This is a genomic window from Streptomyces sp. NPDC036822 (assembly GCF_055609145.1).
Map to the genome: position 1 here is coordinate 230,687 of NZ_JBVJPY010000005.1, position 57,671 is coordinate 288,357.

Annotated in this window: 47 protein-coding genes, 1 pseudogene and 1 riboswitch (1 of these 49 cut by a window edge); of the genes and pseudogenes, 19 read left to right on the plus strand and 29 right to left on the minus strand. The window is 72.8% G+C overall.

The annotated features are described in order from the left end of the window. Positions 1–401: 401 nt before the first annotated feature. Positions 402–2,747 (minus strand): SpoIIE family protein phosphatase, encoded by a 2,346-nt coding sequence (locus tag ACZ68P_RS14285; protein WP_471005850.1) that lies wholly within the window; start codon positions 2,745–2,747, stop codon positions 402–404. A gap of 546 nt (positions 2,748–3,293) precedes the next feature. Here ACZ68P_RS14285 and ACZ68P_RS14290 point away from each other — a divergent pair. Together ACZ68P_RS14290 and ACZ68P_RS14295 are read left to right on the plus strand one after the other, a co-directional pair. Next, positions 3,294–3,791 carry an EF-hand domain-containing protein gene (locus tag ACZ68P_RS14290; protein ID WP_471006376.1) on the plus strand — a complete coding sequence of 166 codons (498 nt, stop codon included), beginning with the start codon at positions 3,294–3,296 and terminating at the stop codon, positions 3,789–3,791. A gap of 459 nt (positions 3,792–4,250) precedes the next feature. Next, positions 4,251–4,493: a DUF5133 domain-containing protein gene (locus ACZ68P_RS14295; RefSeq protein WP_471005851.1), complete on the plus strand. Its 243-nt coding sequence runs from the start codon at positions 4,251–4,253 to the stop codon at positions 4,491–4,493. A 484-nt stretch (positions 4,494–4,977) separates the two neighbouring features. Here the strand turns inward: ACZ68P_RS14295 and ACZ68P_RS14300 are convergent, their stop codons facing one another. From ACZ68P_RS14300 to ACZ68P_RS14310, 3 genes are all read right to left on the minus strand, one after another. Beyond that, on the minus strand, positions 4,978–5,247 hold the full coding sequence (locus ACZ68P_RS14300) for a hypothetical protein (protein ID WP_471005853.1): 270 nt from the start codon (positions 5,245–5,247) through the stop codon (positions 4,978–4,980). A gap of 52 nt (positions 5,248–5,299) precedes the next feature. Further along, the gene (locus ACZ68P_RS14305; protein ID WP_471005855.1) at positions 5,300–5,662 is read right to left on the minus strand and encodes an ArsR/SmtB family transcription factor; all 363 of its coding nucleotides are present in this window, start codon (positions 5,660–5,662) and stop codon (positions 5,300–5,302) included. Between the two features lie 153 nt (positions 5,663–5,815). Next, positions 5,816–6,190: a hypothetical protein gene (locus ACZ68P_RS14310; protein WP_365721704.1), complete on the minus strand. Its 375-nt coding sequence runs from the start codon at positions 6,188–6,190 to the stop codon at positions 5,816–5,818. Between the two features lie 352 nt (positions 6,191–6,542). Here ACZ68P_RS14310 and tap point away from each other — a divergent pair, with 352 nt between their 5' ends. The 7 genes from tap (at position 6,543) to ACZ68P_RS14345 (ending at position 14,718) form a co-directional block, all read left to right on the plus strand. Continuing rightward, complete coding sequence (gene tap, locus ACZ68P_RS14315) at positions 6,543–8,693, plus strand: telomere-associated protein Tap (RefSeq protein WP_471005856.1); 2,151 nt, start codon at positions 6,543–6,545, stop codon at positions 8,691–8,693. Between the two features lie 166 nt (positions 8,694–8,859). Next, complete coding sequence (gene tpg / locus ACZ68P_RS14320; RefSeq protein ID WP_471005858.1) at positions 8,860–9,417, plus strand: telomere-protecting terminal protein Tpg; 558 nt, start codon at positions 8,860–8,862, stop codon at positions 9,415–9,417. Between the two features lie 71 nt (positions 9,418–9,488). Further along, entirely contained in the window at positions 9,489–9,683 is a 195-nt protein-coding gene (locus ACZ68P_RS14325; protein ID WP_471005859.1) for a hypothetical protein, read from the plus strand. Between the two features lie 649 nt (positions 9,684–10,332). Continuing rightward, positions 10,333–10,992 carry a DedA family protein gene (locus ACZ68P_RS14330; protein WP_471005861.1) on the plus strand — a complete coding sequence of 220 codons (660 nt, stop codon included), beginning with the start codon at positions 10,333–10,335 and terminating at the stop codon, positions 10,990–10,992. Between the two features lie 596 nt (positions 10,993–11,588). Then, positions 11,589–12,338 (plus strand): methyltransferase domain-containing protein, encoded by a 750-nt coding sequence (locus tag ACZ68P_RS14335; RefSeq protein WP_471005863.1) that lies wholly within the window; start codon positions 11,589–11,591, stop codon positions 12,336–12,338. Further along, entirely contained in the window at positions 12,335–13,315 is a 981-nt protein-coding gene (locus ACZ68P_RS14340; protein ID WP_471005865.1) for a prenyltransferase, read from the plus strand. Before ACZ68P_RS14335 ends, ACZ68P_RS14340 begins: the two co-directional genes overlap by 4 nt. Positions 13,316–13,401: 86 nt before the next feature. Then, positions 13,402–14,718 carry an NAD(P)/FAD-dependent oxidoreductase gene (locus ACZ68P_RS14345; RefSeq protein ID WP_471005868.1) on the plus strand — a complete coding sequence of 439 codons (1,317 nt, stop codon included), beginning with the start codon at positions 13,402–13,404 and terminating at the stop codon, positions 14,716–14,718. Between the two features lie 92 nt (positions 14,719–14,810). On the opposite strand, the gene ACZ68P_RS14350 is transcribed toward ACZ68P_RS14345, so the two are convergent. Beyond that, positions 14,811–15,944 (minus strand): ADP-ribosylglycohydrolase family protein, encoded by a 1,134-nt coding sequence (locus tag ACZ68P_RS14350; protein ID WP_471005869.1) that lies wholly within the window; start codon positions 15,942–15,944, stop codon positions 14,811–14,813. Between the two features lie 150 nt (positions 15,945–16,094). Between ACZ68P_RS14350 and ACZ68P_RS14355 the strand changes: the two genes are divergently transcribed. Beyond that, positions 16,095–16,304 carry a hypothetical protein gene (locus ACZ68P_RS14355; protein ID WP_471006377.1) on the plus strand — a complete coding sequence of 70 codons (210 nt, stop codon included), beginning with the start codon at positions 16,095–16,097 and terminating at the stop codon, positions 16,302–16,304. Between the two features lie 86 nt (positions 16,305–16,390). Here the strand turns inward: ACZ68P_RS14355 and ACZ68P_RS14360 are convergent, their stop codons facing one another. Beyond that, on the minus strand, positions 16,391–17,134 hold the full coding sequence (locus ACZ68P_RS14360; protein WP_471005871.1) for a TetR family transcriptional regulator: 744 nt from the start codon (positions 17,132–17,134) through the stop codon (positions 16,391–16,393). A 135-nt stretch (positions 17,135–17,269) separates the two neighbouring features. On the opposite strand from ACZ68P_RS14360, the gene ACZ68P_RS14365 reads away from it, so the two are divergent. From ACZ68P_RS14365 to ACZ68P_RS14375, 3 genes are all read left to right on the plus strand, one after another. Further along, entirely contained in the window at positions 17,270–18,757 is a 1,488-nt protein-coding gene (locus ACZ68P_RS14365) for an APC family permease (protein ID WP_471005873.1), read from the plus strand. Positions 18,758–18,835: 78 nt separating this feature from the next. Further along, positions 18,836–20,518, plus strand: coding sequence for an amidohydrolase (locus ACZ68P_RS14370; protein WP_471005874.1), 1,683 nt, complete (start codon positions 18,836–18,838; stop codon positions 20,516–20,518). A 377-nt stretch (positions 20,519–20,895) separates the two neighbouring features. Beyond that, entirely contained in the window at positions 20,896–24,309 is a 3,414-nt protein-coding gene (locus ACZ68P_RS14375; RefSeq protein ID WP_471005876.1) for a flagellar hook assembly protein FlgD, read from the plus strand. A gap of 90 nt (positions 24,310–24,399) precedes the next feature. On the opposite strand, the pseudogene ACZ68P_RS14380 reads toward ACZ68P_RS14375, so the two are convergent. The 7 genes and pseudogenes from ACZ68P_RS14380 to ACZ68P_RS14410 form a co-directional block, all read right to left on the minus strand. Further along, a pseudogene (locus ACZ68P_RS14380) lies at positions 24,400–24,671 on the minus strand (ABC transporter permease); the annotation flags it as partial. Positions 24,672–24,677: 6 nt separating this feature from the next. Next, a complete protein-coding gene (locus ACZ68P_RS14385; RefSeq protein WP_471005877.1) occupies positions 24,678–24,923 on the minus strand; it encodes a hypothetical protein in 246 nt (81 codons plus the stop codon). Between the two features lie 55 nt (positions 24,924–24,978). Next, positions 24,979–25,461 (minus strand): NUDIX hydrolase, encoded by a 483-nt coding sequence (locus ACZ68P_RS14390; RefSeq protein WP_365720305.1) that lies wholly within the window; start codon positions 25,459–25,461, stop codon positions 24,979–24,981. A 23-nt stretch (positions 25,462–25,484) separates the two neighbouring features. Next, positions 25,485–26,219, minus strand: a complete 735-nt coding sequence (locus tag ACZ68P_RS14395) for a D-Ala-D-Ala carboxypeptidase family metallohydrolase (protein WP_471005879.1) — start codon at positions 26,217–26,219, stop codon at positions 25,485–25,487. Between the two features lie 103 nt (positions 26,220–26,322). Then, complete coding sequence (locus ACZ68P_RS14400) at positions 26,323–27,552, minus strand: FAD-dependent oxidoreductase (protein WP_471005881.1); 1,230 nt, start codon at positions 27,550–27,552, stop codon at positions 26,323–26,325. Then, entirely contained in the window at positions 27,549–29,147 is a 1,599-nt protein-coding gene (locus ACZ68P_RS14405; protein ID WP_471005884.1) for an FAD-dependent oxidoreductase, read from the minus strand. The genes ACZ68P_RS14400 and ACZ68P_RS14405 overlap by 4 nt, the downstream gene beginning before the upstream one ends. After that, entirely contained in the window at positions 29,144–30,595 is a 1,452-nt protein-coding gene (locus tag ACZ68P_RS14410; RefSeq protein WP_471005887.1) for an FGGY family carbohydrate kinase, read from the minus strand. The genes ACZ68P_RS14405 and ACZ68P_RS14410 overlap by 4 nt, the downstream gene beginning before the upstream one ends. A 394-nt stretch (positions 30,596–30,989) precedes the next feature. Here ACZ68P_RS14410 and ACZ68P_RS14415 point away from each other — a divergent pair, with 394 nt between their 5' ends. After that, positions 30,990–31,979, plus strand: coding sequence for a hypothetical protein (locus ACZ68P_RS14415; RefSeq protein WP_471005888.1), 990 nt, complete (start codon positions 30,990–30,992; stop codon positions 31,977–31,979). Between the two features lie 67 nt (positions 31,980–32,046). Then, positions 32,047–33,576, plus strand: coding sequence for an amino acid permease (locus ACZ68P_RS14420; protein ID WP_471005890.1), 1,530 nt, complete (start codon positions 32,047–32,049; stop codon positions 33,574–33,576). Positions 33,577–33,587: 11 nt separating this feature from the next. On the opposite strand, the gene ACZ68P_RS14425 is transcribed toward ACZ68P_RS14420, so the two are convergent. Next, positions 33,588–34,340, minus strand: coding sequence for a GntR family transcriptional regulator (locus tag ACZ68P_RS14425; protein ID WP_471005892.1), 753 nt, complete (start codon positions 34,338–34,340; stop codon positions 33,588–33,590). A gap of 170 nt (positions 34,341–34,510) precedes the next feature. Here ACZ68P_RS14425 and ACZ68P_RS14430 point away from each other — a divergent pair, with 170 nt between their 5' ends. Then, positions 34,511–35,848, plus strand: a complete 1,338-nt coding sequence (locus ACZ68P_RS14430) for a DUF2252 domain-containing protein (protein ID WP_471005894.1) — start codon at positions 34,511–34,513, stop codon at positions 35,846–35,848. 161 nt (positions 35,849–36,009) lie between these two features. Here the strand turns inward: ACZ68P_RS14430 and ACZ68P_RS14435 are convergent, their stop codons facing one another. Beyond that, the gene (locus tag ACZ68P_RS14435) at positions 36,010–37,410 is read right to left on the minus strand and encodes an FAD-dependent oxidoreductase (RefSeq protein ID WP_471005896.1); all 1,401 of its coding nucleotides are present in this window, start codon (positions 37,408–37,410) and stop codon (positions 36,010–36,012) included. 24 nt (positions 37,411–37,434) lie between these two features. Next, positions 37,435–37,812, minus strand: a complete 378-nt coding sequence (locus ACZ68P_RS14440; RefSeq protein ID WP_471005898.1) for an ArsR/SmtB family transcription factor — start codon at positions 37,810–37,812, stop codon at positions 37,435–37,437. Between the two features lie 139 nt (positions 37,813–37,951). Between ACZ68P_RS14440 and ACZ68P_RS14445 the strand changes: the two genes are divergently transcribed. Next, entirely contained in the window at positions 37,952–39,877 is a 1,926-nt protein-coding gene (locus tag ACZ68P_RS14445; protein WP_471005900.1) for a heavy metal translocating P-type ATPase, read from the plus strand. Between the two features lie 135 nt (positions 39,878–40,012). Here ACZ68P_RS14445 and ACZ68P_RS14450 read toward each other — a convergent pair whose 3' ends face one another. From ACZ68P_RS14450 to ACZ68P_RS14495, 10 genes are all read right to left on the minus strand, one after another. Then, positions 40,013–40,546 (minus strand): PadR family transcriptional regulator, encoded by a 534-nt coding sequence (locus ACZ68P_RS14450; RefSeq protein WP_471005902.1) that lies wholly within the window; start codon positions 40,544–40,546, stop codon positions 40,013–40,015. Positions 40,547–40,649: 103 nt separating this feature from the next. Then, positions 40,650–42,674, minus strand: coding sequence for an FAD-dependent oxidoreductase (locus tag ACZ68P_RS14455; protein WP_471005903.1), 2,025 nt, complete (start codon positions 42,672–42,674; stop codon positions 40,650–40,652). Between the two features lie 310 nt (positions 42,675–42,984). Continuing rightward, positions 42,985–43,830 (minus strand): ATP-binding cassette domain-containing protein, encoded by an 846-nt coding sequence (locus ACZ68P_RS14460; protein WP_471005905.1) that lies wholly within the window; start codon positions 43,828–43,830, stop codon positions 42,985–42,987. Further along, positions 43,827–44,576 carry a cobalt ECF transporter T component CbiQ gene (cbiQ, locus tag ACZ68P_RS14465; RefSeq protein ID WP_471005907.1) on the minus strand — a complete coding sequence of 250 codons (750 nt, stop codon included), beginning with the start codon at positions 44,574–44,576 and terminating at the stop codon, positions 43,827–43,829. Before cbiQ ends, ACZ68P_RS14460 begins: the two co-directional genes overlap by 4 nt. Positions 44,577–44,582: 6 nt before the next feature. Beyond that, a complete protein-coding gene (locus tag ACZ68P_RS14470) occupies positions 44,583–44,924 on the minus strand; it encodes an energy-coupling factor ABC transporter substrate-binding protein (protein WP_471005909.1) in 342 nt (113 codons plus the stop codon). Next, positions 44,924–45,622 carry an energy-coupling factor ABC transporter permease gene (locus ACZ68P_RS14475; protein ID WP_471005911.1) on the minus strand — a complete coding sequence of 233 codons (699 nt, stop codon included), beginning with the start codon at positions 45,620–45,622 and terminating at the stop codon, positions 44,924–44,926. The genes ACZ68P_RS14470 and ACZ68P_RS14475 overlap by 1 nt, the downstream gene beginning before the upstream one ends. A 29-nt stretch (positions 45,623–45,651) precedes the next feature. Next, a riboswitch (cobalamin riboswitch) is annotated at positions 45,652–45,862 on the minus strand. Positions 45,863–45,933: 71 nt separating this feature from the next. Next, positions 45,934–46,341: a PTS-dependent dihydroxyacetone kinase phosphotransferase subunit DhaM gene (locus tag ACZ68P_RS14480; RefSeq protein WP_471005912.1), complete on the minus strand. Its 408-nt coding sequence runs from the start codon at positions 46,339–46,341 to the stop codon at positions 45,934–45,936. Next, positions 46,338–46,913, minus strand: coding sequence for a dihydroxyacetone kinase subunit DhaL (dhaL, locus tag ACZ68P_RS14485; protein ID WP_471006379.1), 576 nt, complete (start codon positions 46,911–46,913; stop codon positions 46,338–46,340). The genes ACZ68P_RS14480 and dhaL overlap by 4 nt, the downstream gene beginning before the upstream one ends. A gap of 206 nt (positions 46,914–47,119) precedes the next feature. Beyond that, entirely contained in the window at positions 47,120–48,112 is a 993-nt protein-coding gene (dhaK, locus tag ACZ68P_RS14490; RefSeq protein WP_471005914.1) for a dihydroxyacetone kinase subunit DhaK, read from the minus strand. 281 nt (positions 48,113–48,393) lie between these two features. Beyond that, positions 48,394–51,762, minus strand: coding sequence for an ALF repeat-containing protein (locus ACZ68P_RS14495; protein WP_471005917.1), 3,369 nt, complete (start codon positions 51,760–51,762; stop codon positions 48,394–48,396). A gap of 606 nt (positions 51,763–52,368) precedes the next feature. On the opposite strand from ACZ68P_RS14495, the gene ACZ68P_RS14500 reads away from it, so the two are divergent. After that, entirely contained in the window at positions 52,369–52,890 is a 522-nt protein-coding gene (locus ACZ68P_RS14500; RefSeq protein WP_471005919.1) for a hypothetical protein, read from the plus strand. A gap of 194 nt (positions 52,891–53,084) precedes the next feature. Beyond that, complete coding sequence (locus ACZ68P_RS14505; protein WP_471005921.1) at positions 53,085–54,917, plus strand: trypsin-like serine protease; 1,833 nt, start codon at positions 53,085–53,087, stop codon at positions 54,915–54,917. Between the two features lie 205 nt (positions 54,918–55,122). Here the strand turns inward: ACZ68P_RS14505 and ACZ68P_RS14510 are convergent, their stop codons facing one another. The 3 genes from ACZ68P_RS14510 to ACZ68P_RS14520 form a co-directional block, all read right to left on the minus strand. Further along, positions 55,123–56,454 (minus strand): DUF6545 domain-containing protein, encoded by a 1,332-nt coding sequence (locus ACZ68P_RS14510; RefSeq protein ID WP_471005923.1) that lies wholly within the window; start codon positions 56,452–56,454, stop codon positions 55,123–55,125. A gap of 14 nt (positions 56,455–56,468) precedes the next feature. Continuing rightward, positions 56,469–56,981, minus strand: coding sequence for a toxin-antitoxin system, toxin component (locus ACZ68P_RS14515; RefSeq protein ID WP_471005925.1), 513 nt, complete (start codon positions 56,979–56,981; stop codon positions 56,469–56,471). Positions 56,982–57,105: 124 nt separating this feature from the next. Then, positions 57,106–57,671, minus strand: partial view of a hypothetical protein gene (locus ACZ68P_RS14520; RefSeq protein ID WP_471005927.1) — the 3' portion only. It continues 160 nt past the right edge of the window; the window shows 566 of its 726 coding nt (coding positions 161–726); its start codon lies beyond the right edge, outside the window; it ends in the stop codon at positions 57,106–57,108.

The following is a 57,671-nucleotide window of genomic DNA, read 5'->3' on the forward strand; positions in this document are numbered from 1 at the left end:
CAGCGTTCGGTACAGGACGAGGGCCTCCGGGAGCCGAGCGACACCGGATGCGCCCCGGTTCCGGCCCAGATCTGCGCCGGCCCCACGGTGCCCCACAGGACCGCCGCCACCAGCACACATGACACAGCTCTCACGCCGACCCCCATCTGCCCACGCACGGATGGCGCGAACGTACCGAGACCGGCCGGGCGGGGGCCCCTGTCGGAAACGATGAGATCCGCGCCGCGGCCACCACGGATCCCCTGTCTTCGCACCACGGAGGCACGATGGACGGGCCGGCCGAGCCGGCAAAGCGCCACCGCGGTGCGGCGTCACGAAGCCACGGCGGTACGCAGCCGGCTCGACAGCCACTCTGCGGGGCGGGGCGGGGCGCCAAGTACGCCCCGCCGACCGAGCCACCCTCAGACGGGCCGCGAACCGGCCCCCGTCTCCCCGCCCGCCGCGGATGGCGCGGACCGCGAGGGGCAGGTTCGGGCGAGGGCGATGAGGGCGACGTCGTCGCAGAGCCGGTGGGTCCACCGCCTCAGGTCGTCCATCAGGCGCGCCAGCAGCACACCGAGGTCCCCGGCCGGAAGGCCGCTCAGGCGCTCGGTGAACGGGTAGAAGGTGCCGGAGGCGTCGCGGGCCTCGCTGAGGCCGTCCGTGTACAGGAGCAACGCCGTGTCGCGGGGCAACTCCACCTGCGTGGGGACGGGCAGGGTGTCCGGGGCCAGGAGACCGCATCCCAGGGGGAGCAGGGCCGGTACCTCCACCTCCCGGACCCGATGACCGGGCCCGATCAACACGGGAAACGGATGACCGCAGTTGACGGCGCTCAGACGGTCGGCGCCCTCGGGGTGTTCCAGCAGCAGCGCGGTGGCGAACAGTTCACCGTCCCGGCGGGCCAGGGCGGCACGTGCCAGGTGACGGTCGAGCCGTGCGACCAGCTCGGTGAGTTCGGCCGTCTCGTGCGCCTGGGTGCGGAAACAGCCCAGGACGTCGGCGACGGTCTCCACCGCCTGGAACCCCTTGCCTCGCACGTCACCGATCAGGACACGGGTCCCGAAAGGGGTGTGCGCGACATCGTAGAAGTCCCCGCCGACGCCGACATCGGCGGTCGCGGGCCGGTACAGAGCGCGCAGGGTCAGATCTCCGGCACTGGCGGGCAGGGGCCGCAGCACCGCCTGCTGCAGCGCGGTCGCACCGGCCCGGGTGCGGGCCAGGCGTTCGGTCTGCCGGCTCCGCGCCCACACGGCCAGTCCGACGATGACCCCGGTGACGACGAACGCCGTCATCGACAGCGGACGCCGCGCGTAGTGGTCGTCACTGACGGCGGTCACCAGCAGGTACTGGGCCAGCGCGGCGCCCGCGACCGCGATGGCCACCGCCGAGCGGCCCAGCACGACCGCGGCCAGCGCCAGCACGGCCACGGTGATCCACAGCAGCCCCTCGCCGGTGACCGCACGCGTCGCCTGCGGGATCACCGACCCGTAGGGGATGCCGCTGACCGCCGCACCACCCAGTACCACCGCCGCGGGATAGGCCGTCGCCACCGTCCCCCGCCCCCGTACGGGCAGAGCGACCAGGAGGCGCGTGGTCCAGGGCACCTGCGCCAGGATGATGCCGAAGCCGATCCCGGCGGCGGCCAGGACCGCCAGGACGGTGGCCAGAAGGCCGCGCTCGTAGGGCAGGACCGGCAACAGAGCGGTACAGACGGCCGCCAGGGTCAGGCCCAGTGAGGAGGCGGCACGCGCGGCCACCGCACGGCGCATGGCGTAGAGGCCGGCGGCGACGAAACCCGCACCGAAGCCCATCCACGCCACCATGCTCTCCTCCGGCGTACCGCTCGGCTCGGTGAGCAGAACCAGCAGCACCGTCGCCGTCGCCGACTGCCCGAACCCCCACACACCCCCTGCCATGACAGCGGCGCCCACCACCACGCGCGGCTTCCACGCCCCCCGCTCGTCCGCCTCACGCCCGCGCCCGCGGCGGCGCCACGACGGCCAGGCCGGCAGGCAGGCCACCGTCAGCACGGCCAGCGCCACCGCCAGCAGCGCGACCACCGTGGCGTCCAGCCAGTCGCGCAACGGGATCGCCTGCAAAAGCCCGCCCAGCAGGACGGTCACCACGCACCCGACGCCGAAGGCCGGAGGCGCCGGCGAAGAGCCGGCCGGTAGCGCCGTCACGGGCAGCAGGCGGACGGCGGCCGGTAGCAGACACAGGCAGAGTGCCAGAGGTACGGCCTCCACCGCCCGCCAGCCCCCGACCCTCTCGGCGACCAGCGCCAGCAGCACCCCCATCGTGAGAGCCACGGCGAGCACGGCGAACGCCGCCCCCACCGCGCGGCTCAGACGCCCCGTCAGGTGCAGCACCGGCACCGACGCCACATACCCGGCCACCGCCCCCATGATCGAGGCGCTCTCCACGACCAGACCCGCACCGTACGCCCACGCGTTCGGTGCCGAGACGATGACAGCCCCGCCGACGCACGACCCGACCAGCGACCCCAGAACCACACGCCGTGTTCCGTACACATCGACCGCCCGGCCGGCCACGAACAACCCGGCCAGCGACGCACATACCACCAGCACCTGGGACAGGACCCGCGCACTGTCCCCCATCGAGAGGTCGCCACCCGCCCCCGCCAGGGTGAAGTTGTGCAGCGTCGGCGCCAGGATCCCCAGCGAAAGCCCCACCACGAGCATCAGCCTGACCGGGCGTGCGTGCCCGCCCCCGTTCCCGCGGAGGTCGATCCGTGCGCCGGTCACCGCATCCACCTCACAGCCCGTTTCCGTCCCGAAGATCCTTTCTCACCGGGCTCGAAAAGGGCTGGTGACGCACCGGAGCTCCGCCGGCACATGAGCCCAAGGCAGGAAGGCCCCGGCGGCAGCCGACCGGGACGGGCACATCCTCGTGCGTGTGAAGGGGGCAGACACCTCCCGGTACGCCTCCTCCCACGACGCCGGCGCCGCGGCGACGCCCGTGCCCGGTGCTCCGGCGCCGGACGTGACCGGCCAGCCGGCTGAGGAAGACCAGGACCGCGGCCAGGCCCCCGAAGATCACCACGAGCGGCAGGAAACGCTCGTGCGGCCGAGGTTACGGCCGCCACCCAGCCGGGTCACCCACAGGGAGAACCCTCATGCCCTTCGCCGCCCACCGCATCCCCTCGACCAAGGCCTGCGCCGCAGCCGGCTCCACACCGCTACCGCTTCACCCGGGCGGCGGTGCTCCGACGGGCGGCAACGGGCTGGAATGGGGGCGTGACTGGTGTCCGTTCCAGTCGGAAGAACCTGCAAGGAGCCTTGGTGGACATCATGGTGGCGCGGGAGCGCATCTTCCGCATGCTCGACGTGGACGGCGACGGAGTGATCTCCCGCGAGGAGTACCTCGCCCGCCCGGTCCGTGCGGCAGCGGGACTCGGCCGTGACGCGCACGACCCCCTGGTCTCTACCGCGCGCTCGCTGCACGAGCGTGTCTACTCCGCCATGGACGCCGACGGCGACGGGAAGGTGACGCTCGCGGAGTATGCCGCCTGGGCCGGCGCCCAGACCTTCGACGACGTCTGCCATGAGGCGCTTGGCTCCTTGTTCGACCTCGCCGACACCGATGGTGACGGCACCCTGAACCGGGCGGAATTCGCACGGCTGCGCGAGGTCCTGGGCAACCCGGCCGACGACGCCGCGACGGCGTTCGACGCACTGGACACCGACGGCGACGGCCGTGTCGACCGGGACGAGTACCTGGCCGCGATCCGGGTCTTCGTCAGCGACGGAACTTCCCCCATGTACGAGGCACTGGTCGCCGCCCGCTGAAAGACGGACACGTACGAAAGCGGCAACAGCCGGACCCCGTCCCTCGCTCCACCGATCGGAAGGTGTGGGCGACGGGAACGGGGGCAGACGGGTGCTGAGCGAATGGGACCGCTCGGGAAATGCAGGGTCCTGCCGGACTTCCCCCCTCCGGCGGGCCCGTGGGTGGTTGAACGGCCCGCACCGGACACGGTGCGGGCCGTTCGGCGTGTGCCGACGGCTGAAGGAAGGACCGCGCTGCGCGGTGACCGGCCGTGGCCGCCGCTCTGTGAGACGCGAGAGAAGCAGGCCGACGGGCGTGAACGCTGAGGCATAGGTCTTTCGATGCGGGGCATTCGAGGTTCTGCTTGACGCTGCCGGGGCGTGAACCCTGGCGTCCGGATGCCAGGGGAGACAGCCGCAACCTCGCGGTACGGGCGGACCGTACCGCGAGAGGGCTGTGAGGGGAGAGGTGGTACGACCATGATCCTTCCGGCGGAGAAGGAGCTGCGCGAGGTGTTGGCCCGGTTCGCCCACGCGCGCATCGAACACGACGTGCGCCCCACCGGGGCCACCAGCAGGGCCCTCGAAGACACCACGTACACCTTGTGCGTGATGACAGGGGAACGCACCATCGAGCGCGCTCTGCTCGCGGCGGACGCATTGCTTGACCAGTACACCGGCCGCGCGGGCGTCTCCCAACAGGACGCGACACTGGCGGCGTAGACCCACACCCGCGGGCGTGGGCACGGCCGCCCGGCACGCTGGCAGCACACGAGCGCCGTACGACCACACCAACACGGCCCGGGCGGTGGAATGCCGACGCCGGGGCCGAGCCGGATGCGTCCTGCCCGACGTCCGCCGAGATCCTCACCCACCCGCGGTCCACCCACACCAGCACCCACCGCCTGGCAGCCTGCAGCGGGGGTGCGCGGAGCCGGTCCCACTCAGAGGCCGGCTTCCACGTATCCGGGTGACCGGGTGACACCCAGCCGACGAGCGGCACCCGACGCCCGCCACGACACGCTCCGGCGGTGCGGCCGGCGTGGGAAGGTCGAGCACGCAGGCGAGGGCGGCTGTGACAGGGGCGCGGTGGTCAGGTCTCAGCTCCGGGGACTGAGGCGACCGTCGTGGGGACGCCCATGGAAGCCGGTCGACCGCACCATCCCGACGCCTCGTCCACGACGTCCCGCCTTCCGCGGTGTGATGGTCACTCGGTGGCGGCCATCATTTCCACGAAGATGAGACCCGCCGCGACGGCCCACAGCAGCAAGGTCCCGATGGTGGCCAGCACACGCGTGGAGGGGGGATGGACACCGACCGGCTGGCCGGGGTCGTCCGGGTGGTAGCTGATCTCGATCCGGCTCGCGGACGCGTCCCGGTAGTAACCGTGGGTCGTGCCAATCGCATCCGTGTACTCGTACTTCCCCGACTTGCCGTACGGACTGCTGCGCACCGCCATCACCGTGATGCCGCGCACTCCGCGTCCCTTTACGAGATGGGGACCCCGCGCCAAGGGTGTGCGCGCCGTCTCACGAACCGCGCTGCGAAGGCGAGGCTGTCGGCGTGTCGGCGTGCCGGAGTTCCGCCAAGAGCTCGCTCTGCCCGACCAGCAGTTCCGTAAGGATCCGGCGTGCGGCCTTGAGGAGGTCGGCGACGTCGCCCCCCGCCAGCGCGTAGCTGACCGTGGCGCCGTCGCGGACCGAGACCACGATTCCCGAACGGCGCAGGACCGCCAGTTGCTGGCTGAGGTTGGACGGCTCGATGTCGATGTCCTTGAGCAGCTCGCGCACGGGAAGCGGGCCGTGCTGGAGCAGTTCCAGGACGCGGATCCGCACCGGATGCCCGAGCATACGGAAGAACTCCGCCTTGGCCTGGTACAGCGGCACCTGCATGCGACGACTCTCCCCGACTGCCCTGACCTCTGCTTACGGACCCATTCTCCCGCGTCCCGGCTCCGGCCCATCGTCGACTGATCACTTTCAGATGTGTCGACTTGAAGATTCCTTCAAGTCGAGGGCATACGAAGCCGGGCGACAGGAAGACGGTTACAGCTCCAGATCCGCCTCGATCCGCCTCAGCTGGTGCCGGGCCATGGCCAGATTCGCTCTGCCCTTGTCCAGGACCATGTACAGGAACAGGCCGTTGCCGCCCCGCCCCTTGATCAGCCGGATGAGGTGGTACTGGCTGTCGAGGGTGATCAGCATGTCCTCGATGCCGTCCTCGATGCCCAGCATCTCCATGGTCCGGAGCTTCGCCCGGACGACGTCGGTGTTGCCGGCCGCCGCCACTGCCAGGTCGAGATCCTTGCTCCCGCCCAGCGCGCCGAGCGCCATGCCACTCGTGTAGTCGACCAGCGCGACCCCCACGCTCCCCTCGATGGAGGCCATCGCCTCCTTCAACGACGTTTCCACACTGACCATCAGTACCTGCTCCCTTGGTTCTCGACGTACCCCCGGCCCGGCGACAAGCCCCCACGGCCGAGTGGTGATCACGGACGACTTCCACTAGACACCAAAGGTGCGGGCAATGAAGGGCTTTCAGCGGAAGGTGATGCCCCGGGCATAGGACGGCCCGCCGTTTCCGAGCGGTCTGTCGTGGGCCGACGGATCGGCCCCACCCCTCTGTCGGCCCTAGCGAGGACCGCGGGCCTCGGGGCACGGACGGCACACCAGACGGCGGCTTCCGGGCCTTCAGTCGTTGACCGCGAAGGTCACTCGACACGGTTAAGCAACCGGGTTAAAAGCGAGGTTAAATGCTGCTAGTCTCTGTGACATGGGCCTTAGTGAGGAAGAACTGCTCGCCGCCGCTGATGAGTTGCTGGCGGAGGTGCCGCAGCTTCCGTCCCCGGCGGAGCGTGCTCGTCTGCGTGAGGCCGCTGGTATCACGCAGGCCCGGCTCGCGGTCGCGCTGAAGACCACGACGCAGACGATCAAGAACTGGGAGAACGGCAGAAGCGAACCGCGCACGCCGCGCCTGGAGGCGTACCAGCGGATCCTGAACGGCTGGGCGGCAAAGCACCCCGCGCACGGAACACCGACCGCCGTGCCGGCCCCTGTCCCCGCGCCGCAGCCGCCGGCCGCGTTCACCGCACCGGCCGCACCGGTCACCCCGGCCTCGCAAGCGGAGCCTGTCACACCGCTGCCGTTTCCCACCCCGGCGAGCGCACCCGAGCGTCCGGTCGAGTCCGGGCGTCCGGCCAGCCGCTTCGCGCCCTCGCGGCTGCCGACGGCGAACAAGGCCGCCACGCCCGCAGTCGACCCCCGCTTCCCCAGCGGACCGCTCGCCGTCCTGGACGGCGACGGCAACGCGTACGGCATCGGCGGGATCACACTGGACTGTCCGGCCACCACCATCGTGGAACTGGTCGAGTGGACCCTCACCACGTCCGGTCTCGGGGCACCGAAGCTCCACCGCTACGGCACGGACTCCGACCCCCTCGTCGTCCTGACGGCGACCGCAGCCGCGAAGTTCGGCCTGCCCGAACGCCTTGAGGACCGCCGCAGTCTGCGCCTGCCCGATGACCACCCGGTCGTCACACAGGTGACCAAGGCCAAGTGGCAGCTCACCCAACGCGGCTTCGGCCCCTGGCCCCGCATCTACCGCAAGGCCCAGGGACGCGACCGCCAGTGCGTCCAGCTCGCGATCCTGCCCTGGGACGCCCTGGACTCCCGCTCCTGGCCCGGCGTCAACGAAGCAGAAATGGACCCGGCCGGCATCGCCCGCGTCCTCGGCATCTACGCACAGCGCGTCATCACCCCCCGCGGATCCACAGCCGTCTCCGGCCTGGAACTGATGACCGCACTACGCCCACCGACCCGCCCGGTACGCGACGAGGAGACCGGCAACTGGACCCGCGGTCACCACGCCGGAAGCCTCGGAACCGTGCCGCTGTCGCCGGCGCCGCCGGAAGCCCGCCCGGAACACCCTGTCGTCGTCACATCCGGCTGGACGGGCGGCTTCGTCAACGAAGAGGCGTACCAGTGGGTCCGCGACATCGACCTGCTCACCGGCGAGGAGGCAGCGCTGCCGTACGCGGTCGGTCTCGACCTCAACACAGCCTTCCTCGCCTCCACCGCCCGCCTGATGGTCGGCCTTGGCGAACCCGACCACTTCGTACGCCCGGATTTCTACCCCAAGGTCACCGGCTCCTGGCTCGTCGACCTCTCCCACATCGACCTCGACCCCCGCCTGCCCAGCCCCTTCACGCCCACCGGCCGGCGCCCCACAGGACCGGCCTGGTACCAGACGCACACCGTCGCCTACGCCCAGGAACTCGGCTACAACGTCGAGATCCTGGAGGCGTACCTGCGCCGCGAGACCGGTGCCTACCTCGACCCCTGGCACGACCGGCTCAAGACCGCCTACGCCGAGACCCTGGCCGACCTCGGCGTCACCCCCGACCTCACCGACGCGGACTTCCTCGCAGCGATGGAGGTCCACAAGCAGGTCGACCCGGCGATGGCCGCCGTCCTCACCGCGATCAAGGCAACGGTGAAGGGCGGCATCGGCAAGCTCTTCGAAGGACCCCAGGGCGCGGGCTACAAGGACGGCGAGGAGTGGCCGGCCATGAAACGCCCCACCTGGGCTCCATGGATCCGCAACGCGATCATCTCCAAGACCAGGGTCAACATGCACCGCAAGCTCGCCAACATGGCCAGGTTCACCGGCATGTACCCGCTCGCGGTTCTCTCCGACTGCGTCGTCTACCCCGCCGCGAGCCCCAGCCCGCTGGACTTCCTCCCCTACTCGGAGTCAGGCAAGCCGATTCCGGGTGCCTTCCGCCTCGGCTCCACACCGGGCCGGGCGAAACTGGAAGGCGCACAGCCCATGACCTGGGCGGTGGACCTGATGGAACAGGGCTACAACCCCGCCCGCCATATCAAGGGCGACGGCCACGACGCCGTCATGGACGCAGGCGAGTAACCCCCCGGCCACCATCCACCGGGCCGCCCCGAACACCGGCCCGGAACGCCCGCCCTAAGCCACCCCTCCCACACGCCCGGCCACAGCTCTTCCCGAGCCCCACCGAACCGCATCCCACCGACACCGATGCCGCCCCCACTCCGCCCTCCGACGGGAGCTCAACCAGATGACCGGAGAGATCGACGACGCCCTGGAGCGCGCCGACCAGGAGCACTTCACCCGAGAGCCTCCCAAGACCCTCCAGGCCCGCATCAACTACCTGATCAGACAGCTCGGCACCGCCAAGGCCGTCGCCGCGGAGATCGGCGTCACCCCCGACTCCGTCAACCGCTACCGCCGCGGCGCCCGAAAAACACCCCCCAAGAACATCGCCACCCAGATCGAGACCGCCGTCAAAGCCCGCTGGCAACCAGGCGTCCGTCGACGCCGACGCAAACAGGCCGCCACCACCGGCCTGAAGGTCTCCACCCGCGCCCGCTTCGGCTACACCGCCCCCATCGGCACCACCGACGACGGCCGCCTCCGCCGCCTGACCATCAACCTCCCCGCCACCTACGCCCAGCGCCTCTTCGACGCCCAGGAACAAGGCCTCAGCGACCAGCACAAGCGCGGGATCATGGCCGAGGGATTCAAAGAGGTCTACTTCCAGGACAACGGCGCCCGCGCCGCAGGACTCACCGAAGTCCACCTCACCGACATCGACTACCTCGACATCGAGTACTGAGCCGGCCGGACCTCCGGCCGCTGGAATGTATCCCCACGAACCGAAGCAGGACAGGTGGCACGGAGGCAGGCTTGTTGTCACCAAGCAGCCGCGGCACCCCCGCCAAGGGCCTGCTCGGCTGGATCGCCACCGGTGGTGACATGATCTCGACCACCCAGGACCTCCACACCTTCGTCTCCGCCCTGGTGAGCGGCGAGCTCCTGCCCGCGCCGCTGCTCGCCGAGATGTGCACGCCGCACCCAAGGCCGGTTACGGCCTGGGGGTGATGGTGCAGGACGTCGGCGAGGACGGCGGCACCGTCATCACCCACAACGGCGGCATGGCCGGCCACGCCGCGCTGATGTACAGCACGCCCGACGGCACCAGGACCCTGACCGCCGCGATCGACTACGTCGACGACGCCGCCCTGTCCATGGCGGGGCGTTCCAGCAGACGACGCAGAAGCTCGTCGCCGTGGTGTTCGGCGTCGGGCAGGCCGGCTCGGCCCCCGCAGAATCCGAGCCGGCTCACTAGACAGAGCCGAGCGGTGATCACCCCGCGACCCGGCCGACGCCCCCCACCCTGGCCGCCACCCGCCGACATGGCATCACCCGCCCGGGGCCGGGATCACCCTTCGGGGAGACGCTCCAGGGCCAGGAACGGTAGCGGCCGTAAGCCACCGTCCGGTCCACCGGCCTTGAGGGCCAGGGTCTCGTCCAGGGTCCCGGCCAGAACGATCTTCTCCGCCCCCTCGCGCAAGGGCCCGCCTCCCGCCCCGTCCCCCCACCGCCCAGGTGCGGTTCGCCGCAGGGCGGGTACTACGGAAGACACCCCCGGGCCGGCGGCCCCCAGCGCCGGCCGATGTGCGACCTGACGAGGAGGAGAGCAGGGGCGCGGCCCCGGGTGACCGACCGACCCGCCAGCTTGGAGACTCATATGCACCTCACGCCCTTGGCGGCTCAGCAGCCCGCGGACGGGCCCGCGCGCTGGGCAGCCGATCTCATCGACACCCTGGGCGGCCCGGGAGCCGGCCTGGCCATCGCGCTGGAGAACCTCTTTCCGCCCCTGCCGAGCGAGGTGATCCTGCCGCTGACCGGTTTCGCCGCCGCGCAGGGCGTGCTCTCGCCGGTCTCCGCACTGTTCTGGACCACGCTCGGCTCGGTCGTGGGAGCGGTGGCCCTCTACTGGATCGGCATGCTCTTCGGACGCGAACGCACGCGCGCCATCTGGGCCAAGCTGCCGCTGGTGAAGTCCACCGACCTGGAGCGGACGGAGAAGTGGTTCGCCAAGCACGGCACCAAAGCGGTCTTCCTCGGCCGCATGGTGCCCGTCTTCCGCAGCCTCATCTCCGTGCCCGCCGGGGTGGAGCGGATGCCCCTGCCCCTGTTCGTCACGCTGACCACGCTCGGCAGCCTGATCTGGAACGCGGCCCTGATCCTGACCGGTTACTGGCTGGGGGACCAGTGGGACGTGGTGGGGAGGTACGTCGGGTTCCTTTCCAAGGCCGTCCTGGTCCTGATCGCCGTCGCCCTCTTGGTCTTCGTGACCGTACGGCTGCGCGACCGGAACCGCACCCGCGGCCAGCGCACACCCTGACCGGCCACCGGACGGCCTCCGCAGACGGCAGCGGCGGCCCCGGATCGATGGTGTGTCCTCCCTCCGCGAGCCCGTGCTCCTCGAGGGTGCCGGCCCGAACGGACGGAAACGGAGCACCACCTCGTATGCGACATCCGTAGGTGAGTGACGGCGGGTGCCCCTCCTCTCGTGCACCACCTGGCGGGACCTGTGATGCTCCTTCACGAGCGCGTCCGGTTTCTACGTCCGGGCAGGTTGTGCCTCCCGGCATCCCGGTCCGGGGTAACCCACGGCAGCGAAGATCGTTGGCGGGGCATGCACACCACCCCTTGCGCTTCCCTCATCGCCACCCGAGCCGACGGTGATTCCGGCAGGCCGGTGTCCGCACGCGGTGACCGCGCCCCACGCCCGCGCGCGCGGCGCGCCCTCAGCCGGTAGAGCCTCGCGTCCAGGCGACGGACGGGCAGGGAACGTTTCCGCCCGTCAAGAATTCGTAGCCGCCCGAGGTCTGCCCGACAAGGGCCTCGAATGCCCAGAACCCGACCCGGCCCCACCAGCTCGTGACCCTAAGTCTTGCGCGCCGCTGAGGGTCAGGCCCGATCCGACAGGGAACACGCATGTCCTTCCTGCCCCACCCCGCATCTTCCGTACGGGTTCCTGCCCCGCTCGGCGCGGCCCGCACCGGGGTCGGCCACTGCCTGGTGGACCGGCACAGCCGGACGAGTACGCCGGAGGAGTTCGAACTGCTGGGCCTGACTTGGCATCTGCTGCCGCACGTCTTCGCTCCGGCCCATACCGGCTCCACCGAACTGTTCACCACCTGGCTGCCCTTCCCCGTGGGCGGGAGCTTCCTGGAGGTGGGCTGCGGGACCGGGGTGACGTCGGTGATGGCGGCACGTTCGGGATGCGCGCGCGTCACGGCCGTGGACATCACCCCCGAGGCGGTGCGCAACACCGCCCTGAACGCGCAGCGTCACGATGTGGCGGACCGGGTGGAGGCGGTGCAGAGCGACCTCTACGACGCCCTGCCCCCGGACGCCCGGTTCGACCTGGTGTTCTTCAACTCCAACGCCATCCACGCGCCTCGCGAGTTCGTCTACACACGCCCCTTGCAGCATGCGGTCTTCGACCGCGACTACACCTGTCACGACCGCTACCTACGCCAGGGCCTGGCACGCCTCACCGACAGGGGCCGGATGTTCCTGGGGTTCAACAGCCTCGGCGACGCCCCCCGACTCCAGGCGCTGGCCGCGGAGTCGGGCGTGCGGCTCGTGGAGCGCAACCGGAGTGCGCGCTCTTCCGGTGACGTTCCGGTGACGTTCCAGCTCCTGGAAGCTACCCCCGCCGACGACCGGCAGACCGTATGAGCTCCCTCACCGGGACAACCACCCCACCCTCGGCGGCGGCCCCCGCGTCCCCGGCCCCCCGGCCGAAAGTCGTCAGCTTTCTCCGGCTGGGCAAGGCGCGGGTGTACCACTACGTCTACGGATGGGCCCTCGGCCTGCTCCTCCTCCACGCGGACGGCCTGCTGACCGCAGGCATGCTGCCCTCCCTGGTGTGTCTGCTGGCGGGCACGCTGTCCTTTCAGTGGAGCGCGTCGGCCGCCGACGATGTCAGCGGATTCCTCAACGGCCACGACGCCCGCAACTACGCAGGCCGCCCCTTGGTGACCAGGGTGCGCAAGCCCCTGCTCACCGGGGCTCTCACGGTGACCGAGGCGAAGAGCTTCGCGGCCGCCGCGTTCTGCTCCGGGATGCTGGCCTTCGCCCTGGCCGCCTACCTGCAGCCCGGCGCTGTCCCTCTGCCCGCCTACGTGCTCGCCCTGGGGGCGCCGGTGGCGGGAGTGCAGTACTCCTGCGGTCTCAAGCTGAGCTACCGCCCTCTGGGCCTGGAGGCGACGATCCTCCTCACCGGCGCGGTCACCGTCCTGATGCCCTACTGGTTCGCCTCCGGGACGCTCACCCCTGAGGTGTGGCTGGTCAGCGGTCTGTTCGGCCTGTGGCTGCTGCTCGTGGTGTCCTACGGCAATGTCTCCGACCGCGCCGGAGACGCGGCCGTGCGACGGCGTACGCTCGCGGTCATCCTGCCGCCCCGCTGGTTCGCCGGTCTGCTTCATCTCCTGGTGGCCGTGCACGCAGCACTGCTCGTCCTGTTGTTCACCACGACCCGCATGGACTCCGCCTGCATGGTGCTCAGCGTTCCCGTGATCGCGTTGCAGCTCGCCCAGCTGTACTTCGGGGTGTACCGGGGCGAGGTCCGCAAGGCCCGCTTCCTGGTTCTGCTGTCCATCGACGCCGGCACCGCCGCCCTGGCCGCGGCCATCCTGACCGGGCTCTCCCCGTGAGACAACTCGCTGCCAACCGATCCGCGGGTCAGCGGACCGCACGGGACCACCCGGCAGGGGCACGGGTTCTCGGCGACCGGGCTGTCGTGCTGGGAGGCAGCATCACCGGAACCCTCGCCGCCCGGGTGCTTGCCGAGTTCTACCGCGAGGTCGTCGTCGTCGACCGAGACACCGTGCTCGGTGTGGAGAAACCACGACGCGGTGCCCCTCACGCGGCGCACGCGCACGGTCTCCACGGCCGCGGCTGCCTGATCCTCCAGCAGCTCTTTCCGAACCTGTTGCACCACATGCGGCGCGCCCGCATGCCGGTCGGGGACCTCGGCGAGCAACGCTGGTATTTCAACGGCCGCCCCTTCGCACCCACCTCCACCGGGCTGCACTCGCTGACCGCACCACGACCCGTCCTGGAGGCGTATCTCCGCACCGAGGTCGTCCGGCGGCCCAACGTGACCTACGTCCAGAACACCGACCTCCAAGGTCTCCTCGCCACCCCGGACAGCACCCGGGTCACCGGCGCCCGACTGCGCTCGACAGTCCCCGGGACGGCGTCGTTCGACCTGGAGGCCGATCTGGTCGTGGACGCCACCGGCCGTGGCTCGCGGACCCCGGTATGGCTGCAGCAACTGGGCTACGACCGGCCCATCGAACAGCGCATGCCGATCGGCCTGGCCTACACGACCCGCCTCTACCGCAGCCCTCCGAACGCTCCTGCCGGCCCTCAGTTCATCAACTGCCTCGCCTCACCGCAGTTCCACCGGGGCGCGTTCCTCGGCCGAACCGGCCACGGCACGCAGATCCTCTCCCTCACGGGCCTCCTCGGCGACCACCCGCCCACCGACCCCGAAGGCTTCACGGCCTTCGCGAAGACCCTGCCCGCCACCGAGATCCACGACCACCTCCGCACCGCGCAGCCACTCGCCGCCCCCGTCACCTTCCGCTTCCCCGCGAGCCTCCGACGCCACTACGAGCGCCTGGCGCGCTTCCCCCAGCGGCTGCTCGTCCTGGGCGACGCCGTATGCAGCCTCAATCCGAACTACAGCCAAGGCATGACCGTCGCAGCCCTGCAGACCATGGCCCTCTACGAGCACCTGACGCACGGCACCCCGGACAGCGTCACCTTCATGCGCCGAGTCGGGCGCATCATCGACACTCCCTGGTTCGTCTCCACCACAAGCGACCGGAGATTCACCGGCACGACCGGGCACCGCACGCTCACCGCGCCCTTGATGAACTCCTACGTGACCCGCCTCCACCACACAGCCACCCGCGACCCGGCCGCCACAGACGCCCTCCTGCGGGTGGCAGGACTGGTCGACCATCCCACGGCGCTCCTGCGCCCCCGCGTTCTCCTCTCGACGCTGCTCGCACGCCCCCGCCCGGCTCGACCGGTCGTTCCGACATGAGGTGTGGAGGCGGCGGAGGCATGCTGCTGCAGACCACTTCGAGCAGGCCCTAGGGATACCCGCGCGCCGCTCGGAGCATGGGGAGCCACTGCCTAGGAGTGCACCGGCACCCCGTGCGGGAGCTCGCCGTGCTCGAACTGCAGGCTGAAGTCCTCGGCCAGTCGGGAGATCGCCGTCCGGCCCTCCGTCAGCAGCAGCCACTGCGGCGGCAGCCGGACATCGCCCACCGAGGCGCCCAGCAGGTTCCCGCAGATCGAGCCGGTGGAGTCACTGTCCCCGGAGTGGTTGACCGAGAGCAGCAGGGCGTCCGCCACCGAGGCGGTCGGGGCGAGGAAGCAGTGGACGGCGATGGCCAGCGCCTCCTCGGCGACCCAGCCGGCGCCCAGGGTCTCCACCCGTTCGGCGCTCGGCGCGCCGGGCTCTTCCGCCAGGTCCACGGCGGCGCGCAGCGCGGCGGTGGTCTCCTCGTGGCCGGTGTGCCGACGCAGCAGCTCCATCGCCCGCAGCACCGCTCCCGTCCTGGACTCGCCCCGGAGCAGGTACGCCACGATCGCCGCGAACGCTCCGGAGGAGAGGGCGGCGGTGGGGTGGCCGTGCGTGATGCGGGACGCGGCGGCCGCCAGCGCGAACGCTCTGGACGGGCTTTCTCCGGTCAGCCCGAACGGCGCGGACCGCATCACCGAGCCGCACCCCTTGGACTGCGGGTTGACCGGCCCGGGTTCCCCCGGCGGGGCGTAGGGGTCGGGTACGTGCCCGGCCGCGACGCCGGTCAGGCAGGCGTTGCCGGGCGCGCGGCGGGCGTACAGCCAGGGCAGCGTGCGAAGCCAGCCGGTACGGACCGTGTCGCCGACGGCGGGCGCGGGCGGGGACGGGTGGTTCTGGGTGTCGAGCCAGCGCCGGTACGCCCGCTGGACGCAGCCGATCTCCGCTCCGCCGATGCCCTTGGCGAAGGCCCGGGCGTGCGCAGTCATCAGGCCCTCGGCCGTGAACAGCGTCATCTGCGTGTCGTCGGTGACACGGCCGGTCACGCCTTCCTGGTCCGGCACCATGCCGGTGACGCCGAGGTCGCCGTGCGCGCGCCGGATCGCGGTCATGGAGAGGAACTCGATCGGGTTGCCGAGCGCGTCGCCGATCGCGCCGCCCAGCAGGCAGCCCCGGATCCGGGAACGGCGTACCGCGATCTCCTGCCAGCCGGCTCCCTGCGTGTCCGCGTCCCGGCCGTTCATATGCGCCCCCATGTCGATGGCCGCCCGCTCCTGTCGTTCTGTCCCGGTGCACGGCGGCGGTGTACACCTTGTAGGCCCATGTGCCTCGCGAGGGATGCGACCGTCACGCGTACCGGGAATGAGCCGCTGACCGCACGCAGTCACCTGCGGATGCGGTTCCGGCTGAGTCTATGGGGTCCGATCCGGGCCCAGGTGGCCACGCTTCTGCACAGCCAGTGCCCACGGGCGGCGGGTGCTGCTGAGGGTCCGTCATGGGTCCGGGTGCTCGCACAACGCAGGGGGGTGTCGGCGTACACGTCGAAGTACCCATCCGGTTCGAGAGCACGCTGCGTCGGGTCGGCGAAGGCCTCGGGACGGTAGGAGTCGCTCGGAGTGAAGGGAGTCGGTGCCCGCGATGGTGCATAGTGCAACCACCGAGTACCGGGACGTCCCGGTGCCGGTCGCGGCTATGGGGGCGGCTGTGTGGCCGGCGTCGGATCCGCCGGTTCGGCGGGCGCGTCCAGGCGTCGGCTCGCGGCCTCCGCCGCGATCCGCGCCTCGAGCCCGTCCAAGAGGGTGTCCAGCGCGGCGAGGAACACCGTGGTCCCGTCCAGCCGCGCCATGTGGGCCACACTCCGCGCGATCGCGGGGAAGGCGATCGGGTCGGCCGCGGGGTAGTCGCGGGTCCATGCCTGCTCGTCGCCCGTACGGGCCGCCCCGTCGAGTGTCTCGAACGCGGCGTCCATCCCGGCCCAGGCCAGGGAGAAGTCCCCGTAGACCCGGTGCAGTACGGCGGCCAGCGCGGGGGAGCAGCCGGCCCGGCCGAAGGCGGCCAGGATGTGCTCCACGATCCGCATCTCGGCAGGGCGCCGGGTGGTGCGGTAGGTGGCCAAGACCGCCGCGCCGGGGTGGCGCAGCGCCGTGTCGCGCGTGCGCAGCGCGAGGTCGCGCAGCGTGTCGCGCCAGCTCTCCGAGGGTTCGAACCCCGCCAGCGCCTCCTCGAACAGACGGTCGGCCAGGGCCAGATGGAGTTCGTCCTTGTCCCTGACGTGCCGGTACAGCGCGGAAGGGTCGACGCCCAGTCTGGCGGCGAGCCGCCGCACGCTGAGCGCCGCCGCGCCCTCGTCGTCGGTCAGCGCGAGCGCGGCGTCCACGATGATCCGCAGGTCCAGCTCGACCTTGGGGGGACGGCCTCTGCCTCGTACTGCCATGAGGTGATCAGACCAGGCCGGGCAGCGCTTCCGCAAGCCCTGCCGGGCGGCGTGAAATCTTTTTACCCACACCGTTGACAAAATAGTGCGGCGAGCGGTTGTCTGCGGGGCACCCCGAACCGAGGAGTGCTGCTCATGGACCACGGAATCCCCGCTTCAGGCGAGGCGTCGCCGCCCGTCGCCGCGTTCCGCAAGACCCTCGGCACCCGGCACGGCGTGGTCATCGCGCTGGCCAACATCAGCCCCACCGTCAGCGTCGGCATCGGCCTCGCCTTCCTCGCCGCGCTCGCCGGCACCGCGATGCCCGCCGCCTTCCTGCTCGCGGCCCTGCCGATCCTGGCCGTCTCCGGGGGCTACGCCCGGCTCGCCGCCCGCGATCCCAACTGCGGGACGGCGTACATCTGGGTGCGCCGGGCGCTCGGCCCCTGGACCGGCTATCTCACCGGATGGACCTCGGTCGCCACCAACATCCTGTTCCTGTCGTACGCGGGCCAGCTCACCGGGCAGTTCACCCTCGGACTGCTCGCGGAGGCAGGCGTCACGGCGCTCTCCCCGGACGACGCCCTCGCGGTCACCGCCACGGGCCTGGTGTGGAGCGCCCTGATCGTCGTGAGCGCGCTGCGGGGGGTGCGGGGCGCCACCGCGGTGCAGAGCGTGCTGCTCGGCGTCTCCGCGGTCGTGGTCACCGTCCTCGTGGCCACCGCCTTCGTCCGGGGTGACGCGGCCCCCGTCTCCGCCTCGTGGTTCTCGCCGTTCGCCTTCCCCGACACGCTCACGCTGCTCGGAGCCACCGTGATGGCGGCGTACATGTTCTGGGGCTGGGAGAGCGCCTTCTCCGTGGTCGAGGAGTCGACCTCGGTCCGCTCGCCGGGCCGGGCCGGCATCATCGCGATCCTCGTCACCACCGGGTTCTTCCTCTTCTCGGCCACCGGCTTCCTGCACGCCCTCACGCCCGCACAGCTCGCGGACCCGCTGTCCGGCGTCACCGAACTGGCCCGCACCTTCTACGGCACCGCGGGCGCGATCGCCGCCCTCGCCGCGATGCTCTTCGCCACCGTTGCCTGCATGCAGTCGAGCGTCATCGCGGGGGCCCGGCTCACGCTCGCCATGGGCCGCGACGGGGTCCTCGGCCCGAGCTGGACCCGGCTGCATCCCGCCTGGGGCACGCCGGCCACCTCCACCGTGCGCATCGCGGCCCTCGCCGTCGGGGTGTCACTCGCGGGGCTGGCCGCCGGGTCGCTGTCCGAAGTGGTCGTCGCCGTCGTCAACTCCGTCGGCATCCTGGTCTCGCTGATGTACGGGGTCGGCGGCATCGCCTGCGTCGTCACCTTCCGCCGCGAACTGGGAGGCCGGATACGGGACATGCTCGTGGTGGGCCTGCTGCCGCTGCTCGGCGGCATCGCGCTGCTGCTGCTCGGCGGCCTCGTGGCCCACCAGCAGTGGAACTCGGTGGACCACCTGGCCTTCGACGCCGAGAACGGGCGCTTCCTCACCGTCCTGCCGCTCACCGTCATCGCCCTCGGCATCCCCGCCGCCCTGTGGACCCGCTACCGGCGCAGGGCCGCCTACTTCACACAAGCGCCGGCTCCTCTCGCGCCCGCCCCGGCCGCCACCGGGGGCTGACCGCGGCCCGGACGCGTACGCCGGCACGCCTGCCCCAGCCCTCTCCAACCCTTCCATCCCACCCACCGGAGCCCGCACATGCGTCACGCAGACCTCGTCCTCCTCAACGGCACCATCTGGACGGCATCCCCCGTACGCCACCGGATATCGGCACTGGCCGTCACCGGCGGCCGGATCACCGCCCTCGGCACCGACCGGGAGGTCCGCGAGCACATCGGCCCGCGCACCGAGGTGACCGACCTCGGCGGCCGGTTCGTGCAGCCCGGGTTCACCGACGCCCACGTCCACCCGGTGATCGCCGGGATCGGCATGCTCGGATGCGACCTGAGCGCGGGCCGCACAGCCCGCGCCTACCGAGCCACGATCGCCGCCTACGCCGCCGCCCACCCGGGGGCCGCCTGGATCCAGGGCAGCGGCTGGTCCTTCGACGCCTTTCCGGGCGGTCTGCCGCACCGCGACCAGCTCGACGACCTCCTCCCCGACCGGCCCGCCTACTTCCCCGTCCGCGACGGACACTCGGCGTGGGTGAACTCCCGCGCCCTCGCCCTGGCCGGGGTCGACCGGCACACACCCGATCCCGCGGACGGCCGCATCGAGCGCGACGCCACGGGCGAGCCCACCGGCGTCCTGCACGAGGGCGCCATGACCATCGTCGGCGCCCTCGTGCCCCCCGCCTCGGCGGCCGAGGCCCGAGCCGGGCTCCTCGCCGCCCAGGAACTGCTGCACTCGCTCGGGATCACCGGCTGGCAGGACGCCCTCGTCGGCACGTACGCGGGCTTCCCCGACCCCCTCGACACCTACCTCGCCTGCGACGCCGACGGCTCGTTGACCGCACGGGTGCGGGGAGCGCTCTGGTGGGAACGCGACCAGGGCCTCGGCCAGATCGACTCGCTGCTCGCCCGCCGCGAGAAGGCGGCAGGAGGCCGGCGCTTCACCGCCGGCAGCGTCAAGATCATGCAGGACGGGGTGGTGGAGAACTTCTCCGCGGCCATGCTGGAGCCCTATCTGGACTCCTGCGGCTGCCCGGGCGACAACGCCGGGATCTCGATGGTCGACCCGGCCCTGCTCCGCGACGCCGTGATCGCCCTCGACGGCCGCGGATTCCAGATCCACTTCCACGCCCTGGGCGACCGGGCGGTCCGCGAGGCGCTGAACTCGCTCGAAGCGGCCGTGGCCGCGCACGGCCACACCGGCCTGCGCCACCACCTGGCCCACCTCCAGGTGGTGCACCCCGACGACATCCCGCGCTTCCGCACCCTGCGCGCCGCCGCGAACATGCAGCCGCTGTGGGCCGCGCACGAACCGGCGATGGACGAGCTGACGCTGCCCTTCCTCGGCGAGGAACGGGGGCGGCGCCAGTACCCCTTCGGAGCTCTCCACGCGGCCGGCGCCGTCCTGGCGGCGGGCAGCGACTGGTTCGTCTCCAGCCCCGACCCCTGGCACGGCATCCACGTCGCCGTCAACCGCCAAGTGTGGCCGGAGGAGCTGGGAGAACCGGATCTGCGCCCCCCGTTCCTGCCCGAACAGCGCCTGACCCTCAGTGACGCGCTCGCCGCCTACACGGCCGGTTCGGCATGGGTCAACCACCAGGACGACGCCGGTGTGATCGCGGTCGGCCGTCTCGCCGACCTCGCGGTCCTGGACCGCGACCCGTTCGCCATCGCCCCCACCGACCTCCACGCGGTCCGCACGGCCGAGACGTACGTGGGCGGCGTGCGGGTCTACAGCGCCGACGGTCGTACGGCCCCCGGCGCGCACTGAACGGGTCGGCGGCGGCTCCCGAGCGCATCCGCCCGCCGGGAGCCGCTCCGCGCGAACAGGTCCAGCGTGCGCACCCGAAATGCACTCCGGAGCTGCGACGTGGCGTCTCCATGACGGTGAGCCGATGGCAGGGACGGTTGATGAGACAGGGCGCTTCCTCGCAGGTCGTTGGTACGCAGAGCGGCCGACTGTGGTGTTCAGCCACACCCCCAGCACCCCTCGCGCCCCGCGCAAGGGCCCTGAACCGGTTCGAAAAGCGGCGCTGACGAAGTGATCACGCTGTTACGCTCCTTACGCCCGCGCCGGGGGGACCGAGCGGGCCGGCCAGCAGCAGCACAGGCCCGGGGGACAGCCCTGGGAAATGGGGAGGGAACCACGTGGTTCGTCATGCCCTCGCGCGGAGGGCTTCCATCGCCGCGCTCGGACTCGTCATCGGATCGGGAACGCTGATACCGCTCGCGTCACCGGCCGTGGCCGACGAGCCGGGAGCGCCGCAGGAGCTGGTGATCCCGGCCGCCGTCAAGAAGACGCCCGGCAGGGACCGGGTGTCCTGGTACGGGCAGGCGGAAAAGGGGGACTCCGACAGCGTCGGAGCCGAGGGGGTCTTCCTCAGCGGGAACGGCCCGAACCCGGTGTGGACGCGCTACCAGGACGGCAAGACCTTCGAGGTCCCCGGTCTCGGCGACGCCCCCGGTCTGGGCCGCGGGACCGGGACCGACGCCCTCGCCTACGTGGCGGCGGACCGGGTCGAACTGCGCCACGCCGACGGCGCCGTGGACACCCTGACCCTGGCGGCGGGGCTGAAGGAGCCGAACGTCTACGGGCTGCGCGCCGTCGCCGACGACCCGGCCACGGGCCGCACCCACATCCTCTCCGCCAAGGCCGGCGGCGGCACCGCCGACGTCACCGTCGAGGAGCCGGAGGGCACCGACCTCGGAACCGCGGTCGCGGGCGACGGGTCCTCACTGGTGCTCCAGGGCGCCGCCTCTGACGGCAAGCGGCGCTACACCCTGGTCGACGCCGCGACCGGCAAGGCCGAGGGCTCCCTGCCGCTCGTGCCCGAGGGCTACACCCAGGCCAAGCTCTCCCCCAGCCACGTCCTGCTCTTCGGCGACTACACGCACCAGACCGTCTTCGTCGCCTCCCGGACGAATCCCTCCGCCCCGCTCGTCGAGGTGCCGCTCGTCGCGATCGGCTCGACCCTGTCCCTCGTCGGCGACTGGATCGTGCACGCCCCGTACGGCAGGATCGAGGCCGTCCCGATCAAGGGGGGCGACCCGGTCGACATCTTCACCGGTCAGACGTACGGCCTCGCCTCCGGCACCGACGGCACCGCCGTCACCGTCGGCGGCCCCAGCAGCGCCGACTGGGCGGTGCGGCGCATCGCGCCGGGTGCCGACGGCAGGCCAGTGGTCACGACGGTCAAGAGGATCCCCGGCACGACGGTCCCCGTGGAGCGTCTCGCCCTCGCCCAGGGGCAGTTGGCGGTCGTCGACCACAGCGACGCCGACTTGGCGTACTCCCGGGCGTGGAGCCGCGAGCTCAGCACGAGCGGCGCCCTCGCCTCCGGCGAGCGGTCCGCCGAGAGCCTCTTGGCGGACCCGTGCCCGGCCGGCGACCAGGCGTGTACCGAGTACTGGCCCACGGGCGACGGCCGCTTCCTGACGCACATCGGCGGCAGCGACGGCTACGTCGTCGTCCAAGGCTGGGAGAAGGGCGGATTCCTCTCCGCCTACGCGGGCGGCGACTCCCGCGTCCGCGACCTGAGCGGGCCGTACCTGGTGCTGGACGTCACCACGCGCTCGGGTACCGAGCAGCGCGTCCTGCTGCTGGCGCAGGACCACGAGAAGACGCGGGTGCTCGAGGAGCGCGCCCCCGTCGCGTCCGCCCTGTGGGGTTCCTGGCTGTGGAGCGCCGGCGCCGAGAAGGGCGCGGTGACCGCGAAGGACCTGAAGACCGGAGAGACGGTCGAGACCCTGAACACCGGTGCCGCGTGCGTGCCGCAGGAGCTCCAGGCCGCCGGACGCTGGCTCTACTGGTCCTGCGGCGCGGGCGGTCCCGCCGGCGTCTACGACCGTACGGCGAAGAAGTCCCAGGCCGTCCCGTCCGACGAGGCGCTGCTCGGTGACGGCTACGTCGTCACCCACGACAAGGCCGCCGGCAAGCTCGTCCTCACCGGCACCGACCCCTCCCAGCCGGCCGTCAGCCGTGTCGTCGGCGACCTGCCCGACACCGGCACCTCCCAGCGCCGGGTCCGCTGGTCCGTCGACCGGTTCGGCGGACACCTCGCCTACGCGGACACCGAGGAGCGGATCCACGTCGTCCCCAGCGGCATCGCGCCGCAGCCGCCGACCGTCCTCTCCCGTGTGGACGCCCCGCTCGTACGGGCCCGCGACACCGCGAACCCGACCGTCCTCACGGCGGTGACACCGTCCCGGCCCCTCGGCGCCTGGACCCTGACGGCCCGCCACCTGCGTACCGGCAAGGTCAGCGAGCTGGCCTCCGGCACCGACGGCCGTTGGCTGAACCTGAGGTGGGACGGCACGGACGAGGCCGGCACGCTGCTGCCCAACGGGGAGTACGCCTGGACGCTGACCGCGCGGCCCGACGGCGCCGCGGGCGCCGAGCTGAAGCTGACCGGCGGCACCGTCCTGCGCGGCGGCGCCTCCCCAGCGAACAGCTCCTTCACGAGTCTGCCGCCCCAGCGCGTGCTCGACACCCGCTCCGGAACCGGTGCCGCACAGGGCAAGGTGGGCCCGCAGGGCACGATCACCGTCGACGTCTCGGACGTCCCGGGCGTGAACGTGTACACCACCACGGCCGTGGCGCTGCACGTCACCGCGACCAACGCGACGGCGGCCACGTTCGTCTCCGCGTACGCGGAGGGCACCCCCCGCTCCTCCGCGTCGAACCTCAACGTGCCCGCCGGAAAGACCGTCTCCAACCTGGTGATCGTCCCGGTCGAACGCGGCAAGGCGACCTTCCACAACCACGCGGGTACGGTCGACCTCATCGCCGACGTCGCCGGTGCCCACACGCGAGGGGACGACTCGGGCTCTCTGTACCAGCCGATGACCCCCTGGCGTGCCCTCGACACCCGCGTCGGCCTCGGCGCTCCCCGGGCCCAGGTGAAGGGCGGCTCCCGGGCACACCTGTCCCTCCGGGGCACCGCCGCGGGCGGCGCCGACGTGACGGCCGTCGTCCTCAACGTGACGGCGACCAACGTGACGGGCAGCACCTTCGTCGCGGCCCTGCCGACCGGCGCGCCGGTGGTCGGCTCGCACCTCAACCCGACCGCGGGCGAGACCCGTTCGAACCTGGTGGTCGTGCCCGTCAAGGACGGCGGCGTCGACCTGTACAACCACGCCGGCGCGGTCGATCTGATCGCCGACGTCGCCGGCTACTACACCGGTGCGCACGTGGGGTCGCTCTACAAGTCGCTGGCACCGGCCCGGCTCATGGACACCCGCGGCGGCGTCGGCGTCGCCCAGGCGAAGGTGGGGCCGGGCGGGACGGTCACCCTGACCGTCGCCGGCAAGGACGGGATCCCCGCCACCGGCGTCACCGCCGTCGTGCTCAACGTGACGGCGACCAACACCACGGCGAGCACCTACGTCACGGCCTACCCGTACGGCACCACCCGTACCAGCGCGTCGAACCTGAACGTGCCGGCCGGGGTGACCGTCTCCAACCTCGTCGTCGTCCCCGTCAAGGACGGCAAGGTCACCTTCTACAACCACGGCGGGTCGACGGACCTGATCGCGGACGTGCAGGGCTTCTACGCCGAGTGACCTGCGCGGAGACAGGGCGAAGGCCACCCGGGAGTTCCCGGGTGGCCTTCGTCGTACGCGCGGTGGGCCCACGCTCACGGCGCCGGGCCCCTACGCGGGGTCGCGGTCGAACGTCGCCCTCGACCAGCGGTGGCCGAGGACGGTGAGTGCCGGGCACCAGTCGACGGTGATCACCCGTTGTGGCCGGTCTCGGTGCCGAGGAGGAGTCCTCGCAGGGTCTCGATGGCGGGGGTGCAGGGCGGCTGGTACGGGACGATCGGCCGGAACCGGCCGCGCTTGGAGTCCAGGGGGACGAAGGGGCCGGAGACGAGCGGCGGGAGGATCAGCGCCATCGCGATGTTGGTCGCCGTCTCGGCGCTGGGGCCGGCCTACTTCCGGCCGTGGTCCGCCGTCGTCGGGGAGGTGCGCAGGGCCGAGACCAGGTGGAGGAGGTGGGCCTCGTTGCCCGAGAGGCCCGCCGCGCGGAGGGCCGCGTCGGCCTCGGCCATGGGGTGGGTGAGCATCGCCCCCGCGTACGGCGCGAGGTGCGGGTCGGTCAGGACCGCCTGCGTGGACTCCAGCAGACGGAGGTACGCCTGGGCGGCGGCGCGCTCACGGGCGGTGATCGTGGTCATGTCGGGCTCCCTCTCGACAGGTTGGCACTCCCACCCTCTCGTACGGGTCTGACAATCAGGGTTCGCCCCGCCCGTCCAGGTGTGTGGTGAGGCGGTCGAGGAAGACCCGCTGCCCCGCGACGAGCAGCGGAGCGGCCGCCACGGGGGTGAACCAGCCGACCCGGTCGATCTCCGGGAACTCCTGCTGGACGCCCGATCCGCGCGGCCACTCCATGGTGAACGTGCCCGGCACGACCCGCGTCGGGTCGAGGTCCGCCTCGACCGCCCAGATGACGACGGTCTTTCCGTTCCGCTGCCGTGCCTCACCGAGCGGGATGCGCTCGCCGTCCGGTGCCGGAAGTCCCAGCTCCTCCTCGAACTCGCGCCGGGCGGCGGCCTCCGGGGTCTCCTCGGGGCCGTACTCGCCCTTCGGGATCGACCAGGCCGAGACGTCCTTCGAGGACCAGAAGGGTCCGCCCATATGACCGATGAGTACCTCGGTGCCGCCGTCCGGTGTCCTGCGGAAGAGAAGGAGCCCAGCGCTGCGCTTGTCCGGCATGCCGTCCAGTGTCGCCGAACCGGTCAGATTCCGCAGCTGCTCGCCGACCAGAAACGCGACGCCCGGGTGTCGACGTGGGCGTGGTCGCCGTGGCCCGGGTAGCCGGGGCCGAGGATCCCGTTGAACCCGTGGTTGCGCGCCTGCTTGGCCAGGGTGCACAGGGACGGCGATCCGGTGAGGTCGATGCCGTCGCCGTACAGATGGCGGCTGTCGGAGGCGCCCCCGACGGCGGAGTTGCAGGCATAGGAGCGGAATCCGCTGCTCACGGAGATCGGTACGTCACCGAGCGCGTGGCGCAGGGCCTCCAGTTTCCACATCGCGCGCAGGGCGTTCGCCTTGGCGGTGGCCGCGCTGACGGCTCCGCCGGAGAAGTCGCCGTTGCACTTGTTGAGTTCGGCGTAGGTGAAGTGCGCGGGGGTGCAGTCGGCGTCCTGGAGCGCGTACAGCTTGGAGAAGGTGGCGGGGCCGGCGACGCCGTCCGCCGCGAGTCCGTACGCCTGCTGGAAGCGGGTCACGGCGGACTTCGTCGCCGGGCCGTATGCCCCGTCGACGGCGAGGACGCCGCCGTAGCCGGGGTAGCCGGCGACCCGGATCTGCAACTGGGTCACGTCCGCGCCGGACATGCCGGAGGACAGCGTGCGCCCCCAGGTGTAGCACTCGTCCGCGTGGGCCGTGCCCGCGGTGGCGACCGTGCCCGCGAGTGCGGCGACCACCAGCAGGAGCAGGGAGAGCAGTGATCTGATCGCGCGCCTGACCATGACACCTCCGTGTCGGAAGACGGGATTCCTGTCATGAGCATGAGGCCCGGGGGAGGGGTGGTCAACGGCGCGTCGCACATGCCAGAGGACCAGGCCTCTGACGCTACGCGTCGAGGCTCACCACCACCGGACCGCCGGCCGGATCGACGTCCCCCGTCCACGCCGAGGGCAGCCGCACCGAACGGAACGGCCACACCGTGCCCGGCACGACGGCCCGGTGCAGCAGTCGGCCGTCCTGGACGACCTTGACCACGGGGCTCGCCAGCGGCGCGTCCGCCCGCAACAGGACCGGCCCCGCCGGCGCACCGTCCGCGATCCGGTGGGGGAGCGTCCAACGAAGCGGCCGCTCGGCCACCACCGGCGCGCCCGCCAGGGGCCATGGCTCTCCCGCCAGTCGTCGCAGGACCGATTCCGCCGCCGTGCGCCCCTCCGCCGCGGCCGTGGCCGCCGACTCGACGCCCCGAAGGACGTTGCCCGCCGCGAAGACCCCCGCCGTACCGGTACGGAGGAAGGCGTCGACCGCCGGCCCCCGGGTGCCGGCGTCCAGCGCCACCCCACCCGCGCGGGCCAGTTCGTGCTCGGGAATCCAGTCGCCGGTGAACACCGCCGTGTCGCAGCGGATCGCCCCTCCGCGTCCGCCGCGGTCCTGCACCCCGATCCCGGTGAGGCGGCCCCGCCCCAGCAGTTCGGTCACCGTCGTACCCGTGAGCAGGGGAGGAGGCGCCGTGCCGGAGGCCGCGGCGAAGCGCCGGGGCCCGCGCGGCCCGTCCGTCACCATCGCCACCACGTCGAGACCGGCCCCGCGCAGCATCCGCACCGCGTGGTGGGCGACCGGTTCGGCGCCGATCACCACCGCACGGCGCCCGAGCCGATCCCCGCGGACGCCGTACCGCACCACCGACCGCTGGAGCTCCCCGGTCGTCAGGATCCCGGCCGGCCGGGTCCCCGGCACCAGCCGCGCGCTGCGCGGCCGCTCCCTGGCGCCCGTGGCGAGGACGACCGCCCTGGCCGTGATCCTCTCCAACCCGGTGGGCGCGGTGACCTCCAGGGCCGACGGCCCGGCCCAGCCGGTGACCGACACGCCCGTGCGGATCGCCGCCCCCGCCCGTACCGCCGCCGCGACCGACCGGCGCGCGAACGCCGCTCCGTCCGTCGTCCGGCCCCACTCGCCCACGCCGAAGCCGCCGTGAGCGCAGAACCGCGGCACGCCGCCGGCCTCCTCGTCCCGTTCCAGGACCTCGACCCGGCCGGCGCCCGCCGCCGCCAGCCGGGCGGCCGCGGCGAGACCGGCCGGCCCGGCCCCGACGACCAGCACGTCGACCGAGCGGATCACCGCCGCGCCTCCTCGAACATCGCCCGCACGGCCGGGCCGCAGGAGAACCCCTGGCAGCGCCCGCCGCAGGCCCGGGTCCGCCGCCGCAGCCCGTCGAGCGTGGCCGGCGCGATCGTGGACGCGAGCGCCTCCCGGATCTCGCCGCGGGTCACCCGCTCGCAGTGACAGACGACGGCCCCGAAGTCCGGCTCCCGCGCGATCCGGTCGGCGTCGCGGTACGGGCGGAGGAACGCCTCGCCGAGGTTGGGCATCCGGACCGGGGCGAGCGGCCGCTGCGCGCCGAGCTCCAGACCCTCCGCCGCCAGCAGGCCCACGACGTGGTCGGCGAGCGCGAGGGAGGCGGTGAGCCCGGTGGACCTGATGCCGCCGACCGTGACGTACCGCTGCCCGGGATGGGCGGCCACCCGGAAGTCGTCGTCCTCGGTGGCGGCCCGCAGCCCGGCGTAGACGGCCGTCACCTCCTCGTCCAGGAGCGCCGGCAGGATCCGCCGGCCCTGGGCGCGCAGGGCGGCGAGCCCCTCGGCCGTCGAACCGGTGGCCGCCTTGTCGTCCAGGTCCTCCGCCGTCGGTCCCAGCAGGACGTTTCCGTAGACCGTCGGTGCCACCAGCACCCCTTTGCCGAGCCGGCCCGGCACGGGCAGGAGGATGTGCCGGACGAGCCCGCGCGCGAACTTGTCGAAGACGATCAGCTGGCCCCGCCGGGGCGTCACGGTGAAGTCCTGCCGGCCGAACAGGGCGTCGAACTCGTCCGCGAACAGCCCGCAGGCGTTGACGACGTAGCGGGCCCGCAGCTCCCCGCGCCGGGTGACCAGCCGGTGCGGCGTTCCCGGCCGGGCCGACTCGACCCGGCAGTGGAGGTGCAGGTCCACTCCGGAGCGGACCGCCTGGGTGGCGTACGCGAGCGTCGTCGTCCATGGGCAGACGACCGACTCCCCGGGCACCGCCAGCGCCCCGAGGGCGCCGGGTCCCAGGTGCGGCTCGCGCGCGGCGAGTTCGCCGGCCGCGATCACCCGCGTGGTCCGGTGGCCGTTGCGGGCGGCCTTCTCGGCGAGGGCGGGAAGGGCCGACAGCTGTTCGGCGTCCCAGGCGACCAGCAGCGCCCCGAGCGGCTCGAAGGGGATGCCCGCCTCGTCCGCGTAGGCGAGGAGCCGACGGCGCCCCTCCCGGACCAGCCGGCCTTCGAGCGAGCCCGGCACGGCGTCGAAACCGGTGTGCAGGATCGCGGTGTTCGCCTTGGACGTGCCGTCGCCGACATCACCGGACGCCTCGACGAGTGCCACCCGCAGATCGTGGCGCGCGAGTTCGCGCGCGAGGGCGCAGCCGACCACTCCGGCACCGACGACGGCCACGTCGTACTCCGCGCCCGCCGCGGAGGTGTCGGGAAGCGCACCGGTGCGGGTCACCGTGCCGCGCGCCGGCGGCCCGCCCGCCGGGACGGTCCCGCGTGCCCCGGCCCCTTCCGGCCCGGCCGGGACCCTCACGGACGTCCGCCCTCCCGCGCCGGTGCTTCCCACGCCCCGCGTCCCGGCGCCAGGTCTCCCCGCGCCGCGCCTCGCCACGGCACCTCTTCCCACGGCCCGTCTCTTGGCGGTCATGGGCGCGAGGGTCCGGAGGCGCCGTCGAGGAGCGCGCCCACCGCCGTACGGAACCGGCCCATGCGCTCACTCGCCTCCGCGCCGCCGATCCGCGGCTCGTACACGGCCGACGGCTTCCACTCCGGTACGGCCTCGTCGACGCCGAGCGAGGGGTCGTGACCCAGCCGGGCGACCGCCGCGACCCCCAGCGCGGTCGCGTCCGGCAACGCCGAGACCTCGACCGGGCGCTGGAGGAGATCCGCCTGGGTCTGCATCAGCAGCGCGGACCGCGTGAGACCGCCGTCCACCCGCAGGGTGGTCAGCGGGGCGCCGAGGCCGGCGGCCGCCGCGCCGGCCAGCTCGACCACCTGGGCCGCGATCCCCTCGCACAGGGCGTGGACCAGGTGGCCCGCCGTCGTGTCCAGGCCCAGACCGTGCAGGGAGCCGCGCACGTCGCCGCGCCACCAGGGCGCCGCGAGTCCGGCCAGGGCCGGTACGAAGGTGACGCCTCCGGCGTCCGGCACCGTCCCGCCCACGCGGTCGAGGTCCTCGGCGCCGGAGAGCACCCCGAGATCGGTCAGCCAGCGGACGGCCGACGCCGCCGTGAACACCTGGCCGTCCAGGCAGTAGCTCGTCCGGCCCCGCAGCCGCCACGCCACGCAGCTCACCAGACCTCCGTCGCCCCGGTGGGGGACCGGTCCCGTCTGTGCGAGCAGGAACGCCCCCGTGCCGTAGGTGCACTTGGCGGCGCCCGGTTCGGTGACCCGCTGGGCGAGGAGCGCCGCCTGCTGGTCGACCAGGAGGCCGGTGACGGGCAACGGGGGTCCGAACGCGGTCGTCGTGCCGACCGGCGTGTCCGAGTCCACCACCCGCGGCAGCCGTTCGCCGCCCAGCCCGAAGACGTCGAGGGCGGGCTCCGACCAGGACACCGTGTCCAGGTCGAGGAGTCCGGTGCGGCCCGCGGTGGAGGTGTCGGTGACGAACGCGCCGGTGAGCCGGTTCACCAGCCACGCGTCGCTGGTGGTGACGACGCCCGCCCCGGTGAGACGGCGGCGGATCCAGGCCATCTTGGGAGCGGCGAAGTAGGGGTCGAGGGGCAGTCCGGTCCACTGACGCAACCGCTCGGCGTGAGAGGAGAGTTCGTCGCACAGCGCGGCGGCCCTGCGGTCCTGCCAGACCAGCGCGTCGGTCAGGGGGGCGCCGGTGGCGGGATCCCAGGCGAGGACCGTCTCACCCTGGTTGGCCAGACCCACGGCCATGACCGGAGTGTCCGCCTCCGCCAGCGCCGCGCGGCCGGCGGCGACCACGGAGGCGTACAGCTCACGCGGGTCGACCTCGACCAGGCCCCCGGGCAGATGGCGGGGCCGCACGGGCGCCGTGCCGGTCCCGATGACGCCGCGCTCGGGGCAGACGACGAGCGCCTTGGTCCCCGAGGTGCCCTGGTCGACGGCGAGTACCGGCCCCGTCATCGTCGCGCTCCCGTCCTCGTAGCCGCGTACCCGGGGGTCCGGGTCGTCGCGCGTCGGCGCGTGCGCACACCGTCCACCGTGCCCTCTGTGCGTCCGGTGGGCCGGGTGCACGCGACGAGCCGGTGCGTCCGGTGCACCTGCCGTCCTTGATCACCGGAGCCGAAGCCTGGTGTACCCGCCCCGACGCGTCAAGCCGCCCCGGCCACCCTCGTCACCTTCGCCACCCTCGTTGACGCTCGGTCAAATCCGGTCTGTGGCCGGATAGTTACGATCAGATGTGAAAGTGGACCGGGACGATCCAGCGGCCCTTATAGTGATCGCCGATCAACGGCCGGGATGTCCACCGGGGGCTGACCACCCCTCCACCCCACCGAGGACCCATGTCATCCACAGCATGCCCCGCCCCGTGAGAGGCGGGCACGGCTTCCGGCCCGTCTACCACCCGGCGGGCCACGACCACGCCCTGCGCCACGCCCTCCAGGACCTGCGGACCGGCCGCTGGGTGGCCATGGCCCAATTACTCGACGAGACGACGGGCTGGGCCGCCTGGACCCAGCGCACCCAGGTCCTGGCGGCCGTCGCCGCCGGCACCGACGTCGTCCAGGCGTGGCGCGCCGAGCAGCCGGACAGCGCGCCCGCCACCGTGATGCACACCCGCGTCGCCGTCGAGCGCGCCGTACGCGCCCACCGCGCCGGCCACCCCCGCTCCCGTGAACTGCGCCAGGAGGCACGGGCCGCCTGCCGCACCGCCGCCGGACGGTCCCCCGCCGATCCGGTGCCCTGGATCTGTCTGCTCGCCCTCGCCGCTCTCGACGACTCCTCCCACCGGGACGAGCACCGTCAGCGCCCGCCGGCCCCCATGCTCCCGCCCGGGCCCTGGGCCCTCCTCGCCGAGGCCGAGAAGCGCGACCCGTACAACCGCGAAGCGCACCACCGCATGCTCCAGTTCTTCTACTCCCGCCGGCCGGGGCCGCTCTCCGAAGCCGTCAACTACGCCCAGTGGGCGGTCTCCGGCGCACCTCCCGGCTCGGCCCTGCACGCCCTTCCGCTCTACGTCCGGGTCGAGCGCTACCGGCGCGAGCGCGGTCACGAGCACGCGCTCGACCTGCACTGGGTCGCCGAGGACGCCGTCCGGGACGCCCGGCGCGCCCTGGACGGCTGGTTCCTCTTCTGCGCCACCGCCGAGGCCTCCCTCCTGGACCTGAACCATCTGGCCCACGCCCTCTACGGAGCCCTCCGCTTCGACGACGCCGCCCGCGTCTTCGACGCCCTCGGGCCCTACTACACGACGCTGCCCTGGGCGTACCGCACGGCGGACCCCGACGACCGCGCGCTCGCCGAAGAGGTGTTCCTGCGCGCCCGCGCCCGCTGTCTCGACCCCTGACCCGCTCGGCTCCCCCGCGCCCCGACCGACGCATCCGCTCCCCCCACCCCTCCCGGAGGTAACGGCCATGTCCCGCACCGTCCCCGTCGACGACATACGCGGCCCCGCCCAGGGCCAGGACGACGAGGCCCGGCTCAGAGAACTCGGCTACCAGCCGGTCCTCGCCCGCCGCATGGGCGGCTTCGGCAACTTCGCCATCAGCTTCTCCGTCATCTCCGTCCTTTCCGGATGCATGACCCTCTACGGATTCGGCCTGGGCACCGGCGGCCCCGCCGTCATGATGTGGGGCTGGGCGGGCGTCGGCCTCTTCGTGCTCTGCGTGGGCATGGCGCTGGCCGAGGTCACCAGCGCCTACCCGACCTCCGGCGCGCTCTACTACATGGCCGACCGCCTCGGCGGACGCCGCTGGGGCTGGTACACCGGCTGGCTGAACCTGCTCGGGCTGCTCGGCGCCATCGCCGGCATCGACTACGGCGCCGCCCTCTTCACCGGCGCCTTCCTCAACCTCCAGTGGGGCATCGTGCCCACGGCCGGCTCCACCTTCCTGATCTTCCTCGCGATCCTGCTCCTGCACGCCGTGCTCAACCTCTTCGGCGTGCGCCTGGTCAGCGTGCTCAACTCGATCAGCGTCTGGTGGCACCTGACCGGTGTCGCCGTGATCGTCGGCGCCCTCGCCCTGGTCCCGGACCGCCACCAGTCCGCCGAGTTCGTCTTCACCGAGTTCGTGAACGACACCGGCTGGGCCAACCCGTTCTACGTCGCCGCGGTCGGCCTGCTCCTCGCGCAGTACACGTTCTCCGGCTACGACGCCTCCGCGCACCTCTCCGAGGAGACCTCCAACGCCTCCGTCAGCGCGGCCAAGGGCATCGTGCGCGCCATCTGGGTCTCCTGGATCGCCGGCTTCGCCCTGCTCGCCGGGCTGACCTTCGCCATCCAGGACTACGCGGGCACGCAGAACAGCGCCACCGGGGTCCCGCCCGCCCAGATCCTGCTCGACGCGCTCGGCACCGGCGGCGCCACCGCCCTGCTGCTCGTGGTGATCGCCGCCCAGCTCTTCTGCGGCAACGCCGAGGTGGCCGCCGCCAGCCGGATGGTGTTCGCCTTCAGCCGCGACAACGCGCTGCCCGGCTCTGCGCTCTGGCGCAAGGTCAGCAGCCGCACCCAGACGCCGGTCCCGGCGGTCTGGCTCTCGGTGGCCGTCGCCGCCGTGCTGGCCGTTCCCTCGCTCTACTCGGCCACCGCCTACGGCGCGGTGACCGCCATCAACGTCATCGGCATCACCCCCGCCTACGCCATCCCGATCTACCTCCGCCTGCGGGCGGGCACGCGCTTCACCCCGGGGCCCTGGAACCTCGGCCGCTGGAGCCGGCCGATCGGCTGGACGGCCGTCGGCTGGGTGGCCGTGGTCACCGTCCTGTTCTGCCTGCCGCAGAAGTCGCCGGTGACCGTCGACTCCATGAACTACGCCGTCATCGCGCTCGCCGTGGTCCTGGTCCTCGCCACGCTCTGGTGGTACGTCGCCCGTCGTTCGTACGGGACCCCCTCGGCGTACGGCAACGCCCGCGAGGAGGCGGAGATCGCCGAGGGGATCGTGTAGGGAGCCCGCGCTCAGGCGCTGAACTCGTACGTCCAGGCCGCCGCCTGGGCCGCGAAGTCGATGTCCGTGATCTCCAGCGCGTGGCCGTGCTGGTCGCTCACCACCCGGTGGACGATCAGCCGCGCCGCGCCGGCCCCGACTCCCGTGCCGGGGCCCGCGGGCACGCCGATCGACTCCCGTCTGGTCAGTCGCAGCCCGGCCTGGTGCATCCAGTGGTAGAGCAGTCGCAGGTCCGGTTGCTTGGCCGCGTCCTTGCCCCGGCGGTAGCGGGAGAGCTGGGGGATCTCCGTGAGCGCCTGCCGGGAGAACCAGGACACCGACCGTTGCAGGGGCGTCCCGGCCGGGCTCATCACCACGTGCCGGTGGACGAGCGTGGGCTCACCCGGCACGAGCGACAGCCGGCTCGCGAGCGCCGCCGGGGGCGCCTCCCAGGCGAGGGCCGCCCGGACGAGCGCGTCCGCGGCCTCCGTGCCGCCGGGGAAGGACTGCCGGCGTGCCGTCAGCTGCGGGACGTGCGCCTGCGGGCCACCGTCGACGGCGAACGTGCCGCGCCGGTCGGTCACCACCAGCCCCTCGTCGCGCAGCAGCTGGAGGGCGCTGCGGACGGTCTGGCGGTTGACGTGGTAGCGATGGGCGAGCGAACGCTCGGAGGGCAGCCGGCTGCCGGGTGCGAGGCGTCGGTCGGCGAGGTCGTCCCGCAGGGCGGCGGCGACCCGGAGGTAGAGCGGTACCGCCGCCACCTGCTCGGGATCGGGCTCAGCCATGTTCGGACCCTTCTTTGCTCAGCGTGATCGTGTGGGCCGTGTGAGTGATCATTCCTATCATTGGTCTAAACCATTGGGGAAGAGGGTGCCCGTGAGAGTGGCCGAAACGAGCGAGTGCGCCTCTAATGAGTTCAACCGGTAGCGACGCTGGAAGAGGCGGGTGAGGCCGGATGCTGACACCGTACGAGCGAGCCGAAACGGGCCGGGCGGCCCGCAAGCGCGTCCCCCGGTCCTCGCACGGCCGCTGGATACCCTCCTCCCAGCGCCCCGATCCGCTGGCCGTGCTGCAGAAACAGTCCGTCGACCGTGTGGCCGAACTCCTGCCCCTCCGGTACGGACGGATGGCCGTCTCGCCCTTCGCCTTCCTGCGGGGCGCCGCCGGAGTCATGGCCGCCGACCTGGCCGCCCAGCGCCACACCGGTCTCACCGTCCAGCTCTGCGGGGACGCCCATCTGCTCAACTTCGGGGTCTACGCCTCACCCGAACGGGCGCTTCTGTTCGACGTCAACGACTTCGACGAGACGCTGCCCGGACCCTTCGAATGGGACGTCAAGCGGCTCGCCGCCAGCGTCGCCGTCGCCGCGCTCCAGAACGGCACCAGCAAGGCCAAGGCCCACCGTTCCGCGCTCGTCGCCACCGCGTCCTACCGCACCTCCCTGCGCCGACTCGCGGGACTCGGCGAGCTCGCCGTCTGGTACGAGAGGATCGACGCCGACGAGCTGGCGCCGTTGCTCCGGCACGGCCGTGCCCGCGTCGAGAACGCCCTCGCCCGCGCCCGTCGCCGTACCAGTCTCCAGGCCCTCACCCGGCTCACCGAGCGGGACGAGACCGGCGCCCGGCGCTTCGTCGACGCCCCGCCCCTCCTGCACCGCACCGCCGACCTCGACCGGGTGAACCTCGGGAAGGTCTTCAGCGACTACCGCAGCTCCCTCTCCGAGGAGCGGCGGGTGCTCCTGGACCGGTACCGCTTCGTCGACGCGGCCCGCAAGGTCGTCGGCGTCGGCAGCGTCGGCACCCGCTGCTTCGTCCTCCTGCTCGAAGGGCGCGACGAGAGCGACCCGCTGGTCCTCCAGATCAAGGAGGCGGGCCGCTCGGTCCTGGAGGAGTACCTGGAGCCCAGCACCTACGCCCACCAGGGGCGCCGGGTCGTCGCGGGCCAGCGGCTCGTCCAGGCCGCCGGCGACATCTTCCTCGGCTGGATGACGGGTCCCGAACAGCGCCACTTCTACTGGCGCCAACTGCGTGACATGAAGGGCTCCGCGGAGGTCGAGACCATGTCCCCGTCCCTCCTGCGCGAGTACGCCGCTCTCTGTGGGCGCGCGCTGGCCCGCGCCCACGCCCGCTCGGGCGACCGCGTCGCCATCGCCGCCTACCTCGGCGGCTCGGACGTCTTCGACCGGGCGGTCGCGGACTTCGCGATCCGTTACGCCGCCCAGAACGCGGACGACTACGCCCGGCTGAGCGCGGCGATCGCGGCCGGGGTCGTGGCGGCCTCCCCGGACGCGTGACGGCGGACGTCCGGCGACACCGGCCCGCCGGGGCCGCCGGGGAGGGCTGGGGCGAGGAGGAGGCGCGAGCGGGGACGCGGCGAGGAGAAGGCGAGCCGGGCGCCCCCGGTCCCGGCGTCACCGGGCCCGGGGGGCCGCGGCGCCCGGCCGCTACGGCCCGTTCACTCCTCGCGCCGCATCGGCGGCTCGGGCGGTGTCCACGGGACCGGGCCGAAGAGGACGGACCGCGCCACCGCGGGGGCGAACAGCGACGTCATGGGCGCCGTGAGCGTCAGGACGGACCGGAACGCCCGCCCGATCACCGGATCTCCGCCGTACCGCTGCTGCAGCCGGCGGAGGTACCAGCCCACGGGCTTGTCCACGGCGCGGCTGCCGGTCGCGTTGCCGGTCGCGCCCGGCATCTTCTTGTCGGACCCGGCGGAGATGTCCCACGCCTGCCGGGAGGCGTCCAGCAGCGCCTTCTGCACCACGCGGGTGGTCGCCGTGCGACGACGGTCGGCGAGCGCGTCGCGCAGCGCCACCGCGCTCATCGCGGCGACCGCCATGCCCTGGCCGTAGATCGGGTTGAAGGTGCACAGCGCGTCCCCGGTGGCCAGGAAACCGGCCGGGCGGCGGCCGGGACGGTCGTACCGGCGGCGGACGTTGGCGGTCCTCCGGAAGCCGAAGACCGGGGACACGGGCTCGGCCCGGGCCAGCCATTCGCCGATCACCGGGTGCGGCAGCCGATTCGCGTACGCCTCGAAGCCGGCCTCGTCCGTGGGCGGTTCGTCGCCGCGCAGTCCGGACAGCGTCACCAGATGGCGGCCGTCCCCGAGCGGCACCACGACGCCGCCGTACACCTGTTCCGGATTGGGGACGATGAAGTACCCGAGGGCGTCCGTCTTGTCGTTCTCCGGGGCCCGGTAGGTGCGGGTGGCGTAGGCGAGACCGGTGTCGATGGTCTCCTCGTGCGGCGCCTCCGCGCCGATCGCGGCGAGCCAGTCGGGCGCGCGCGTGCCGCGGCCCGAGGCGTCGACCACCAGATCGGCCTCCAGCCGGCAGGGCTCACCGCCCTCGCCCGTCCCGGCGCCCGCGCCGCGCGGGCGCAGCAGCACGCCCCGGACGCGGGTGGAGTCGCCGATCAGGCCGACCGCCTCGACGCCCTGGACGGTCTCGATCCGGGGATCGGCCAGCACCCGCCGGCGCACCAGGGCTTCGAGCTTGGCGCGGTCGCCGGTGTAGAACGCGGTCGTGGCCGGGATCCGCCGGAACCAGTGGCCGTTCTGCCACTGCACCATGTCCTGGGGCATGCCCACCCGGGGCGCCCCCTGTTCCGTGAGCTCGTCCATGAATCCGGGCAGCAGCTCGTCGAGCGCCCGCTGTCCGCCTTCGAGCAGGACGTGGGTGTGCCGGCTCTGCGGGACCCCGGGCCGGGCGTCCGGCCCCTCAGGGAAGCGGTCGCGCTCGACGACCGTGACCTTCTCCGCGTGCTCGCTCAGCACCCGCGCGGCCAGCAGGCCCGCGAGACTTCCCCCGATGACCACCGCGTGACGTGTCCCGCGGTGCCCCAAGTCGTCGGCCATCCCCGCCCTCTCCCGTCGTTGGGTCTACGACTGCCCAGTATCCACGGTCTCTTGGGGCACGTCGCGGGTGCCGAGGCGCAGGTGCTCGATGTGGTAGACGGCCTCGTCGAGGAGTTGGGCCACGTGGTTGTCGTAGAGGCTGTACTCGATCCGGCGGCCCTGCCGGACGCCGGTGACCAGGCCCAGGGCGCGCAGCAGCCGCAGCTGGTGCGAGACGGCGGACTGCTCCATCTCGACGGCCGCGGCGAGCTCGGTGACGCCGCAGGGGCCCTGGCGGAGCTTGGTGAGGATCATCAGCCGGGAGGGCGTGGCGAGGGCCTGGAGGGTGGCGGCGATGGTGGCAGCCGAGTCCGCGTCCAGGTGGGTTGCGGGGGTCGTCTCGCCGTGCGCTCCGTGTCCCATGGGCTCATCGTAGCGGCGCTCATATGTAGATAGATGAAGACGTCTTCATGTATTCGGGTATGGTGGTCCCGCTGCTGTGTCCGCACCCCTGTCCGTTCGTCCCCGCACGCCCCCGTGCCGTCCGAAGAGGTGGACTCCCATGGCTTCCCCGGTGCTCGACAGCCCGGCCACCCAGGCCGCGGCGGCCCCGCCGGCCCGCAGGACCCGCGTCGCCGACCTCCCCGAGGTCCGCTGGGCGGCGCTCTCCGCCCTCGCCTTCCTCTGCGCGCTGCCGCTCGACCTGGCCGGCGCCCCGGCCTGGGCCTGGGGACCGCTCTACGCCCTCTGCTACGCCGCCGGGGGATGGGAGCCGGGCTGGGAGGGGCTGCGGGCGCTGCGCGAGCGCTCCCTCGACGTCGACCTGCTCATGGTCGTCGCGGCCCTCGGCGCCGCGGCGATCGGCCAGTATCTCGACGGCGGTCTGCTGATCGTCATCTTCGCCTGCTCCGGCGCCCTGGAGGCGCTCGCCACCCGCCGCACCGCCGACTCCGTACGGGGCCTGCTCGACCTCGCCCCCGAGAAGGCCGTCCGTCTCACCGGCGGCGGGCCCGACGGCCGCGCCGCGACCGAGGAGCCGGTGGACGTGGCAGAGCTGCGGATCGGTGACACCGTGCTCGTGCGGCCGGGGGAGCGGCTGCCCGCCGACGGGACGGTGCTCCACGGCGTGAGCGACGTCGATCAGGCCACCATCACCGGCGAGTCGCTGCCCGCCTCCAAGATCCCCGGCGACGAGGTCTTCGCCGGCACCCTGAACGGCACGGGCGCCCTGCGCGTGCGCGTCGACAAGGACGCGCGGGACTCCGTCATCGCCCGCATCGTCGCCCTCGTCGCGGAGGCCAGCGCCACCAAGGCGCCCACCCAGCTGTTCATCGAGAAGATCGAACAGCGCTACTCGGTCGGCGTCGTGGTGGCCACCCTCGCGCTCTTCGCCGTCCCGCTCGCCTTCGGCGCCGACTTCACCACCACCCTGCTGCGTGCCATGACCTTCATGATCGTGGCATCCCCCTGCGCGGTCGTGCTCGCCACCATGCCACCGCTCCTCTCCGCCATCGCCACCGCCGGACGCCACGGCGTCCTCGTCAAGTCCGCGGTGGTCATGGAGCGCCTCGGCGCCGTCGACCGGGTCGCCCTCGACAAGACAGGCACGCTGACCGAGGGCGCGCCGCGCCTCCTGGACGTGCGGGGCGACGAGAACGCGCTCGCGTGGGCCGCGGCGGCCGAACTGTCCAGCGAACACCCCCTGGCCCGCGCCGTGGTGGCCGCGGCGCGCGAACGCGGACTGCGGATCCCCGCGGCGAGCGACTTCGCTTCCGTTCCGGGGGAGGGCGTACGGGCGACGGTGGAGGGCCGCGAGGTGCGGGTGCGCCGGGCCGCGGGCGCGCACACCGACACGGCGGTCGAGGTCGTGGCCGACGGGACCCCGGTCGCGGTCCTCACCTTCGCCGACCGGATCCGCGACGGCGCCCCGGAGGCCGTCGCCGCCCTGACCCGGCTCACCGGCACCGCCCCCACCCTCCTGACCGGCGACAACGCGGGCGCCGCCGCCCGGGTCGCCGAAGGGACCGGCATCACCGACGTGCGCTCCGGGCTGCTGCCCGAGGACAAGGTGGCGGCCGTGCGCGCCTGGGAGCGGGCCGGGGCCACGGTGCTCGTCGTCGGGGACGGCGTCAACGACGCCCCGGCCCTGGCCGCCGCGCACACCGGCATCGCCATGGGCCGGGCCGGTTCGGATCTGGCCCTGGAGACCGCCGACGCCGTCGTCGTACGCGACGAACTGGCCACCGTCCCCGCCGTCGTGGCCCTCTCGCGCCGCGCCCGCCGACTGGTCGTCCAGAACCTGGTGATCGCCGGCACCTGCATCGGCGCCCTGGTGGTCTGGGACCTGGCGGGCCACCTGCCGTTGCCGCTCGGCGTGGCGGGCCACGAGGGCTCCACGGTCCTGGTCGGGCTCAACGGCCTGCGACTGCTGCGCGACGCGGCCTGGCGCAGGGCGACGGAGGAGGGGCGCACCGGGCGCTCGCGGTGAGGCGGAGGGCGGAAGGGAGAACGCCGTCCGCTTCCGTCCTCCCCCTGCCGGCACGGCCGCGCGCTCGCCGGGGACGTGAGCGCGCCCGGCCTGTCCGGGCGGGCCGGGCGGGCCGCGCTCAGGCCGTCCCCGGCGCTACCGATCCAGCTCCGCCAGGGCGTGGGTCAGCCACTCCACCCAGAACCGCTCCAGATCGATCCCGCCGCGCAGGACGAGGTGCCGCAGCCGGTCGGGCTCGCTCTCCCGGCGCGCCGGCGGGAAGTCGCGCGCCTCGATCTCGAGGTACTCCTCCAACTGATGCCGGTGCAGGTCGAGATGGCGCCTCAGCTCGGCGGCCATCCCGGGGGCCCCGACGACCGCGGCGGCCCGCATCCGCAGCAGCAGCGCGGAGCGCAGGGGTTTGGGTTCCTCGGTCCTGGCCACCCAGTCGGTCAGCTCGGTGCGGCCCGCGGGCAGGACCTCGTACTCCTTCTTCTGCCCGCGTGCCGGAGTCCGGGCGGGCAGGGCACGGATGTGCCCCGCCTGCTCCAGCTTGCCCAGCTCACGGTAGATCTGCTGATGCGTGGCCGACCAGAAGTAGCCGATCGACTTGTCGAAGCGGCGCGTCAGCTCGAGACCGGAGGACGGCTTCTCGAGCAGCGCGGTCAGGATCGCGTGCGGCAGGGACATGCGCGCAATCCTAGGGAGCGTACGGAAGGTGTCGGCGTCCGCCCGGAGGGCCCGATACCCGGGCGAGACCTTCCGGACCCGACCTGGGTACGGGCCGCGTGGGTCACAGAGCCGCCGCCAGGCGGGTGCCCTGGTCGATCGCGCGCTTGGCGTCCAGCTCGGCGGCGACGTCGGCGCCGCCGATCAGGTGCGCGGTGCGGCCCGCGGCGATCAGCTCCTCGTACAGGCCGCGGCGCGGTTCCTGCCCGGTGCACAGGACGATCGTGTCGACGGGGACGGTCCGCGGCTCGCCGTCGACGGTGAGGTGGAGGCCCTCGTCGTCGATCCGCTCGTACGAGGCGCCGGCGACCATGGTGACGCCCCGGTGCTTCATCTCGGCGCGGTGGATCCAGCCCGTCGTCTTGCCGAGGCCGGCGCCGACCTTGGTCGACTTGCGCTGGAGCAGGTGCACCTGGCGCGGGGGCCGGGGGCGCTCGGGAGCGCGCAGCCCGCCCCGCTCCGCGTAGCCGGTGTCGACGCCCCACTGGCGGAAGTACGTCTCCGCGTCCTGGCTCGCGCCCTCGCCGCCGTCGGTGAGGAACTCCGCGACGTCGAAGCCGATTCCGCCGGCGCCGATGATCGCGACCCGCTCGCCGACGGGCGCGCCGTCGCGCAGGACGTCGAGGTAGCTGACGACGCTGGGGTGGTCGATGCCCTGGATCTCGGGGGTGCGCGGGGTGACGCCGGTGGCGACGACGACCTCGTCGTACGCGGCGAGGAGGTCGGGCGTGGCCGTGGTGTTCAGCCTGACGTCGACGCCCCGGGCGTCGAGCTGGACGCGGAAGTAGCGGAGGGTCTCGTTGAACTCCTCCTTGCCCGGTACGCGCTTGGCGACGTTCAGCTGACCGCCGATCTCGTCAGCGCTGTCGAACAGGGTGACCGTGTGGCCGCGCTCGGCGGCCGAGACCGCGCAGGCGAGCCCGGCCGGACCCGCGCCGACGACGGCGATCCGCTTGGCCCGGCGGGTGGGGGAGAGGACCAGTTCGGTCTCGTGGCAGGCGCGCGGGTTCACCAGGCAGGAGGTGATCTTCAGGCTGAACGTGTGGTCGAGGCAGGCCTGGTTGCAGCCGATGCAGGTGTTGATCGTGTCGGCGCGGTCGGCCGCGGCCTTGGCGACGAAGTCGGGGTCCGCGAGGAACGGCCGGGCCATGGAGACGATGTCCGCGCGTCCCTCGGCGAGGATCTGCTCGGCGACCTCGGGGGTGTTGATGCGGTTGCTGGTGACAAGGGGGATGCTCACCGCCCCCATCAGCTTCTTGGTGACCCAGGTGTAGGCGCCGCGGGGCACGGAGGTGGCGATGGTGGGGATACGGGCCTCGTGCCAGCCGATGCCCGTGTTGATGATGGTGGCGCCGGCCGCCTCGATCTCCTTGGCGAGCGCGACGACCTCCTCCAGCGTCGAGCCGCCGGGGACGAGGTCGAGCATCGAGAGCCGGTAGACGAGGATGAAGTCCTCGCCGACGCGCTCGCGGATGCGGCGGACGATCTCCAGGGGGAAGCGGACCCGGTTCTCGTAGGGACCGCCCCACCGGTCGGTGCGCCGGTTGGTGGCGGCCGCGATGAACTCGTTGATGAGGTAGCCCTCGGAGCCCATGACCTCGACGCCGTCGTATCCGGCGGCCTTGGCCAGCTCGGCGCAGCGGGCGTAGTCCTCGACCGTCTGCTCGACCTCGGCGTCGGTCAGCTCGTTCGGTACGAAGGGGCTGATCGGTGCCTGGATCGGGCTGGGCGCGACGAGGGCGGGGTGGTAGGCGTACCGCCCGAAGTGCAGGATCTGCATCGCGATCCTGCCGCCCGCCTCGTGCACGGCGTCGGTGATGAGCCGGTGCTCGGCGACCTCCTCGTCGGTGCTGAGCTTGGCGCCGCCGTCCCAGGGGCGGCCGGCCTCGTTCGGGGCGATGCCGCCGGTCACGATGAGGCCGACTCCGCCGCGCGCACGCTCGGCGTAGAAGGCGGCCATCCGCGCGAAGCCGTTCTCGGTCTCTTCGAGGCCGACGTGCATGGACCCCATGAGCACCCGGTTGGGAAGGGTGGTGAAGCCGAGGTCGAGCGGGCTCAGCAGGTGCGGGTACGGGGTGGTCGGGGCCATCGGGGCGCCTCCTCGCGCAGGATCGTCACGCCCTGTTGTAGACGACCCGAGGCGACTTGTGCAACAAGTTGCATAACGGCAGGGGCGTGATCTGCGCTACGTCCGGGCACGGACCCCCCGCCCCCACGGACGGACCGAGCTCACCCGCCCGCCTCCACGGACGGGGCCAGGGGCGGGCGGTCTCCCTGGTGCCGGCCCGCCGCACACGGGCGGGCGGGGTGGGATCCGTACCGATCCCACCCCGCCCGCGGCAGCGCTCGGACGGGTTCCGCCCCGCCCGAGCCCGGTCGGCGCCCTCGGCGTCCGCCCGTTACGGGCTGCCCACCCCGGCCCAGGCGTCCAGCTCCTCCGCCGTGCGGGGGCCGTCAGCGTCGGCGGCCAGCAGGCCGTGGGCGCGCAGCAGCCGGGCGACGGCCATGCCCCACGGCTGACGGAGCCGTGCCGAGGCGAGCAGCGCGTCGTCCGCGAGGAGGTCGGTCACCGGCCCGGTCCGCAGGCCGTCCGGGGCGAGGACCGCCGCCTCGTCCGCCCAGCGCAGGGCCAGATCCACGTCGTGGGTCGCCATGACCACCGTCGTCCCCGCGTCCCGCAGCCGCCCCAGCACCTCGAGCAGCCGCTCCTGACCGTGCGGATCGAGCCCGGCCGTCGGCTCGTCCATGATCAGTACGCGCGGCCGCATCGCCACCGCGCCCGCGATCGCCGCCCGCTTGCGCTGCCCGTACGACAGCAGATGGGTCGGCCGGTCCTCCAGGGCCACGATGTCCAGCGCCTCCAGCGCCTCGCGCACCCGGAGCCGTACCTCCTCCTCCGGCAGCCCCAGGTTCATCGGTCCGAACGACACGTCCTGACCCACCGAGGCCGCGAACAGCTGGTCGTCGGGGTCCTGCACGACCAGCTGGACCGTCGTCCGCAGCCGGGTCAGCCCCTTGCGGTCGTACGACACCTCCTCGCCGTCGAGCCGCAGCGCGCCGCTCGCGCACCGCAGACCACCGCTGAGCAGCCGCAGCAGCGTCGTCTTGCCGCTGCCGTTCCTGCCGAGCAGGGCCAGCGACCGCCCCTCCGGTACGGCGAAGTCGATCCCGTCGAGGACCGCGGGCCCGTCCTCGTAGGCGAAGCCCGCCCTCACCAGTTCCACGACAGGGGAACGAAGACTCACGGCAGGGACCTTTCCAGTACGAGAGTGAGCGCGACGAGACCGACGAGCAGCCCGGCCGTCGCCGCCAGGAAGCGGCGCGAGACGGCGGCGGCGGGCACCAGGACCCGCAGGGTCCCGTCGTACCCGCGCCCCGCCAGCCCGGTCTGCAGGCGCTGCGCCCGGTCGAAGGCGCGCACGAACGCCGTCGCCCCGAGCCCGGCGAGCGAGCGCCAGGTCGCCGCCCGTGTGGTCAGCCCCAGCCGGGCCGCCTGCGCCTGGCGGATCTTCGCCATCGCGTCGAGGAGCAGGAAGCTGATCCGGTACATCACGAGGGCGACGTCCACGACGGGGGCCGGCACCCCCGCCCGGACCAGCCGGGGAAGCACGTCCGATACGGGCGTGGTGAACGCGAAAAGCAGCACCCCCAGGGAGGCGGCCGCGGTCCGTAGCAGCAGCTCGCCCGCGTGCACCGGACCGTCCGGTGCCAGGGCGACGACACCGCGCGGGCCGCCCACCTCGAACAGCAGAGGAACCGCGCCCGTCACGCAGAAGCCCAGCGGAATGCGGAACGCCCGCCACAGCTGGCGTCCCGGGACACCGGCCGGACCGAGGAGGACCGCGAGGGTGGCCGCGGCGACGAGCACGGCTCCCGGCCACGGCGGCAGGCACACCGCGCACAGCGTCAGGCCGAAACCCAGAGCCGCCTTCTCGCACGGATGACGGCGGCGCCAGCGACTGCTGTGCGCCGCCGCGTCGATCGGCAGCATCCGCGCCTACTCGTCGCCGGACGGCTTCGCCGGCGGCTTCGCCCCGGCTCGGGCCTCGCCCTGCCTGCGGCCCTTGCGCAGCCCGAAGTAGTAGGCCAGGACACCGGCGCCGAGGGCGGCCTGGAGCGAGAACAGCGCCGACTCGATCTCGCCGGACGGAGGCTCGTAGAGCGGGCTGAACCACGGCTCGTAGTCGGGAGCGATCTCCGTGATCGCCACCTCCGCCTCGCCGTCGGCGCCGGTGAAGGGCTCCTCCTTGTGGTCACCGAGGCCTAGCATCAGCGGGAGCACGGCCAGGGCCGCCACGACGAGCAGCAGCAGCGTGTTGATCTTGGCGTTACGGCTCATCACGCGCTCGCCTCCGCCTTCTCGGTCTTCCGGTCGCCCGGGAGCAGCACCCCGAGCCGGGTCAGGTCGCCCTTGCTGGACTGCGTCAGCAGCCGCATCACGAGCACCGTGAGCAGCCCCTCGCTGACCGCCAGCGGCAGCTGCGTGACGGCGAAGATGCCGCCGAACTTGGCGAGCGCGCCCACGACGCCGCTGCCCGGGTCCGGGAAGGCCAGCGCGAGCTGGACGCTCGTGACGCAGTACGTGGAGAGGTCGGCGACGAACGCTCCGAAGAACACGCTCACCATCAGCGGCACCTCGAACCGCCGCAGCAGCCGGTACACCCCGTACCCGGCCCAGGGCCCGACGATCGCCATCGAGAACACGTTGGCGCCGAGCGTGGTGAGCCCGCCGTGCGCGAGCAGCAGGGCCTGGAACAGCAGGGTGATCGTGCCCAGGACCGCCATCACCGGCGGCCGGAACAGGATCGCCCCCAGCCCCGTGCCGGTGGGGTGGGAGCAACTCCCCGTCACCGAAGGGAGCTTGAGAGCGGACAGAACGAAGGTGAACGCACCGGCCGCACCCAGCAGCAGGGTGGACTCGGGATGGGCCTTGACCTCGCGGGTCAGGGCACGAACGCCGTGGACGACGAAGGGGGCGGACGCGACGCCCCAGGCGGCCGCGTGCACGGGGGGTAGATAGCCCTCGGCTATATGCATGATCGGGAGACCCTCTCCAGCACCTCGTGGATGGACAACGCACCTTGGCCGGTCTCCTGGCTGACGGGTCATGCCGTCGCGGCTCCGCCTTCCCACACCGCAACGGTCTCCCGCGGTGGTGCAGTGGCTCCCCTGAAGGGTCTTCCCCCCAGAGGGTGGAGCCGGACTTCCCGATCACAGTGGCGAGGGCCGCACCGGTACCGCACCGGTTTCCCGTACACCAAGGCGCTGTGACATTAGTGGGTTGACCAGGCGCATCACAACACGGAGGCCCGTGCGGACGGTGTGTGACGAGTCTCTCGCGCCCTCTCTCACTCCTTTCGGTACGTGTACGCCTCCGCGGCCGCCCCCTCCACGGCGGCCAGATCCCCGCCCGCCGTGGCCGTGACGAGCGCGGCGATCGCGCCCTCGACGAAGGGCGCGTCCACGAGCCGCGCACCCTCCGGAAGTTCGTCGCCCTCGGCGAGGAGCGCCTTGACGGTCAGTACGGCGCTGCCCAGATCGACCAGCAGGGCGACACCGGCGCCCTGGTCGACCGCCTTCGCCGCCTCGGCGATCAGTTCGGAGCTGGTGCCGAGACCGCCGTCCGGAGTCCCTCCGGCGGGCAGGATCGGCGCGGTGGCGCCGCCACCGGAGAGGCCCCGGGCGAGTTCGGCGACGGCCGAGGCCACGGCGGCGCTGTGCGAGACGAGGACGATGCCGACCCGGCCGCCGGTCACGGGACCACCTCCGCGAGGGCGGCGATCAGCAGCGCGGACGAGGTGGCGCCCGGATCCTGGTGCCCGATCGAGCGTTCGCCCAGATAGCTGGCGCGGCCCTTGCGCGCCCGGAGCGGCACGGTCGCCAGCGCACCCTCCTCGGCCGCGGCCCGGGCCGCTCCGAAGGACGCGCGCAGCGCCTCGGCCGCCGGGACGAGCGCGTCCAGCATCGTCTTGTCGCCGACACGCGCTCCACCGAGCTGCGCGACGGCGGCGACCCCGGCCGCCAGCGCGTCGGCGAACGCCTCGCGCGTCACGGTCGGGGTCTCGCCGAGCGCCTTGCCGGTGCGGCGCAGGAGCGTCCCGTACAGCGGTCCTGAGGCGCCGCCGACGGTCGAGATCAGCTGTCGTCCGGCGGTGGTGAGCACACCTCCCGGCGTCGCGGGAGGTTCCTTCGCCAGGACGTCCGTCACGGCGGCGAAACCCCGCCTGAGGTTGGCTCCGTGGTCGGCGTCGCCGATCGCGGAGTCGAGGTCGGTCAGTCGGTCCGCCTCCCGGTCGACGGCGGCCGCGGCGACCGCCAGCCAGCGCAGGAAGAACGCGGCGTCGAGCGCGTCGGCCCCGCGGGCCGCTGTCGGTCGGGTGGCCTCGGCCGACGCGTAGGCCTCGGCGGCCTCGGCGGCCTCGGCGGCGCTGCCGGGGCCGGCCGGTGCGGTCGGCGCGTTCGGTACGGGTGTTGCGGTCGCTTCGGTCGGTTCGGTCGGTTCGGTCGGTCCGGTCACGTCGGGCACTCTCCTTCTCACCGGCCCCAGCGCAGCGCAGCCGTACGCACGGGCGCGTCCCACAGGCGTAGCAGTTCCTCGTCGGCCTCGCAGAGCGTCACCGAGCAGCCGGCCATGTCGAGGGAGGTCACGTAGTTCCCGACGAGCGTGCGGGCGACCGGGACCCGGCGCTCGCCGAGCACCCGCTGCACCTCGGCGTTGAACCCGTACAGCTCGAGCAGCGGCGTGGCTCCCATGCCGTTGACCAGTGCGAGGACGGGACCCGACGGCCGCAGGTCGTCCAGTACGGCATCGACGGCGAAGTCCGCGATCTCCCGCGAGGTCATCATCGCGCGCCGCTCCCGCCCCGGCTCGCCGTGGATGCCGATCCCCAACTCCAGCTCGCCCTTCGGCAGGTCGAAGGTGGGGCTGCCCTTCGCGGGTGTCGTGCAGGCGCTCAGCGCCACGCCGAAGGAGCGCGACCGCTCGTTCACCCGCCGGGCGAGGGCCTCGACGCGCTCCAGCGGAGCGCCCTTTTCGGCGGCGGCTCCCGCGATCTTCTCCACGAAGAGCGTCGCGCCCGTGCCGCGCCGCCCGGCGGTGTAGAGGCTGTCCGTCACGGCCACGTCGTCGTCGACCAGGACCTTGGCGACCTGGATGCCCTCGTCCTCGGCGAGCTCGGCGGCCATCTCGAAGTTGAGCACGTCCCCGGTGTAGTTCTTGACGACGAACAGCACCCCCGCCCCGCTGTCCACCGCGGCGGCGGCCCGCACCATCTGGTCCGGCACGGGTGACGTGAAGACCTCGCCCGGGCACGCCGCCGCCAGCATCCCCGGCCCCACAAACCCCGCGTGCAACGGCTCGTGCCCGGACCCGCCCCCGGACACCAGGGCGACCTTCCCGGCGACCGGCGCGTCCCGCCGCAGGACGACACGGTTCTCGACATCCACGACGAGCTCGGGATGCGCGGCCGCCATGCCCCGCAGCGCGTCGGCGACCACGGTCTCCGGGACGTTGATCAGCATTCTCATGACTCTCTCTCCTGGCAGCGCTCGTCGGTGCGGTTCCGGCTGTGTCCTTCCCCCCCGTCACCCTTCCCCAGGCGCGCCTCCCGCGTCACCTGCCGTGCCGACCCCGCCTCCCTCCGACGACCGCCGCGCCGCATCGGAGGCGGCGCGGCCGGCTCCCGTCTCCTTCCGTCTCCCGGCCCGGTGGACGTGCCGTCCCTCCGGACTCCGGTTCCGGGCACGCCGAGAAGGCGCCTGACCGGGTCCGTTCCGGTCAGGCGCCTTCCGTGCGGTCCGCTACCGCGTCAGTGCTTCTTCTTGCCGCTCAGCCAGCTGACGATCGGCGCGACGGCCTCCGACCCCAGCTCCGACAGGTGCTTGACGACCTTCACGCCGCCCTCCGCGGCATGGATCCACCTCGACTGGCCGAGGGTGACGATGCCCAGGGCCGTGATCGAGAGCTGCTTCTTGAACTCCGCGCTGGTCCAGCCGTAGCCGATGCCGTAGGCGATCGCGCTGCCACCGTCGAGCACGGTGCCGAAGACACCGAGCCCGAAACCGATCGGCAGGAGGACCGGCGCCGCGGGCGGGATCACGATGCCCGCGACGCCCACCCCGACGCCCACGAGCCCGGTGACCATGCCGGCCGTGTGCAGGTAGTCGGCCCACTTCTTGGCATCCGTCCACCACGGACCGCCGTCGTCCTTCACGGTGTCGTACTCGGCGGTGTCGGCAGGGTTGGTACCCGCCTGCTTGGAGGCGCGCGCCTCCTCGGCCGCCTGCCTGGCGGCCGCCGCGGCCTCCGTCGCGCGCTTCTGCACCACGATCTGGTGCGCCTCGGCCGCCGCGGTCGCCGCTTCCCGGCTGTTCTTGCCCGCCTGAATGGCGGAGGCGTAGGCGGACGCGGCCGACGCCTGGGCGGCGTTGGCGGAGGCGATCGCGCTGCGGGCGGATTCGCCGGCCCGCGTGGCGGAGTAGTTGGCCGAGCGCGAGGCCGTGCGGGCGACGGAGGCCGCCTGCTTCGCCTTGTCGGCCGACCTCTGCGCGTTCGCCGCCGACTCCTCCGCGTCGTTGGCGTACGAGTTGGCCTGCTGCGCGGCGCCGGCGGCCTTCTCCGCCGACAACTGCGCCTTCTGCGCCCACTGCACCGCCTCGGCGGCAGCGTTACGGGCCTTGGCCGCCGCCTCCTGGGCACGGGCGGCGTCCTCCTGCGCCTTGTGCGCGATCTTGGCTGCCGCGGCGATCGCGCCCTGCATGGCCGCGATGTGGGTGTCGGAGTCGTAGTCCAGCTGGGCGGTGTCGAACTGGACCGACGCGACGAAGTTGCGGCGCATCCAGGCCGGGCCCTCCATCGCCGCCTGGGCGTACGCCTGGGTGTAGCGCCCGCCGGTGTGGAGGAGCGTCGAGGTGGCCACGGCGTCGTCCTCGCGCTGGGCCTTCTCGAACGTCAGGGCGAGGAACTGGTGCAGGGCCGCGGGAGTCCCCGCGTCCAGGGCCGCGTACGCCGCCTCCTGCACCGCGCGGCCGGGGTTGCCGGCCAGCACGCGGTTGATCAGCACGCGGTTGTCGGTCGCGGCGGCCTTGATCACGCCGTCCGTGAGGAACGTCGTCGCGGCGTCGGGATCCGTGCTCTCCAGCGCCCCGGTGGCGGCGAAGGCGATGTCCGGGCTGTAGGTCCTGGCGATGTGGAGGACGGTCTCCCGGTCGTCCTGCCGCTGGGCCAGCTGCCGGGCCGTGTCGATCCAGGCGTGGACGTCGGCCTCCGTGCCGGCCAGCGCGAAGCGCGCCGCGTCCCGGGACCATGCCCCCCTGGAATCCATCATGACGACGGCGGCCTTGCGCCCGAGCGCGGTGGCGGAAGCGGTCTCCCCCGCCCGCAGGGCCGCCTCGGCCTGCGCGATGAGGTCCTTCGTCGCCTGGGAGGTCTGCTGCGCCTGAGTACGCTTCTGCTCGATGTCCGACCGGTCCTCGGCTTCGAGCCGCGTGATCAGACGCATCTCCTCGACGGCCCGCTGCGTCTCCTCGCCGAGACGCTGCCACTCCGCCTCACGGGCGGCCTTCTCCACCTCGACCGCCTTGACGACCGCTTCGGTGGCGTTGTTCGCGGCCGTGGTGGCCTCGTTGGCGAACTGCGTGGACTTGTTCGCGTAGTCCACCGCCTGGCCCGCGTACTGCACGGCCCACTCGGCGGCGTCCGCGGCCTTCTCTGCGTGCGCGGCCGCGCTGTTGGCGGCGTCGCGCGCGGTCCGGGCGGCCGCCGCCGACGCGTTGGCCAGAGCCTGGGCCGTACCGGCGGCGTTGGTCGCGATGTTGGCGTTGGTCGAGGCGATCTGCGCCTGACGCTTGGCCTCGGCGGCCTCCGCCTGCGCCACGCCCGCCGACGCGGCTGCGCTCGCCGAGGCGCTCGCGGCCGAGGAGGCGTTGCGGGCCGCGGACGCGGCGGCGGCACCCGCCCCGGCGGCGGCACTCGCCGCTTCGGAGGCGCGGTCGGCGGCCGCCGCCGCGCCGCGGGCCCGGGCAGCGGCGTTGCGGGCGGCGACGGCGGCGTCCCTGGCGAGGCCCGACTGGGAGGCGTCCTTGGAGGCCGCGATGGCGGCGTGGTAGGCCCGCGCGGCGGCGGAGCCCGCGTTCGCGGCGGCCTGGCCGGCCGCCGCCGCGGCGTACGCGGCGCGGCGGGACGCCTGCACGGCGGCGTGGGAGGCGTTGATGGCGACCCGCGCCGAATCGGCCGCGCCCTTCGCGGCGTCCGCGGCCCTGCGGGCCGCCTTGCCGGCCTTCGCCACGTCGTTCTGAGCCGCCTCGGCCTCGGCCGCGGCCTTCTGCGCGGCGTCCTTGGCCTTCCCGGCCGCCTCGACGGCTCGGGCGGAAGCCTCTTCCGCCTCCTTGGTCTTGGCGTCCGCCTTCCTGCCCTCGCGTTCGACGACGGCGACGAGCTCCTCGATCGTCGCCCGCTCCTGATCCCGCGCCCGGGCGATGTGCTGCCCGGTCTCGAGGAACCACTCGACATCGGACTCGGTGCCGGACAGGGCACGGTCGGCGTACTTCTGCACCTCCGGACCCGCCTGCACCAGCATCCTGGAGATCTCGACGCGCATGTCCTGCAGGCGCGCGCTGTACTGACCGGCCGTCAAGAAGGTTTCCAGCGCGGCCTGGGAGCCGTCGCTCAGCGCGGCGTCGCCGGCGCGGTTCACTCCCTTGCCGCCCCGGCCCATCACGGTGGAGGTGGCGACCCGGAGGTCTTCCTGGATGGCGGCCTTGAACCCGCCGGCGAGATAGGCGGAGACCGCCGCGCTGCCGTTGGCGAGCGCGGCGGTGGCTTCGCGCCTGGTTCCCCTGCCGCCCATCGCCAGACCGCTCATGACCGCGACCCGGTCGTCCTCGGCCGACTCCAGGGGAAGCCTGACGGTGAGGAAGTTCTGTACGTCGGCGTCGGAGCCGGTCAGGGCCGCCGCCGCGGCGGTCCGCACGGCCGTCCCGCCCAGCAGCCATGCCTTGACGACCTTCGCCCGGTCGGTGTCCGGCAGCCGGAACGGGTCGCTGTCGTCGTCACCCGTCGCCGGGGTCTCGGCCCAGGCGGCGGCGGGATTGAGCACGAGGCTGGAGGTGGTGACGACGGCCGTCGTGGCCGCGATGGCGCCGAGAACGCGCCGTCTACTCCAATAGGTGGTGTCCAAAACGGTCCTTCGCTTTCGACGCCTGGCACACCCGCAAAACAGTGCGGCCCGAGCCAGGACAGCAAGTGTGAATCGCGTTCTTATTCGTCGGGCCATGGCAGACGTGCAAGGCCCGAGGGGTGCGCGGCATGACCTTACGTGGCACGCACGACGATGACCAGACGGTAGTTGATGAGCAATCAACTTCCGTTTATCACTGGAGCGTGAACAAGCCTGACGCTGGCTGAAACGCGACTCCCAAATCGGACACCAGGCTGCCAAATCGGCCTGAAACGAGCGGTGTTGCCGATGGAGCAGTGTGAGGCAGGTCACTCTCTGCGGGTGTCCTGAACGCATCGCTTGGGCTGCGCAACCACCCTTCAGGCTCTCGCGGACGGCCCTGCCTCATGTTTTGAATCGATGCGGGGAATTTCCGTGACGAGACGTCATGCTCGTTTTCACGGACTTGATTTACCGGCCCGGTGTTCGGTTAGGATCCGGCTCGAAGTCGGGGGCTTCACGCCATCGAGATGCCATGGGCGCGTCTCCTGTTGGCTGGACACGAGCCTTCACATCAGTACGGCACACCTCTTCCGGGCAGGACCGGAACCGACGACTGGAACAGGCATGAAGGCACTCAGAACACTCGTCCGCACAGTGGCCGTGGCCACGGCCGCGGGCGCCCTGGCGTGGCTGGCGACCGCCGGCGGACCCACCGCGAACGCGGACGCCACGGACGCCGTCGCGATGAAGGCCGTCGCCGAGGAAGGCCCGGGCTACGCCGTCGAGGACTTCGGCTACCCGAACGCCGACAAGATCCTTGCCGAGAAGAACATCGTCCTGAAGCGCGGCGACGGTCACATCCTCCTCGCCGAGTGCGGCAGCGCCACCGACCTGCTGGAGGTCTGGACGCGTCAGGACGAGGAGCGGTTCTGCTTCAAGGTCACGGGCACCCGGGGCTACCTCGCCCTGGAGCTCCCGTCCGTCTACTCGATCAAGGGCAACACCTACTCCACGGAGGTCGACATGACCGTCGGCGACGAGGAGAAGTCCTTCGACATCAGGAAGAACACCTGGACCCCGGTCGGCGAGAGCGTCGACCCGCAGGCCCGCGACTTCATGCTCATGGAGATCCGCACCACCAAGTAGGCGTCGGCGCCGCCCCGTAGCCGCCCCGCAGCCGGAGGACGGCGACACGCCGGCCCCGCCGCGGAACCGGCCGCCGATGCCGCCGCGGGACAGGACCGCCGGACCGGTCGCCGATCCGGCCCGCCGCCCCGCCCCCGGCCAGGACGCGAGACGTCCCCGCCCCACAGCTCCCAGCCCTGCTTCCAGGAAGTGACATGAAGCGTCAGCACACCGCAAGACCCTCCATACGCGCCGCCCTCGGCGCGGCCCTCCTCTCCGCCCCCCTCGCGGTCACGGGCCTCGCCGGCTCCGCCCAGGCTGCCGTCGGCACCCCCGCCACCGCCGCCACGCTCGCGCACACCGTCCAGCTGACGGTCGGCGAGTGGCCCGACAACCGCGGCTGCACCGCGACCCTGGTGGACGAGCTCTGGCTGGCCACCGCCGCCAGCTGCTTCGCCGAGCAGCCCGGCGGGGCGGTGCCCGCCGGAAAGCCCGCCCGCCCGACCACCGCCACCCTCGGCGGCGGCACGGTCCGCACCGTCGTCGAGCTGGCCCCGCGTACGGACCGGGACCTGGTCCTGGCCCGCCTGGACCGCTCGGTGCGGGACATCACGCCGGTGAAGCTCGCCACGGCGGCTCCCGCCGCCGGTACCGCCCTGACGGCCTCCGGCTTCGGCCGCACCAAGACCGAGTGGGTCCCGGACAAGCTCCACACCGGCGCCTTCACCGTCACCAACGTCACCACCGGCGACGTCGCGCTCGACTCCGCCAACGGCACCGACGTCCTGTGCAAGGGTGACACCGGCGGCCCGGTGCTCGACGCGGCCGGCAGGCTGGTCGCCGTCAACAGCCGTTCGTGGCAGGGCGGCTGCTTCGCAGCGCCGGCCACGGAGACCCGCAAGGGAGCCGTCGCCGCGCGCGCCGACGACCTCGCCTCGTGGATCGGATCCGTCAAGCAGCGCCCCGTCGTCCTCAAGGCCGGCGACACGCTGCGGTCCGGTGAGACGATCTCGACGACGAACGCCAAGCTGGTCATGCAGTCCAACGGCGACCTGGCCCTCTACCACCGCGCCGGAGGCGAGAACCAGGGCGGCGCGCTCTGGATCTCCGGCACCAGCGGCAACCCCGGCGCGTACGCCAAGATGCAGGCCGACGGCAACTTCGTCGTCTACAAGAAGGACGCCCAGGAGACCGACCCCACCAGCGCGCTGTGGTCGTCCAGGACGAACGGCAACCCCGGCGCGCGGCTGGCGCTGCAGGCCGACGCCAACCTCGTCCTGTCCACCGTCACCACCACGACCGGCGGCACGGGCGTCGTCAAGCTCCTGTGGCAGAGTGACACCTCCCCGCGCGGGGACAAGCTGGCCCCCGGCGCGAAGCTGATGCCCGGCTCCTGGCTCACCAACGGCCAGACCGTGCTGATCATGGACATCCAGGGCAACGCCCTCGTCCGCGAGGCGTCCTCCGGCCGCGAGCTGTGGGGCAAGTACGCCTGGAGCTGGTACTCGTACCTGCACATGCAGGACGACGGCAACCTCGTCCTCTACAGGGCGGACGGCGGCCAGGGCCGCGGCGGCAACCTCTGGGTCACCGAGACCTGGAACGGCGCCGGCGCCTACGCCGCCCTGGAGGGAAACTCCCTCGTCGTCCACGCCCAGGACCAGGGCACCCGCTGGGCCAGCTCCGTCCTGCGCGGCGCGCAGTCCAATCGCTGCCTGGACTGGAACGGCACCACCGGCGCGATGATCTGGGACTGCTGGGGCGGTGCCAACCAGCAGTGGGACGCCACCGCTGCCAAGGAACTGCGCGTGGGCGGCGACAAGTGCCTCACCGCCGACAAGGGCGCGAACCAGGGTGCCCGCGTCTCGGTCCAGCCGTGTGACGGCAGCGCCGAGCAGAAGTGGAACGTGAACGGCGACGCCACCATCACCGCCCAGCTCAACCCCGGGCAGTGCATGAACGTCTGGGGCCAGGCCACGGCCAACGGCTCCGGACTCGGCCTCTGGGGTTGCGACGGCGGCGCCAACACCAAGTGGGCCCGTCCCTGACCACCCACCGAGAGGCGGCCCGGCCCCCGGGCCGCGCTCTCAGGCCGGCCCGCCCTCTCGAACCGGGCGGCGACCGGCCGGGTCGGCGAGGGCCGGAGACGGCCCGAGCCGGCGGCGGCGGAAGCCGCGTGCCCCCGTCCGCCACAGCGGAGGCGCGGCGGCCGCGGCGGTCCCGGGCCGGAGACGGCCTCGGGCCCGCCGAGCCTCAACCGGTCACCGGCGCGCCGGGCGGCGGCTCCACGACCTCCCTGCCATCGGGCCCCGCGGGGGAGCGCCCGGGGGAGTGTCGCTCCGGCCCGGCCGGGCCGTCGGCCCGGGCGGGAAGCCCTGCCGGCCGGGCCGACGGCCCGACCGGCAGGCCCGCGGGATCGCCAAGGGCCCGGGAGATGCCGACCAGGAGGTCATGGTGCTCGGCTTCGGCGGCGCGCAGCGCCCGGATCGCCGCCGCGCCCTGCGCCGGGTCGGCGCGCACGCCACGGGCGCGCGCGTCGGCCGCGGCCGTGATCATGGCGGCCAGACCGGTCGCCACGCTCTCGCTCTCCGTCCGCCCGGCCCGGCGTGCCCGGGTGTAGGCGTGGGCGCGTACGTCCTCGGAGCAGTACGCCCCAAGCTCCAGCATCCGGTCGTGGATGTCGGTCATCCGGTCCGTGAGCCGCCGTCCGGGCCCCGCGTACCACGGAGTGGTGAGCCGCATCCGCCCGTCGCGGTCACAGCCGGCGCGTACGGCCCGACGCAGCGGGCCCAGCGCGCGCAGCATGCACAGCGGCCCGAAAACGCGGGCGGTGAGCCACGGGACGACGAGCGGGATCAGGAAGCCGGCGGCGACGAGAACGGTGCCGAGGCAGGCGAAGGCCATGCCCACCTGGTTGACCGACTCCCAGTCGTGGCCCGCCCAGGCGCCCGCCACGGCGACGAGCTTCGCGACCCCGTAGGTGACGTTGGTCAGGAAGCCGAGCGTCAGGACGGAGAGCCCGATGTGCAGCGCCCCTCCGGCCGGTGACTTCCGTTCGGGACACTTCCGGCGGATGTCACGTGCCCACTTCCGGCACGCGGCGGCCGCCGCGGCCGCCGCGGCGGTGCAGGCGAGCAGGCAGAGCAGCACCATCTCGCGTATGAACGGCGTGTTGGCGTAATAGGTCTCGAAGTCACGCTGCCGTTCGACCGGCGCCTCGCCCAGGGTGAAGCAGACGACGAGCAGGACCGCCACGGCGACGTGGCCCCAGATCCAGCGCCTGACCCGGCGGCGCGTGCGGGGCGCGACCCGTGCGTCCTCGCGCCAGTTCTCCATGAGCACGCGGCAGGCGCACGCGTAGGCGGAGAGAAGGCAGTAGACCATCAGCGCCGAGAAGTTGGCGATCTTGGTCACGCGGTTCACGAACACGATCGTGGAAGGTGCGGAGAAGAAGAACGCCGCCGCCTGGAAGAAGATCACCGCGTTGACGCTGCAGACCATGGGGGTGCGCCAACGCCGCACCAGCGACGGCAGTTTGACCAGCAGGACGAGGCCGAGCGCGGCGGCCGGTATGTAGAGGTTCACGCTCTCCTGCGGCGTCATCCTCTGAACGACGCCCAGATGCGGCCGGCCACCCCGGCGGACGGCGATGCGGCGCGCCGGCCCTCCAGGAAGGGCCTGCACCGGTCGGCCAGCATCCGGCCGAACTTCTCGGCACGCCGCTCCTCTTCGAGGTCCGGCTCCGTACGCGCGGCGACATGGGTGACCGCGTCGGCGAGGCTCCACCGGTCCCCCAGCATGCGGGCCGCCGCCTTCGCGCCGGCCCCGCCGCCATGGCCGCAGCGACCCTCCTTGAGGTGCCACAACTCGTGGCCCAGAATCACGACTTGATGCAGGGGCGAGGTGTTCGCCTCGACGGCGATCAGGTGGTGGTCGCCCAGGTCGAGCCAGAGACCCGTCACCGTGTCCGGCGGGAACTCCTCCAGCATGAGGCGGACTTCCCGGCCGCTGCTCTTCGCCGCGCCCCCGCAGATGGCCTTCATCAGCTCCACCGGTTCATGCGGAACCGGCTGCGGCAGACCCGCGATCAGCTCGTCACGATGCCGCTTCATCTCGCGCGAGACCCCCACGACCTGCCACCCGTCCTTCGTACCGGATGCACAGCCCCCCATGCATCGCCCGTTGCGCGTTACCGCTGGTGGGGCGCGGTTTCAGCCCGTCGCGACCACCCGAGGGTCATTGTGCCCCACCGGTCTCGAGAGCCGCACGCGCCTCCCGAGCCCGCTCCTCGCGGGAGCGCCGGGCGACGGATTCGATGAGGGCGATCAAGGGCTGCGCGGTGTCGTCCGGTACGTCGGCGAGGGCGCGTGCGGCGTATCCGACCACACCGAGCGAGGGATCGACCTCGCCGGCGGATCCGGCGTTCCTCAGCCGTCGCAGATCCTGGTCCTGGCGCTCCACGGTCCGCTCCAGCAGGTCCTTGTGGATCTGCTGGAGGACCCGGTCCAGCGCCTCGGTGGGCTCGGCGACCAGGAACTCGATCTTCTCGCCGAAGAATCCGGCGATGCCCGCCGCGTGGTCGAGGTTGGGCGCCCGGCCCGTCTTGATCATCTTGTCGAGCCACTGGGCGCTGGTCCCCGCGCCGACCGCGATCTCGGCCAGCGTGTACGGCCGCCGGCTGCCGTCCGCCGCCGCGCGCAGCCGCGTCGCGCGCAGGAAGAGGATCCGCTCGACCACACGCCGGTGGCGCTCCTCGACCACGTCCCCGCCCTGCCGGGGCACGGCGTGCGGCTCGCCGCGCA

Bases quoted from the DNA above. Each gene is read 5' to 3' on its own strand.
- tap (WP_471005856.1), top strand. From the start codon at position 6,543: ATGGGCCTTAGTGAGGAAGAACTGCTCGCCGCCGCTGATGAGTTGCTG.
- ACZ68P_RS14335 (WP_471005863.1), top strand. From the start codon at position 11,589: ATGTCCTTCCTGCCCCACCCCGCATCTTCCGTACGGGTTCCTGCCCCG.
- ACZ68P_RS14290 (WP_471006376.1), top strand. From the start codon at position 3,294: ATGGTGGCGCGGGAGCGCATCTTCCGCATGCTCGACGTGGACGGCGAC.
- ACZ68P_RS14435 (WP_471005896.1), bottom strand. From the start codon at position 37,410: ATGGCCGACGACTTGGGGCACCGCGGGACACGTCACGCGGTGGTCATC.
- ACZ68P_RS14475 (WP_471005911.1), bottom strand. From the start codon at position 45,622: ATGCATATAGCCGAGGGCTATCTACCCCCCGTGCACGCGGCCGCCTGG.
- ACZ68P_RS14350 (WP_471005869.1), bottom strand. From the start codon at position 15,944: ATGAACGGCCGGGACGCGGACACGCAGGGAGCCGGCTGGCAGGAGATC.
- ACZ68P_RS14340 (WP_471005865.1), top strand. From the start codon at position 12,335: ATGAGCTCCCTCACCGGGACAACCACCCCACCCTCGGCGGCGGCCCCC.
- ACZ68P_RS14445 (WP_471005900.1), top strand. From the start codon at position 37,952: ATGGCTTCCCCGGTGCTCGACAGCCCGGCCACCCAGGCCGCGGCGGCC.
- ACZ68P_RS14305 (WP_471005855.1), bottom strand. From the start codon at position 5,662: ATGCAGGTGCCGCTGTACCAGGCCAAGGCGGAGTTCTTCCGTATGCTC.
- ACZ68P_RS14440 (WP_471005898.1), bottom strand. From the start codon at position 37,812: ATGGGACACGGAGCGCACGGCGAGACGACCCCCGCAACCCACCTGGAC.
- ACZ68P_RS14330 (WP_471005861.1), top strand. From the start codon at position 10,333: ATGCACCTCACGCCCTTGGCGGCTCAGCAGCCCGCGGACGGGCCCGCG.
- ACZ68P_RS14425 (WP_471005892.1), bottom strand. From the start codon at position 34,340: ATGGCTGAGCCCGATCCCGAGCAGGTGGCGGCGGTACCGCTCTACCTC.
- ACZ68P_RS14360 (WP_471005871.1), bottom strand. From the start codon at position 17,134: ATGGCAGTACGAGGCAGAGGCCGTCCCCCCAAGGTCGAGCTGGACCTG.
- ACZ68P_RS14405 (WP_471005884.1), bottom strand. From the start codon at position 29,147: ATGACCGCCAAGAGACGGGCCGTGGGAAGAGGTGCCGTGGCGAGGCGC.
- ACZ68P_RS14395 (WP_471005879.1), bottom strand. From the start codon at position 26,219: ATGGTCAGGCGCGCGATCAGATCACTGCTCTCCCTGCTCCTGCTGGTG.
- dhaK (WP_471005914.1), bottom strand. From the start codon at position 48,112: ATGAGAATGCTGATCAACGTCCCGGAGACCGTGGTCGCCGACGCGCTG.
- ACZ68P_RS14410 (WP_471005887.1), bottom strand. From the start codon at position 30,595: ATGACGGGGCCGGTACTCGCCGTCGACCAGGGCACCTCGGGGACCAAG.
- ACZ68P_RS14295 (WP_471005851.1), top strand. From the start codon at position 4,251: ATGATCCTTCCGGCGGAGAAGGAGCTGCGCGAGGTGTTGGCCCGGTTC.
- ACZ68P_RS14500 (WP_471005919.1), top strand. From the start codon at position 52,369: ATGAAGGCACTCAGAACACTCGTCCGCACAGTGGCCGTGGCCACGGCC.
- ACZ68P_RS14450 (WP_471005902.1), bottom strand. From the start codon at position 40,546: ATGTCCCTGCCGCACGCGATCCTGACCGCGCTGCTCGAGAAGCCGTCC.
- ACZ68P_RS14415 (WP_471005888.1), top strand. From the start codon at position 30,990: ATGCCCCGCCCCGTGAGAGGCGGGCACGGCTTCCGGCCCGTCTACCAC.
- ACZ68P_RS14515 (WP_471005925.1), bottom strand. From the start codon at position 56,981: ATGAAGCGGCATCGTGACGAGCTGATCGCGGGTCTGCCGCAGCCGGTT.
- ACZ68P_RS14310 (WP_365721704.1), bottom strand. From the start codon at position 6,190: ATGGTCAGTGTGGAAACGTCGTTGAAGGAGGCGATGGCCTCCATCGAG.
- ACZ68P_RS14385 (WP_471005877.1), bottom strand. From the start codon at position 24,923: ATGACCACGATCACCGCCCGTGAGCGCGCCGCCGCCCAGGCGTACCTC.
- ACZ68P_RS14430 (WP_471005894.1), top strand. From the start codon at position 34,511: ATGCTGACACCGTACGAGCGAGCCGAAACGGGCCGGGCGGCCCGCAAG.
- ACZ68P_RS14470 (WP_471005909.1), bottom strand. From the start codon at position 44,924: ATGAGCCGTAACGCCAAGATCAACACGCTGCTGCTGCTCGTCGTGGCG.
- ACZ68P_RS14420 (WP_471005890.1), top strand. From the start codon at position 32,047: ATGTCCCGCACCGTCCCCGTCGACGACATACGCGGCCCCGCCCAGGGC.
- ACZ68P_RS14390 (WP_365720305.1), bottom strand. From the start codon at position 25,461: ATGCCGGACAAGCGCAGCGCTGGGCTCCTTCTCTTCCGCAGGACACCG.
- cbiQ (WP_471005907.1), bottom strand. From the start codon at position 44,576: ATGCTGCCGATCGACGCGGCGGCGCACAGCAGTCGCTGGCGCCGCCGT.
- tpg (WP_471005858.1), top strand. From the start codon at position 8,860: ATGACCGGAGAGATCGACGACGCCCTGGAGCGCGCCGACCAGGAGCAC.
- ACZ68P_RS14455 (WP_471005903.1), bottom strand. From the start codon at position 42,674: ATGGCCCCGACCACCCCGTACCCGCACCTGCTGAGCCCGCTCGACCTC.
- ACZ68P_RS14370 (WP_471005874.1), top strand. From the start codon at position 18,836: ATGCGTCACGCAGACCTCGTCCTCCTCAACGGCACCATCTGGACGGCA.
- ACZ68P_RS14365 (WP_471005873.1), top strand. From the start codon at position 17,270: ATGGACCACGGAATCCCCGCTTCAGGCGAGGCGTCGCCGCCCGTCGCC.
- ACZ68P_RS14355 (WP_471006377.1), top strand. From the start codon at position 16,095: ATGCGGTTCCGGCTGAGTCTATGGGGTCCGATCCGGGCCCAGGTGGCC.
- ACZ68P_RS14505 (WP_471005921.1), top strand. From the start codon at position 53,085: ATGAAGCGTCAGCACACCGCAAGACCCTCCATACGCGCCGCCCTCGGC.